50 protein-coding genes are annotated in these 57671 nt (G+C 68.2%); 18 read left to right on the forward strand and 32 right to left on the reverse strand.

What is annotated here, in order from left to right:
• Nucleotides 1–558 (forward strand): RecB family exonuclease (locus tag ACFWPX_RS22110; RefSeq protein ID WP_378928917.1); only part of this gene is annotated, 558 nt, incomplete at its 5' end.
• A 21-nt stretch (nt 559–579) separates the two neighbouring features.
• Here the strand turns inward: ACFWPX_RS22110 and ACFWPX_RS22115 are convergent.
• Nucleotides 580–1707, reverse strand: a complete 1128-nt coding sequence (locus ACFWPX_RS22115) for a YeiH family protein (RefSeq protein WP_378928918.1) — start codon at nt 1705–1707, stop codon at nt 580–582.
• The gene (locus ACFWPX_RS22120; RefSeq protein WP_378928919.1) at nt 1707–1841 is read right to left on the reverse strand and encodes a hypothetical protein; all 135 of its coding nucleotides are present in this window, start codon (nt 1839–1841) and stop codon (nt 1707–1709) included. The genes ACFWPX_RS22115 and ACFWPX_RS22120 overlap by 1 nt, the downstream gene beginning before the upstream one ends.
• Before the next feature lie 380 nt (nt 1842–2221).
• Here ACFWPX_RS22120 and ACFWPX_RS22125 point away from each other — a divergent pair, with 380 nt between their 5' ends.
• On the forward strand, nt 2222–2425 hold the full coding sequence (locus ACFWPX_RS22125) for a hypothetical protein (RefSeq protein ID WP_378919608.1): 204 nt from the start codon (nt 2222–2224) through the stop codon (nt 2423–2425).
• 69 nt (nt 2426–2494) lie between these two features.
• On the opposite strand, the gene hisG is transcribed toward ACFWPX_RS22125, so the two are convergent.
• From hisG to metH, 8 genes are all read right to left on the reverse strand, one after another.
• Nucleotides 2495–3346 (reverse strand): ATP phosphoribosyltransferase, encoded by an 852-nt coding sequence (hisG, locus tag ACFWPX_RS22130; protein ID WP_378919606.1) that lies wholly within the window; start codon nt 3344–3346, stop codon nt 2495–2497.
• Nucleotides 3347–3402: 56 nt separating this feature from the next.
• On the reverse strand, nt 3403–3684 hold the full coding sequence (locus ACFWPX_RS22135; protein ID WP_174562637.1) for a phosphoribosyl-ATP diphosphatase: 282 nt from the start codon (nt 3682–3684) through the stop codon (nt 3403–3405).
• A gap of 55 nt (nt 3685–3739) precedes the next feature.
• Nucleotides 3740–5560 (reverse strand): choline/carnitine O-acyltransferase, encoded by a 1821-nt coding sequence (locus tag ACFWPX_RS22140; protein WP_378928920.1) that lies wholly within the window; start codon nt 5558–5560, stop codon nt 3740–3742.
• 9 nt (nt 5561–5569) lie between these two features.
• Entirely contained in the window at nt 5570–6385 is an 816-nt protein-coding gene (locus tag ACFWPX_RS22145) for a class I SAM-dependent methyltransferase (protein WP_378928921.1), read from the reverse strand.
• A 12-nt stretch (nt 6386–6397) separates the two neighbouring features.
• Entirely contained in the window at nt 6398–7261 is an 864-nt protein-coding gene (locus tag ACFWPX_RS22150) for an arpA protein (protein ID WP_378928922.1), read from the reverse strand.
• Between the two features lie 180 nt (nt 7262–7441).
• On the reverse strand, nt 7442–8113 hold the full coding sequence (locus ACFWPX_RS22155) for an HAD family hydrolase (protein ID WP_378928923.1): 672 nt from the start codon (nt 8111–8113) through the stop codon (nt 7442–7444).
• Nucleotides 8114–8194: 81 nt separating this feature from the next.
• A complete protein-coding gene (locus ACFWPX_RS22160) occupies nt 8195–10066 on the reverse strand; it encodes a protein kinase (RefSeq protein WP_378928924.1) in 1872 nt (623 codons plus the stop codon).
• A gap of 231 nt (nt 10067–10297) precedes the next feature.
• Nucleotides 10298–13894 (reverse strand): methionine synthase, encoded by a 3597-nt coding sequence (metH, locus tag ACFWPX_RS22165; RefSeq protein ID WP_378928925.1) that lies wholly within the window; start codon nt 13892–13894, stop codon nt 10298–10300.
• Between the two features lie 192 nt (nt 13895–14086).
• Between metH and ACFWPX_RS22170 the strand changes: the two genes are divergently transcribed.
• Nucleotides 14087–14917, forward strand: a complete 831-nt coding sequence (locus tag ACFWPX_RS22170; RefSeq protein WP_378913138.1) for a PAC2 family protein — start codon at nt 14087–14089, stop codon at nt 14915–14917.
• A 72-nt stretch (nt 14918–14989) separates the two neighbouring features.
• A complete protein-coding gene (locus ACFWPX_RS22175; protein WP_378928926.1) occupies nt 14990–17563 on the forward strand; it encodes an AMP-binding protein in 2574 nt (857 codons plus the stop codon).
• Here the strand turns inward: ACFWPX_RS22175 and ACFWPX_RS22180 are convergent.
• Nucleotides 17465–17770 carry a hypothetical protein gene (locus ACFWPX_RS22180; RefSeq protein ID WP_056809962.1) on the reverse strand — a complete coding sequence of 102 codons (306 nt, stop codon included), beginning with the start codon at nt 17768–17770 and terminating at the stop codon, nt 17465–17467. The two genes, ACFWPX_RS22175 and ACFWPX_RS22180, sit on opposite strands and share 99 nt — an antisense overlap.
• 349 nt (nt 17771–18119) lie before the next feature.
• On the opposite strand from ACFWPX_RS22180, the gene ACFWPX_RS22185 reads away from it, so the two are divergent.
• The 4 genes from ACFWPX_RS22185 (at nt 18120) to ACFWPX_RS22200 (ending at nt 26625) form a co-directional block, all read left to right on the forward strand.
• Nucleotides 18120–19259 carry an XRE family transcriptional regulator gene (locus ACFWPX_RS22185; RefSeq protein ID WP_378912758.1) on the forward strand — a complete coding sequence of 380 codons (1140 nt, stop codon included), beginning with the start codon at nt 18120–18122 and terminating at the stop codon, nt 19257–19259.
• A 75-nt stretch (nt 19260–19334) separates the two neighbouring features.
• Nucleotides 19335–20897 carry a TIGR02677 family protein gene (locus tag ACFWPX_RS22190; RefSeq protein ID WP_378928927.1) on the forward strand — a complete coding sequence of 521 codons (1563 nt, stop codon included), beginning with the start codon at nt 19335–19337 and terminating at the stop codon, nt 20895–20897.
• Nucleotides 20894–22273, forward strand: a complete 1380-nt coding sequence (locus ACFWPX_RS22195) for a TIGR02678 family protein (protein ID WP_378928928.1) — start codon at nt 20894–20896, stop codon at nt 22271–22273. The genes ACFWPX_RS22190 and ACFWPX_RS22195 overlap by 4 nt, the downstream gene beginning before the upstream one ends.
• A gap of 2 nt (nt 22274–22275) precedes the next feature.
• A complete protein-coding gene (locus ACFWPX_RS22200) occupies nt 22276–26625 on the forward strand; it encodes a TIGR02680 family protein (protein ID WP_378928929.1) in 4350 nt (1449 codons plus the stop codon).
• Between the two features lie 21 nt (nt 26626–26646).
• Here ACFWPX_RS22200 and ACFWPX_RS22205 read toward each other — a convergent pair whose 3' ends face one another.
• The gene (locus tag ACFWPX_RS22205) at nt 26647–27627 is read right to left on the reverse strand and encodes a helix-turn-helix transcriptional regulator (RefSeq protein ID WP_378928930.1); all 981 of its coding nucleotides are present in this window, start codon (nt 27625–27627) and stop codon (nt 26647–26649) included.
• A gap of 63 nt (nt 27628–27690) precedes the next feature.
• Between ACFWPX_RS22205 and ACFWPX_RS22210 the strand changes: the two genes are divergently transcribed.
• Nucleotides 27691–28119 (forward strand): RidA family protein, encoded by a 429-nt coding sequence (locus ACFWPX_RS22210; protein WP_378928931.1) that lies wholly within the window; start codon nt 27691–27693, stop codon nt 28117–28119.
• A gap of 95 nt (nt 28120–28214) precedes the next feature.
• Here ACFWPX_RS22210 and ACFWPX_RS22215 read toward each other — a convergent pair whose 3' ends face one another.
• Together ACFWPX_RS22215 and ACFWPX_RS22220 are read right to left on the reverse strand one after the other, a co-directional pair.
• Nucleotides 28215–28925 (reverse strand): hypothetical protein, encoded by a 711-nt coding sequence (locus tag ACFWPX_RS22215; RefSeq protein ID WP_378928932.1) that lies wholly within the window; start codon nt 28923–28925, stop codon nt 28215–28217.
• Between the two features lie 275 nt (nt 28926–29200).
• Entirely contained in the window at nt 29201–30163 is a 963-nt protein-coding gene (locus ACFWPX_RS22220; protein WP_378928933.1) for a helix-turn-helix transcriptional regulator, read from the reverse strand.
• 85 nt (nt 30164–30248) lie between these two features.
• Between ACFWPX_RS22220 and ACFWPX_RS22225 the strand changes: the two genes are divergently transcribed.
• Nucleotides 30249–31385: an epoxide hydrolase family protein gene (locus ACFWPX_RS22225; protein ID WP_378928934.1), complete on the forward strand. Its 1137-nt coding sequence runs from the start codon at nt 30249–30251 to the stop codon at nt 31383–31385.
• Here ACFWPX_RS22225 and ACFWPX_RS22230 read toward each other — a convergent pair.
• The 3 genes from ACFWPX_RS22230 to ACFWPX_RS22240 all read right to left on the reverse strand — a co-directional run bounded on the left by ACFWPX_RS22230 (nt 31382) and on the right by ACFWPX_RS22240 (nt 35104).
• Nucleotides 31382–31891, reverse strand: a complete 510-nt coding sequence (locus tag ACFWPX_RS22230; RefSeq protein ID WP_378912769.1) for a M15 family metallopeptidase — start codon at nt 31889–31891, stop codon at nt 31382–31384. The two genes, ACFWPX_RS22225 and ACFWPX_RS22230, sit on opposite strands and share 4 nt — an antisense overlap.
• Before the next feature lie 9 nt (nt 31892–31900).
• Nucleotides 31901–33292: an ABC1 kinase family protein gene (locus ACFWPX_RS22235; protein WP_378928935.1), complete on the reverse strand. Its 1392-nt coding sequence runs from the start codon at nt 33290–33292 to the stop codon at nt 31901–31903.
• A gap of 135 nt (nt 33293–33427) precedes the next feature.
• The gene (locus tag ACFWPX_RS22240; RefSeq protein WP_378928936.1) at nt 33428–35104 is read right to left on the reverse strand and encodes a fumarate hydratase; all 1677 of its coding nucleotides are present in this window, start codon (nt 35102–35104) and stop codon (nt 33428–33430) included.
• A 256-nt stretch (nt 35105–35360) separates the two neighbouring features.
• Between ACFWPX_RS22240 and ACFWPX_RS22245 the strand changes: the two genes are divergently transcribed.
• Nucleotides 35361–35870: a MarR family winged helix-turn-helix transcriptional regulator gene (locus tag ACFWPX_RS22245; RefSeq protein ID WP_378912772.1), complete on the forward strand. Its 510-nt coding sequence runs from the start codon at nt 35361–35363 to the stop codon at nt 35868–35870.
• Here ACFWPX_RS22245 and ACFWPX_RS22250 read toward each other — a convergent pair.
• The gene (locus ACFWPX_RS22250; protein ID WP_378928937.1) at nt 35867–36136 is read right to left on the reverse strand and encodes a hypothetical protein; all 270 of its coding nucleotides are present in this window, start codon (nt 36134–36136) and stop codon (nt 35867–35869) included. The two genes, ACFWPX_RS22245 and ACFWPX_RS22250, sit on opposite strands and share 4 nt — an antisense overlap.
• On the opposite strand from ACFWPX_RS22250, the gene ACFWPX_RS22255 reads away from it, so the two are divergent.
• Nucleotides 36129–36320: a hypothetical protein gene (locus ACFWPX_RS22255; RefSeq protein ID WP_378928938.1), complete on the forward strand. Its 192-nt coding sequence runs from the start codon at nt 36129–36131 to the stop codon at nt 36318–36320. The two genes, ACFWPX_RS22250 and ACFWPX_RS22255, sit on opposite strands and share 8 nt — an antisense overlap.
• Nucleotides 36321–36419: 99 nt before the next feature.
• Here the strand turns inward: ACFWPX_RS22255 and mftD are convergent, their stop codons facing one another.
• Both mftD and mftE read right to left on the reverse strand, forming a co-directional pair.
• Complete coding sequence (mftD, locus tag ACFWPX_RS22260; RefSeq protein WP_378928939.1) at nt 36420–37664, reverse strand: pre-mycofactocin synthase MftD; 1245 nt, start codon at nt 37662–37664, stop codon at nt 36420–36422.
• Nucleotides 37661–38362: a mycofactocin biosynthesis peptidyl-dipeptidase MftE gene (gene mftE / locus ACFWPX_RS22265; protein ID WP_378928940.1), complete on the reverse strand. Its 702-nt coding sequence runs from the start codon at nt 38360–38362 to the stop codon at nt 37661–37663. The genes mftD and mftE overlap by 4 nt, the downstream gene beginning before the upstream one ends.
• An 81-nt stretch (nt 38363–38443) precedes the next feature.
• Between mftE and mftR the strand changes: the two genes are divergently transcribed.
• The 6 genes from mftR (at nt 38444) to ACFWPX_RS22295 (ending at nt 43906) form a co-directional block, all read left to right on the forward strand.
• Nucleotides 38444–39070 carry a mycofactocin system transcriptional regulator gene (gene mftR / locus ACFWPX_RS22270; protein ID WP_378928942.1) on the forward strand — a complete coding sequence of 209 codons (627 nt, stop codon included), beginning with the start codon at nt 38444–38446 and terminating at the stop codon, nt 39068–39070.
• A 110-nt stretch (nt 39071–39180) separates the two neighbouring features.
• Entirely contained in the window at nt 39181–40086 is a 906-nt protein-coding gene (locus tag ACFWPX_RS22275; protein WP_378912777.1) for an STAS domain-containing protein, read from the forward strand.
• 10 nt (nt 40087–40096) lie between these two features.
• On the forward strand, nt 40097–40477 hold the full coding sequence (locus tag ACFWPX_RS22280; RefSeq protein WP_056809990.1) for an STAS domain-containing protein: 381 nt from the start codon (nt 40097–40099) through the stop codon (nt 40475–40477).
• Nucleotides 40467–40880, forward strand: a complete 414-nt coding sequence (locus ACFWPX_RS22285) for an ATP-binding protein (protein WP_056809992.1) — start codon at nt 40467–40469, stop codon at nt 40878–40880. Before ACFWPX_RS22280 ends, ACFWPX_RS22285 begins: the two co-directional genes overlap by 11 nt.
• A gap of 19 nt (nt 40881–40899) precedes the next feature.
• Entirely contained in the window at nt 40900–41493 is a 594-nt protein-coding gene (locus tag ACFWPX_RS22290; RefSeq protein ID WP_378928943.1) for a SpoIIE family protein phosphatase, read from the forward strand.
• A gap of 52 nt (nt 41494–41545) precedes the next feature.
• Nucleotides 41546–43906, forward strand: coding sequence for a SpoIIE family protein phosphatase (locus tag ACFWPX_RS22295; RefSeq protein WP_378928944.1), 2361 nt, complete (start codon nt 41546–41548; stop codon nt 43904–43906).
• On the opposite strand, the gene ACFWPX_RS22300 is transcribed toward ACFWPX_RS22295, so the two are convergent.
• The 12 genes from ACFWPX_RS22300 to ACFWPX_RS22355 are packed head-to-tail and all read right to left on the reverse strand — an operon-like array spanning nt 43898 to nt 57549.
• Nucleotides 43898–45376 carry a flavin-containing monooxygenase gene (locus ACFWPX_RS22300; RefSeq protein ID WP_378928945.1) on the reverse strand — a complete coding sequence of 493 codons (1479 nt, stop codon included), beginning with the start codon at nt 45374–45376 and terminating at the stop codon, nt 43898–43900. The two genes, ACFWPX_RS22295 and ACFWPX_RS22300, sit on opposite strands and share 9 nt — an antisense overlap.
• Complete coding sequence (locus tag ACFWPX_RS22305; RefSeq protein ID WP_378928946.1) at nt 45373–46854, reverse strand: flavin-containing monooxygenase; 1482 nt, start codon at nt 46852–46854, stop codon at nt 45373–45375. Before ACFWPX_RS22305 ends, ACFWPX_RS22300 begins: the two co-directional genes overlap by 4 nt.
• Before the next feature lie 9 nt (nt 46855–46863).
• Nucleotides 46864–48036: a hydroxymethylglutaryl-CoA synthase gene (locus tag ACFWPX_RS22310; protein WP_378928947.1), complete on the reverse strand. Its 1173-nt coding sequence runs from the start codon at nt 48034–48036 to the stop codon at nt 46864–46866.
• Entirely contained in the window at nt 48033–49091 is a 1059-nt protein-coding gene (locus ACFWPX_RS22315) for a hydroxymethylglutaryl-CoA reductase (protein ID WP_378928948.1), read from the reverse strand. The genes ACFWPX_RS22310 and ACFWPX_RS22315 overlap by 4 nt, the downstream gene beginning before the upstream one ends.
• Nucleotides 49084–50181, reverse strand: coding sequence for a type 2 isopentenyl-diphosphate Delta-isomerase (fni, locus tag ACFWPX_RS22320; protein WP_378928949.1), 1098 nt, complete (start codon nt 50179–50181; stop codon nt 49084–49086). The genes ACFWPX_RS22315 and fni overlap by 8 nt, the downstream gene beginning before the upstream one ends.
• The gene (locus tag ACFWPX_RS22325) at nt 50178–51260 is read right to left on the reverse strand and encodes a phosphomevalonate kinase (protein WP_378928950.1); all 1083 of its coding nucleotides are present in this window, start codon (nt 51258–51260) and stop codon (nt 50178–50180) included. The genes fni and ACFWPX_RS22325 overlap by 4 nt, the downstream gene beginning before the upstream one ends.
• Nucleotides 51257–52327: a diphosphomevalonate decarboxylase gene (mvaD, locus tag ACFWPX_RS22330; protein ID WP_378912786.1), complete on the reverse strand. Its 1071-nt coding sequence runs from the start codon at nt 52325–52327 to the stop codon at nt 51257–51259. The genes ACFWPX_RS22325 and mvaD overlap by 4 nt, the downstream gene beginning before the upstream one ends.
• Nucleotides 52324–53370, reverse strand: coding sequence for a mevalonate kinase (gene mvk, locus ACFWPX_RS22335; RefSeq protein ID WP_378912787.1), 1047 nt, complete (start codon nt 53368–53370; stop codon nt 52324–52326). The genes mvaD and mvk overlap by 4 nt, the downstream gene beginning before the upstream one ends.
• 36 nt (nt 53371–53406) lie before the next feature.
• The gene (locus tag ACFWPX_RS22340) at nt 53407–54204 is read right to left on the reverse strand and encodes a methyltransferase family protein (protein WP_378928951.1); all 798 of its coding nucleotides are present in this window, start codon (nt 54202–54204) and stop codon (nt 53407–53409) included.
• On the reverse strand, nt 54195–55190 hold the full coding sequence (locus ACFWPX_RS22345) for a fatty acid desaturase (protein ID WP_378912789.1): 996 nt from the start codon (nt 55188–55190) through the stop codon (nt 54195–54197). Before ACFWPX_RS22345 ends, ACFWPX_RS22340 begins: the two co-directional genes overlap by 10 nt.
• 50 nt (nt 55191–55240) lie before the next feature.
• Entirely contained in the window at nt 55241–56503 is a 1263-nt protein-coding gene (locus ACFWPX_RS22350) for a hypothetical protein (protein WP_378928952.1), read from the reverse strand.
• Complete coding sequence (locus ACFWPX_RS22355; RefSeq protein WP_378912791.1) at nt 56500–57549, reverse strand: polyprenyl synthetase family protein; 1050 nt, start codon at nt 57547–57549, stop codon at nt 56500–56502. The genes ACFWPX_RS22350 and ACFWPX_RS22355 overlap by 4 nt, the downstream gene beginning before the upstream one ends.
• Between the last annotated feature and the right edge of the window lie 122 nt (nt 57550–57671).

Below are 57671 nucleotides of genomic sequence, written 5' to 3' on the forward strand. Positions count from 1 at the left end.
GGGGCCCCCAGCGGTGTCGCGCGCCTCGCCGCGGCCGCGCGCCCGCGCCTAGCCGCCCCCCCCGCGGGGGCGCCGCGGCGCCCGCCCCCCCCCCACGGCGATATTCCGCTGCGCGGTTTCGTCGACCGGATCGATGTGGCACCCAACGGCCTGCTGCGGGTCGTCGACTACAAAACCGGTCGCTCACCCGGACCGATGCACGAAGCGCGCGCCCTGTTCCAGCTCAAGTTCTACGCGCTGATGATCCTGCGCACCCGCGACATCGTCCCGGCCCAGCTGCGCCTGATCTATCTGGCCGACAAGAACATCCTCACCTACACCCCCGAGCGCGAGGAACTCGATCGCTTCCAGCGCATTCTCACCGCGCTCTGGCAGGCCATCATCGACGCGGGCAAGACCGGGGACTTCCCGGCGACGCGCAACTCGATGTGCAAGTTCTGCGATTTCAAACCCCTGTGCCCCGAGTACGGCGGCACGCCGCCGCCGTACCCGGGCTGGCCAGTTCAGGCCGCGGTTCCTGCCGATCTGGTGACAGAACGCCTCCCCGAAGACGTGTGACCGCGATCGACGCCGGGCATGTCACACGGCGAAGTCGCGGAACAGCAGCACCGAAAGACCAAGGCCGACAGCCAGATTCACGAGCACTGCCGATCCGAAGACCGCGATCGGCCGCCACCCCGCTTCGCGCAGCCCACGCAGCGAGAATTCCAGGCCGATGGAGACGAACGCCAGGATCAGGAACCAGGTGCGCAGGTCGTTGATGATGGCGATGTGCGCGGCACCGGTCTTCTTGTCGACCGACTGGAGATACAGCGTGCCGATGATCGAGGCGGCGATGAACCCGAGCACGAATTTCGGGAACCTGGACCAGAATTCACCGATGCTCGGACGCGCGGCACCCTCGGTGCGATCCACACGGAACGCGAACCAGGCGGTGAGAGCGATCGCCACGAGACCGATGAGCGCGTTCTGGGTGGTCTTGACGATCGTCGCGATCTGCAACGACTCCTCACCCGCCAGCGCACCCGCGGCGGCCACCGCGGCCGTGGTGTCGATGTTGCCGCCGATCCACGCGCCCGCCACCACATCGGAGAGCCCGAGAACATCAGCGAGCCAGGGCAGCAGGAAGATCGACGGCAGCGCGAAGATGATCACCAGCGACGCCGCGTAGGCGATCTGCTCGCGCCGGGCCTGCACCGCACCCGCCGCCGCGATGGCCGCGCTCACCCCGCAGATCGACACCGCCGACGACAGCAGCGCCCGCAGCTTGTCGTCGAGCCCGAGCACCCCACCGAACCACCAGGTGAACCCGAAAACGATGGTGATCAATGCCAGCGCCTGCACGATCGACGGAGCGGCGGCGGTTACCAGGATCTTCAGGTTGATCGACGCACCGAGCAGCACCACACCGGTCTTGATGAAGAACTCGGTCCGGAACCCGGCCGAAAGCCGTTCCCGCAGACCGATCTTGCCCAGTACAACATTGCCGATCAACCCGATCGCGATCGCGTACACCGGATACTCGACCGTCTTCGCGACCCGCTTGAAGGGGGTATCCGCCGCCCATTGCGGAACATGGGTGTCGAAGAACCTGGTCAACGCGCCCAGTACGAGCACCAGCAGAATCCCCGCCACGATATCGCGCGCCGTAGGCCGCGAGTTCGCCTGCAACGCCGCGGTTTCCGACGTCGTCCGCGTCTCCCCCATCACGGCACCAGCCAATCCGGGATGGCCCCGACCAGCACAAGGCCGATCAGGACGAGCCCGACGACGGTAGCCAACCAGTCTTCGTTCCAGGTGAATGCGCTGCCCGGCCGTGGCTCGGGCGGTGTCTGCGACACGGTGACTCCTCGCGTTCCTCTTCAGAGAAACGCAAGGTAGCAACGAGATCCGGGGAGTACACCGATTGAACTCACCCTGAATCGATCGTTGCGGTCGCGAGCAACTCCCGCGCGGAAACTACCGCAGGCGGCGTTCCTCTTCTTCTTCCAGGCGGCGCCGCTCTTCTTCGCGCTCGACCTGCTCCTTCTCGATCTTTTCTTCCTGCTCGTTCTTGTTCGACATTTTCGCCCCGATCACTGATTGTCCGGACAAATCCGCGATTCCAGCCTACCCGCGGCGGAATACCCGTCGGCGGTAACGACCGGGCGCACCGAAGACGACTACCTTCGGACTGCTCTGCCGTCCCCTGGGGTGGTTTCCACCGAGTTGAGGAGAAGAAATGAACCGCACTCTGTTCAGGGCCGTGGCTCTTGCCGCTATCACGCTGGCGATGGGAACCTATCCGACCGTCGCCTCGGCTAGCTCGGCAGCGGCGCCGGTCGTGGCCGAACCCATCATCGGCGGCGCACCGACTGCGCCGTTCGACCCGATTTGCCCGTTGTGTTTCGTGCGTGAGGCGCTCGAGAGTCTCTCGGCGAAGTAGGTTCAGGCGCCGAAAGACCGAGGCCCCTCACCTGGGTGAACACAGGTGAGGGGCCTCGGACGGAACGGCTCAGAAGGCTCGGCAGGAGCGGATGTCGGTGGCGAGGATGGCCTTGGCGCCGAGGTCGGCGAGGCGGTCCATGAGTTCGTTGCCCTGTTTGCGGGGAACGAGGGCGCGCACCGCGACCCAGTCGGGGTCGGTCAGCGGGGACACGGTGGGTGATTCGAGACCGGGGGTGATGGCGACTGCCTGGTCGAACAGGGACTTGGGGCAGTCGTAGTCGAGCATCAGGTACTGCTGGGCGAAGACGACGCCCTGGATGCGGTTGATGAGCTGGTTGCGGGCGCGGTCGTCGCGGTCCGAACCCGTGCGTTCGATGAGGACGCCTTCGGAGTCGCACAGGGATTCGCCGAACGCGATCAGGTTGTGCTGACGCAGGGTGCGACCGGACCCGACCACGTCGGCGATGGCGTCGGCGACACCGAGCTGGATCGAGATCTCGACCGCGCCGTCGAGGCGGATCACCTCGGCCTCGATCCCGAAGCGGGCGAGGTCGGCGCGGACCAGGTTCGGGTAGGAGGTGGCGATGCGCTTGCCCGCCAGATCCTCGACCTTCCAGTCCTCACCGGCGGGGGCCGCGTAGCGGAAGCTGGAGCGGCCGAAACCGAGCGACAGTCGCTCGCTGACCGGGGAGCCGGAGTCCAGGGCCAGGTCGCGGCCGGTGATGCCGAGGTCGAGCTCACCGGAGCCGACGTAGATGGCGATGTCCTTGGGACGCAGGAAGAAGAACTCGACCTGATTGGCGGGATCGAGCACGGTCAGATCGCGGGAGTCGGTCCGCTTGCGATATCCGGCCTCGCTCAGGATCGAGGTGGCGGATTCGGAGAGCGAGCCTTTGTTGGGGACGGCGACGCGCAACATGGGAGGGGGGTCCTTTCGGGGGAAGTGGAGGAGGTGTCATCCGGACGGATCAGCCGTCACAGATGTCGGTACACGTCCTCGAGCTTCAGCCCACGACCCAGCATCATCACCTGGACCCAGTACAGCAGCTGGGAGATCTCCTCGGCGAGCGCTTCATCGCTCTCGTGCTCAGCGGCCAGCCAGATCTCACCGGCTTCTTCCAGGACCTTCTTACCCTGGAAATGAACGCCTGCGTCCAGCGCGGCCACGGTGCCAGACCCCTCGGGACGGGTCTGGGCACGCTCGGTCAGCTCGGCGAACAGGGATTCGAAGTTCTTCACGAGTAGAGATTGTTTCATACCCGACCCAGCGGTTTTCCCGGCGCACCGCGAGCTGCGGCACGCCGGGAAACGATCACGCCGGTTCGGACAGCAGTTCGCGCAGGTCGGCTACGGACGTGCGGAGGTGGTCGGCGAAGGCGTACATCTGGTCGGACACCGACTTCGGCGTGGCCAGGTAGATGTTCCACCGATCCGGCAGCAGCACGTAGGCGATGCCGATGCAGCGGGGGCTGGTCGAGCCGAAACCGAAGTAGCGGATGTACTTCGACGGGGCCGAGCTGGTCGACAGGTAGTCGTCGCGCATGACCGTCCAGCCGGGGCTGTCGAACAGCGCGATCCGCTCGTCGGCGACGCCGAGCTGTTCGCCGCGGCGGCGCTGGATCCACTCCAGTTCCCACAGGTGCTGCTCGGGCGCCTGCCCGGCTTGGCATTCCTTCGCCCGCGCGACGTGGGCGGACGCGGCGGTGCGCGCCGCGGCCAGCTTGGTCTCGGTGTCGGTGTCCGGGGACACCATCGCGTCGACGAACGCCACCATCTCCGGGGTCACCACACGCATGGCCTCGGTGCGACCGTTGCGGAACTGCCGGGTGGCGATGGATTCGTAGGTCGCGCCGGTGAGCCCCTTGCTGCGCCGGTGGGCGAGCTGGTAGCTGAGCTGGGCGAAGGCATCGGGTGAGATGCCGAGCTTCTTGGCCTCGCCGGTCCCGAAGTCGTCGAAGGACACCAGCGAGGTGGCCGTATCGGCGGCGAAGCGGGCGAAGTCGGCCCCCGCCGCGGCGATGTCGGCGCGCGCGGCCGAGTCGAGCACGAACTCGATCGGCTCCACCGAGGGCAGTCCCTGCGATTGCGCCCCGCTGGTGGCCGCGTGGTCCTGGGAACTCCGTTCGAGCAGCGCGTCGACGAACGACAGCACGGTGGTGCCATCGAGCCCACAGTGCTCGATATTGATGCCGGCCTGACCGTCGGCGAAGACGATGAACGACACCGACTTGTCGAAGTAGCGGTTGCCGCTGTCACCGTGGAGCAGCTGGTCGCAGGCGTGCAGTTCGTCGCGGGGCGCGAAGTCCTCCAGGCACACCGAGAACAGCGCCGTCTCCACCGCGTCGAACGCCTCGACGTTGGCGGGCTCGGTGCGCAGCACTTCCCGGCTGCGCGCCCATGCCGCACGGGCCTTCGTGGTGAGATGCCCGACCGAGGTGTCGGTCGCGGCGGGCTTGGTGCCGCCCTTGATCACCGCGCGCAGCCCGTCGACCACGTCGTCGAACGCGTACGGCGCGCCGTCGCCCCCGATGACGTCCATCCGGAAGATGTTGCCGCGGTAGAAGACCGCGATGTGACGCGCATCCGAGGGCCCCGGCCATTCCGGGCTGTAGGGCTTGCGAACACTGTCCTGGATCTCGCCCGGAATCCGGGTCTCGGAGAACAGGTACTTGTTCTGCCACATCGACAGCGCCTGCCCGCGCTGGGTCACCGGCGCGATCGTCTCCGCGTCCAGCGCCAGCTTGTAGTCGACTGCCGCCCCGATGATCGCGGCGGCCCGCTCGGTCTGCCCGGCGACGGTCGACGCCGCGAGGGGGGTGTCGTCACGGAACAGGAAAACGAAGTTGGCGTTCAACGCGATCCGGTCTCGACGGCCCAGATACCGTGACGGCCAGAATTCGTCGAGCCAGCTGCCGACGCCGGGGGTGGCGTCGTATTCGGCCAGCGCGGCATGCAGGGCGCGCCCCGCCCCACCGGGGCGCAGCAGCTCGGCTACCGCGCCCTCGGTGGTGGCGTATTCCTCGGCGCCGAGCAGGGGCTGACACCACTGCAGGAACCGCGCGCAACTGTCGTCCAGTGTCGGCAGCGGTACCCGGGGCAGCGTGTCTTCGGCGGCGAACGTGGGTTGGTTCAATCCAAGTCCTCAGGTCTCGATGGGATGCGGGCGGGACAGGAACAGGTTGGCGTAGAGCCAGCCTTCGGCTTCGTGGTCGGTGGTGTCGATTCCCTTGGCCGCCAACGCATCCAGCACCTGTTCGCGTTCCTGTGCCGAGGCGAACCTCCGCTGCTGGAACATACCGGGACGCTGCTCGCTGCGATAGCCGAGCGCGGCCAGTTCCTCGGCGATGGGACCGAAATCGAACATCCGCAACACGAAATGCGCCATCCACGGTCGCTTGCGTGGATCGGCTTGGGCGACCCTGGACAGGGTTTTCTCGGTGATGTAGCCGACGCATCCGGTGGAGATCACCAGATCGGCGGAGGCGAGCACACGTCGCTGCGCCTCGGTGGGCTCGGTGGCCTCGAGGTCGGCGTGCACGTAGTCGTGCAGGAGTCCGGCGGCGTGGGCGTAAGTCAGCGCCGGGCGTGCGGCGTCCATCCCGATGAAGCGTACGTCGGGCATCAGATCGCCGCGCAACCGCTCCCGGTCCGCCGCGATCAGCCCGACCTTGTCGGTATCGGCGTGATCGCGGTAGTGCCCGGCCAATTCGTCGACGGTGGTGTCGCTGCGCAGCAGGGCCGCGTTCACCCCGTAGGAGCACCCGAGGTCGAGGACCGTCGGGATCCGGTCCGGCCGAGCGGCCCGCAGCTGGCGCAGCTGTTCGGCGAAGAGCGGCTTCGCCAGTTCCGGGATCCGGTAGTCCAGCTCGTTCATGCGCGCGAAATACGCGCGTGGATCGGGACTTTCGTAGATGTCGTCGAAGGATGCTTTGCCGGTGGTGTGCAACGGAACGGACATGGGCGGTTCCTCTCAGTCGAGCAGTCGGTCACCTCGGACGGCGTCGGCCGCGGCGGCCACATGGTCGGGCAGGACACGGCCGAACAACTGCCTGGTGCGTTCGACCGTGCCGATCACCCCTGGTCGGTCCGTGTAGGCGAAAATCGCCGAATGTCGTTGGCTCACACCGGCCACTTCGGTGACGCGATGCAGGGAGAAACGGCCCTTGAACAGCTGCAGATCGCCGGGGCGCAGTTCCAGCGCGCGGATGAGCCGGGCGCCGTCACCGGTGAGCACGTCGCGCACGTCGTCGAGGTGCTCGGCGTGCGGGTCGCGGATATTGGGGCAGTACTCGAACACGCCGCCGGCTTCGGGCTTGCGGGTGAGCATGCTCACGGTGAATTCGTTGGTGTCGAAATGCCACGGATGCGACATCCCCGGCTCGACCACGTTCAGGCACAAACCCGCGAGGGGGTCGGCGAATTCGTGCAGATCGTCGAGTTCGAAGCAATCGGCGACGAACCGCTGGAACACCGGATCGGTGTAGAGACGCTGGATCAGCGCTTCGGCGGGGATGCGATCGCGGGCCACGAAGGCATTGCCGCGGTCGAGCACGATCCGCGCCGGATGGTCGGCGGGCAGGTCGGCGTCGAGGGGAATGTTGTAGGCATTGACCCGCTCCACTTTGTAATGGGCGTGCGGTGCGATCGCCTCTCCCTCGGCGCGCAGCGTATCGAGCAGCTGCGGCCGGATGAACTCACGCAGGACCGTACAGCCGTCCTCGGCCAGCTCGGCGCGGGCGGCCTCGATGGCCGCCTGCCTGCCCGAACCACCGAGATCGGTGAGTGGATACCGTGCGATGTCGACGATTTCGTCAAGCCCCCGCGTGCCCGTCATGTACCCAGTTTGCGGGAATATTCGGGCGCGCGCTCGCGGTTTCGACAAATCGGGCGTATCCCGGGAAGATCACAACCGTGCGAAATCAACTGTGCGGCAACCGTTTTCGCGGATTCCACCCAGGTTTCGGTCTTATCACGGTAGGCTATTTCGCCCTATCTCGGTGAGCCCTCACAATTTTCAGACGCGGGCGTCGAGGGCGGCGCGCAGATCCGTAACCGACAAACCGACCAGCGACTCCCGGAATACCCGCCCCGGCGCCTCGGGAACCGCGATCTCGCACGGGATCACGATCAGACCGCAGCCCGCGCCCTGCGCGGCGAGCGATCCGGTCGGCGAATCCTCGATCGCGACACAGTCACGCGGGTCGACCTCGAGCAGTTCCGCGGCGCGGCGGTAGATGGCCGGATCGGGCTTGCCGTGCGCCACCTCGTCACCGCAGACGGATGTGTCGAAGAAATCGCGGCCGAGGGTATCGAGGCCGTATTCGGTGAGCGAGCGCTTGGTGTTGGTCACCAGCGCGCACTTCATACCCGCCTCGCGCACCATCGCCAGCGCGTCCTTGGCGCCGGGACGCCACGGGATCGGGCCGAGCATCAACTCGGTGACCCGGCGCTCGAGGAACTCCCCCGCCTCGGCGATCGTCGCCGGCGTCGGGTCAAGGCCGATGCCGTCGAAGAGCATGCGCAGCGCGTTCGGGCCGGAGGCGCCGATCAGGGCGTGGCGGACCTCGTCGGTCAGCTCGCGGCCGTGCTCACGGGCCAGTTCGCGAACCGCTATGTCCCACAGCTTCTCCGAATCGAGCAGCGTGCCGTCCATGTCCCACAACACCGCGGCCGGTCGCGCGCTCACCTGTTTCTCGCCTCGTTCTCGTCGCACATCACCTCTGGTGACCGGCAGTCGCCGGACCCCGTTCAGGGTAACGGGTCGGCCTCAGACGCCCGATCCGGCGATCTGGAGGTTGCCCGCGTCGCCGGAGACCTGGATCCAGCGGTTCTCCGAGGTCACGGTGCCATTGGTCAGGTGGTAGGTGAGGGTGACGACCGCGCGGTTCTGCCCGTTGGGAGTGATCGAGCCGACAGTCACCGACCGCACCGACGACCAGAACGACGAGTACTGGCCGAACCCACCGGTCTGCGACTGGTAGCCCGGAGCGAGCTGCGCCCACGCCCCGCCGATATTGCCGGGGAGCATGCCGTAGTACCCGGCGATGAACTGGTTGATCCGATCCGGGGTGGGCGGGCCGAAGGGGGTGGTGGTGATGGTCGTGCTGGTCGGATTCGGGGTGGTGGGGGTGGGCTTGGCCGAGGTGCTGGTCGGGGTCGCACCGCTCGGCACGGCCGCGGGTGGGGCGGACACGGTGATCGTCTCCTGCTCGGGCACGATGACGACGGTGCTCACCTTGCCGTCGACCATGGTCGTGACGGTGACCGGCGATGCCGGGATCTGCGCCTGCTGATCGGGCTCGCCGCCCCGGTCGCGGGTGACCACCAGCACGACGAGCATGACCGTGAAGGCAGCGACGGCCGCGGCCAGCAACAGGACGGCGCGGCTGTTGTTCGCGCGGTCGGTGCGCGACGGCGGAGCGGGGAACGCGGGATGGAGGCCAGTGGTCGAGGCCTGCGTCGGCCCAGCTGCGGCTCGGGCGCGTGTATCCGCCTCAGCGCCCGCACGTTCGACACCGCTCGAGTTCGGCGACGTGGCGTCGCGCGGCCGCACCGAGCCAGGATCGCCTGCGGCCGCGTGACCGACCGCGCCGGCCGCCGACCCGACCCCGCCCGATGCCGGTGTGCCCGTGGCCTCCGCCGTCGAGTTCCGTCCCGAGAAGGCCGAGCGGGCCGCCATCCTCATGGCCAGGCCGCTGCCGAACAGTGCGGCCGCACCGGATTTCGCCACCGCTCCCCCGTTCGCGGGCTGCGGGGTCGGCGTCGTCACCGCCTCGCTCACCGGCAGTATCTTCGTCGCGGAGGCGGGAAGTGCCGGAACCCGGCCCGCCGCAACGTCTTCCAGCGCTGTGCGGGCCTGCGCCATCGTCGGCCGGTCATCGGCGGACGCGGTCAGCAGCCACATCAGGACCGGCGCGAGGGGGCCCGCGTTCTTCGGCTCCGGCACCACACCGCGCGCGACGGCGTGCAGCACAGCCAGGGGGTTGTCGCCCTCACCGAACGGCGGCGCGCCTTCGGAGGCGGCGTACAGCGTCGAGCCGAGGGCGAACACGTCGGCGGCGGGCTTGGGGTTGTCGCCGCGCGCGATCTCGGGCGCCAGGTACGCGGGGGTGCCCGCCAGGAACCCGGTGGCGGTGACGGTGACGTCCCCGGTCGCGTGCGAGATGCCGAAGTCGGTGAGTTTGACCGTGCCGTCGTCGCCGACGAGCAGGTTTGCCGGTTTCACATCGCGGTGCATGATCCCGGCATCGTGCGCGGCCGACAGCGCCGCGGCGGCCTGGGCGCCGATCCCCGCCACCGCGATCGGCGGCAGGGTCACCCCGCCTGCCAGCTTCACCGCGAGGCTCGGCGCGTTCATGTATTCCATGACCAGCCACGGCTGGCCGTCCTCTTCGGCGACATCGAAGACGGTGATGGCGTTGGGGTGGTGCAGGCGGGCCGCGATCCGGCCCTCCCGCATCGCGCGCAGTTTCCCTTCCAGCGCTTGCGATCCGGTGAGACCGGGCGCGAGCAGCACCTGCTTCACCGCGACGGTGCGCCGCAGCCGGACGTCGGTGGCGCGCCACACGACTCCCATCGCGCCCGTGCCGATCGGGTCGGTGAGTCGATAGCGTCCCGCGATCAACCGATCCGATGTCATATTCTGTGCCCCTCCTGCTTACCGCTGAGTCGTCTCGCCCTCCGCGCCACAGCGGGATGAAACTTTGGAAAATCCTACGTGCTGAACTGCTTCGATCCTGTTGCGGGACAGCCCGGTCCATGGACCCAGCGCCGCATCGTGACCAGACTCACAAGCGCCGCAACGACAATCGGACCGGCCCGCGGGGCCGATCCGATCTGCCGACGCCTGTTCACCTGTTCCTGAAGTGTCTCAGGCGTTGAAGTATTTCGCCTCCGGATGCAGCAGCACGAACGCGTCCGTCGACTGCTCGGGGTGCAGCTGCAGTTCTTCCGACAGCGTCACCCCGACCCGGCCCGCGTCGAGCAGGTCGACGAGCTTGGCGCGATCTTCCAGGTCAGGGCAGGCGCCGTAACCGAAGGAGTACCGCGCGCCCCGGTAACCGAGCTTGAAGTAGTCCTGCACATCGGCGGGATCCTCGGCGGCGACGGACTTGCCGTCGACGGTCAGCTCTTCACGCACCCGGCGATGCCAGTACTCGGCCAGCGCCTCGGTGAGCTGCACACCGACACCGTGCACCTCGAGGTAGTCGCGGTAGTTGTCGGCGGCGAACAGCGCGTTGGCGAAGTCGGCGATCGGCTGACCCATCGTGACCAGCTGGAACGGCAACACATCGACCTGCCCGGTCTCCCGGGCCCGCTCACGCGAACGGATGAAGTCGGAGATGCACAGGAACCGATCACGCTGCTGACGCGGGAAGGTGAACCGATACCGCTCCGGCGCATCAGGATTCGGCTCGGTCAGCACGATGACCTCGTCGCCCTCCGACACGGCGGGGAAGTACCCGTACACCAGGGCGGCATGTTGCAGCACACCCTCGGTGGCGAGCCGGTCGAGCCAGGCGCGCAACCGCGGCCGGCCCTCGGTCTCCACCAGATCCTCGTAGGTCGGGCCTTCGCCTGCCCGCTGACCACGCAGACCCCACTGACCGAGGAACAGCGCCCGCTCGTCCAGCAGACCCGAGTACTCCGCCAGCGGCAGACCCTTGATCACCCGGGTGCCCCAGAACGGCGGCGTCGGCACGGGCAGATCCGTGGCCACATCGGAGCGTTCGGGCACCACGATCGGCGTCTCGGCGGCCTTGCGTTCGGCCGCGATCCGCTTGGACCGCTCGTGACGCGCCTTGCGCTCGGCGGCCTTCTCCTTGGCCGCGATCGCCGCCGGGCTGTCCGGGTCGAGCCCGCCGCCGCGCTTGACGGTCATGATCTCGTCCATCAACCGCAGACCCTCGAAGGCGTCACGGGCGTAGTACACGTCGCCGTCGTAGACCGCGGTCAGGTCGTTCTCCACGTAGGAACGGGTCAGCGCGGCGCCACCGAGCAGCACCGGGAACTGTTCGGCGACACCCTTGGAGTTGAGTTCACCGAGGTTCTCCTTCATCACCACGGTCGACTTCACCAGCAGCCCGGACATGCCGATCACGTCGGCCTTCTTGTCCTGCGCGGCGTCGAGGATGGTCGCGATGGGCTGCTTGATGCCGAGGTTGACCACCTCGTAGCCGTTGTTGGACAGGATGATGTCGACCAGGTTCTTGCCGATGTCGTGGACATCGCCCTTCACCGTGGCCAGCACGATCCGGCCCTTACCCGCGTCGTCGGTCGCTTCCATGTGCGGTTCCAGGTGCGCGACAGCGGTTTTCATCACCTCGGCCGACTGCAACACGAACGGCAGCTGCATCTGGCCCGAACCGAACAGCTCACCCACGGTCTTCATGCCCGAGAGCAGGGTCTCGTTGATGATCTGCAGCGGCGGCACGGTCTGCATCGCCTCGTCGAGATCGTCACCGAGACCGTTGCGTTCACCGTCGACGATGCGCCGCTCGAGACGCTCGAACAAGGGCAGCAGAGCCATTTCCTCGGCGCGCGAGGCCTTCGACGATGCCGTCGAGACGCCCTCGAACAGCGCCATCAGCTTCTGCAGCGGGTCGTAGTCCTCGGTGCGACGGTCATAGATCAGATCGAGGGCGACCTGCTGGTGCTCCTCGGGAATCCGGCTCATCGGCAGGATCTTCGACGCGTGCACGATCGCCGAATCCAGACCCGCTTGCACACATTCGTGCATGAACACCGAGTTCAGCACCTGCCGGGCGGCCGGATTCAGGCCGAAGGAGATGTTCGACAGACCCAGCGTGGTCTGCACCTGCGGGCGGCGGCGCTTGAGCTCGCGGATGGCCTTGATCGTCTCCTCACCATCCTTGCGCGACTCCTCCTGCCCGGTGCCCAGGGTGAAGGTCAGCGTGTCGACGATGATGTCGGACTCCGCCAGGCCCCAGTTGGCGGTGATGTCATCGATGAGACGCTCGGCGATCGCGACCTTGTGATCGGCGGTGCGGGCCTGGCCCTCTTCGTCGATGGTCAGCGCGACGACGGCGGCACCGTGCTCGGAGACCAGGCGCATGATCTGCTGGAACCGTGAATCCGGGCCTGCGCCGTCCTCGTAGTTCACCGAGTTCACCGCGCACCGACCACCCAGATGCTGCAGGCCTGCCTGCAATACCGGGACTTCGGTCGAGTCGAGCATGATCGGCAACGTCGAGGCGGTCGCCAGCCGCGAGGCCAGCTCGTTCATGTCGTCGGCACCGTCGCGGCCCACGTAGTCGACACACAGGTCGAGCATGTGCGCGCCGTCGCGGGTCTGGTCCTTGGCGATCTCGAGGCACCGCTGCCAGTCGGCGGCCAGCATCGCGTCACGGAAAGCCTTGGAGCCGTTGGCATTCGTGCGCTCACCGATCATCATGATCGACGCGTCCTGCTCGAACGGGACGGCGGTGTACATGCTCGACACGGCGGGCTCGTGCTCGGGCTGACGACGATCGGTGATCGGCGGCAACGTCTTCTCGACCTCGCGCACCGCCTCGGCGACCTGGCGGATGTGCTCCGGGGTGGTGCCACAGCAACCACCGACCAGCGAAAGACCGAACTCGGACACGAACCCGCTCATCGCGACGGCGAGCTCTTCGGGGGTGAGCGGGTACTCCGCGCCGTTGGCACCGAGTACCGGCAGACCCGCGTTCGGCATCACCGACACGGGGATGTTCGCGTGCCGCGACAGGTGCCGCAGGTGTTCGCTCATCTCCGCCGGTCCGGTGGCGCAGTTCAGACCGATCATGTCGATGCCGAGCGGTTCCAGCGCGGTCAGCGCCGCGCCGATCTCACTGCCGACCAGCATGGTGCCGGTGGTCTCCACGGTGACGTGGGTGATGATCGGGATCCGGCGGCCCGCCGCGATCATGGCCCGGCGGCTGCCGGTGATCGCGGCCTTCACCTGGAGCAGGTCCTGGCAGGTCTCGATGAGGATGGCGTCGGCGCCGCCGTCGAGCATGCCGAGCGCCGCTTCGGTGTAGGCATCGCGCAGCGACACGTACGGTGCGTGGCCCAGGGTCGGCAGCTTGGTGCCCGGCCCCATCGAGCCCAGCACGTAGCGCGGGGTGCCGTCGGCGGACGGGCCCATCTCGTCGGCGACATCGCGGGCGATCCGGGTGCCGCGCTCGGACAGATCACGGATCCGGTCCTGGATGTCATAATCGGCGAGGTTGGGCAGGTTGCAGCCGAAAGTGTTGGTCTCCACCGCATCCGCGCCCGCGGCGAAGTAGGCGCGGTGGATGTCGGCGAGCACATCGGGGCGGGTGTCGTTGAGGATCTCGTTGCAACCCTCGAGGCCACGGAAGTCGTCGAGCGACAGATCCGCGGCCTGCAACATCGTGCCCATCGCGCCGTCGCCGATGACGACACGCCGCCGCAGCGTGTCGAGGAGCGTGGTATCGAACCCGGTGGGCAAGGACGCAGACATGATTCAAGACTAGAGGGCGCCCCCGACGAACAAGACCACTGTGGGTGAATCGAGTGGCCTGCGCCACTGTCCGCGGCGGAAACACGCAACAGCGTCGGTCACCGCAAAACAATTCGCACAAGACACTAGGCTGACCGGGTGGATGCCAGTGAGACCCCCGAGACGGAACTGCCGACGTTGCGCAATCCCGTCATGGTTGCCGCCTTCGAGGGCTGGAACGACGCAGGCGATGCCGCCAGCGGAGCCATCGAACATCTGGAGTTGATCTGGGATGCCGAGCCGCTGGCCGAACTCGATTCCGAGGACTACTACGACTACCAGGTGAACCGGCCGACGGTCCGTCAGGTCGACGGCGTGACCAGGGAGATCCAGTGGCCGTCGACGATGCTGTCGGTGTGTTCCCCGCCCGGCAGCGACCGCGACGTGGTGCTGCTGCGTGGCATCGAACCGAACATGAAATGGCGCAGTTTCTGCGACGACCTGCTCGAGTTCATCGAGCAGCTCGGGGTGGAGACCGTCGTCATCCTCGGCGCGCTGCTGGCCGATACCCCGCATACCCGCCCGGTGCCGGTGACCGGTTCGGCCTACAGTCCCGAGGCCGCCGAGCGGTTCAGTCTGGAACAGACCAGGTACGAGGGCCCGACCGGGATCACCGGAGTACTGCAGGACCAGTGCGTGAAGGCGGGCGTACCCGCGGTGTCGTTCTGGGCCGCGGTCCCGCACTACGTGTCGCAACCGCCGAACCCGAAGGCGACGATCGCGCTGCTGCACCGGGTCGAAGACGTCCTCGATATCGAGGTTCCGCTCGGTGAGCTGCCGAAACAGGCCGAGGAGTGGGAAGTCGCGGTCAACGAGATGACCCTCGGCGACGAGGAGATCAGCGAGTACGTGCGCTCCCTCGAGGAGCGCGGCGACGCCGCGATCGACCTCAACGAGACCATGGCCAAGATCGACGGCGACGCCATCGCGGCGGAGTTCGAGAAGTACCTGCGCAGGCGCGGTCCGGGCAGCTTCGGCCTCTAGCCCTCGTTCATCGGGAGTTCGCCGGGCAGAAAGCGCCCGGCTGCCGTCGGCACGCCGCTTAGACTTTTTCGGATGCCGGCCCAGTCGATCGTCGCCCATCTGCGTGGTTTCGACGACCGCATCGCGGTGCTGCACCATCCCGGGCCCGGGTCCGCCGAGCCCGTCGCACCGGTGACCTATGCCCAGCTCGGCGACCGCGTCGCTGAGTTCTCCGCCGGGCTGGGTCCGGTCCGGCGGCTCGTCGCGCTCACGGTCGGCAACGATCTCGACTCCCTCGTCGCCTACCTCGGCGCTCTGGAGGCGGGGTGCGCGGTGTTGCTGACCGGCGAGCTCACCGGCGAACTGGCCGCGACCTACGACCCGGACGTGATCATCGATCGCGGCCGCGTCGTCGCGAACCGCGCGCAGTCGGCGCACCGGCTGCATCCGGAGCTGGCGCTGCTGCTCAGCACCTCCGGCTCGACCGGGTCGCCGAAGCTGGTGCGGCTGTCGGCGCACAACCTGACCGCCAACGCCGAGTCCATCGCCGAGTACCTCGGCATCGGCCCGCACGACCGCGCGGCGACCACCCTGCCGCTGTTCTACTGTTACGGGCTGTCGGTCGTCCACAGCCACCTGCGGCGCGGTGCGAGCCTGCTGCTCACCGAGCGTTCCGTGCTCGAGCCCGAATTCTGGGACGAGTTCCGCGCACACCGGGCCACCTCGTTCGCCGCGGTGCCCTACACGGTCGACCTCCTGGACCGGATCGGCTTCGCACAGATGTCGCTACCGGATCTGCGCTACGTGACCCAGGCGGGCGGCAGGCTCGAACCCGCCAGGGTGCGGACGTACGCGGAGCTCGGCGCGGCCGCGGGCTGGCGGTTCTTCGTGATGTACGGCCAGACCGAGGCCACCGCTCGAATGGCCTATCTACCACCGGAATCGGCGGCCGAGCACCCCGACTGCATCGGAATCCCCATTCCGGGCGGGCATTTCACCCTGACACCGGTCGACGACGGCGCCGCCGAGGAACTCGTCTACCACGGCCCGAACGTGATGCTCGGCTACGCGCACCGCCCCGCCGACTTGGCGCTGGGCCGCACCGTCGACGCGCTGCGCACCGGGGATCTGGCCCGGCGCACCGCCGACGGGCTGTTCCAGGTCGTCGGCAGGCGCAGCCGCTTCGCCAAACTGTTCGGCCTGCGCATCGACCTGGGCCGCATCGAATCAGAGCTGGCCACAGCCGGTTTCATCGCCGCATGCACCGACGACGGTGCCCGGCTGATCGCGGCGGCACTCCCCCGATCGGCATCGTCGGCGACATCGCATCGAGTCGACGAAGAGGCGGCAGCGCGGCTGATCGCCGAGATATCGGGACTGCCCACCACCGCGATCAGCGTGACCGTCATCGACGAACTCCCACGGCTGGCCACCGGCAAGATCGACTATCCCGCGGTACGCGCGCTCGCGACCACGTCGGCCGGCCACGGCGACGATGTCGGCGCGATCTACGCCGACGCCCTCGGCCTGCCGATCGAGTCGATCTCACCCGCACACAGTTTCGCGGACCTGGGTGGCAATTCACTGAGTTACGTCGCCGTCGCGGCACGCCTGGAACGCGTGCTCGGCACGCTGCCCGCCGACTGGCCACAGCGCTCGATCGCCGACCTGCGCCGATCACCACGCACCCGCACCCGCTTCGGCCGGGCCCTCGATTCCTCGACGGCGTTGCGCGCCATCGGCATCGTGCTCATCCTCGGCTCCCACATCCAGCTGTTCGAACTGTGGGGCGCGGCGCACGTCCTGCTGGCCGTGGCCGGCTACAACTTCGGGCGGTTCGCGGTGAGTTCGGCCCCACGCGCCCGGCGACTCCAGCTCACCGGGCGGGCCGTGGCGATGATCGCGGTGCCTGCCGCACTCTGGGTACTGCTCACGATGGCCTGGCAACCCGGCTACTACGGCTGGCAGAATGTGTTGCTGCTCAACAAGATTCTCGGACCGCGCAATGACACGGCGGGACATCTGTGGTTCCTGGAAGTACTCGTGTACTGCACGGTGGCCTGCGCGCTGCTGATCAGGATCCCCCGGATCGACCGGTGGGAGCGACGGGCGCCGTTCTGGTTCGCGCTCGGCCTGCTCGGCCTCACCCTGATCCTGCGCTGGCATTCGTTCGGGCTCTATCCCGAACGCGAAATCACATTCTCACCGCTGGCCTGTTGGTACTTCGTTCTCGGCTGGGCCGGAGCGAAGGCGACGGCAGTCTGGCAGCGGCTGATCGTCAGCGCCGTGCTGCTGGCTGGTGTGCCCGGATATTTCGGCGTCACCGAGCGGGAACGCCTTGTCATGGCAGGCATTGCGATCTTGATCTGGCTGCCCGCGCTGCGCGTGCCCACCGTCGTCGCCGTGGTGGCGGTGGCGGTGGCCGACAGCTCCCTGTTCGCGTATCTGCTGCACTGGCAGGTGTACCCGGTGTTCGGCGACCAGCGATTGCTGGCGCTGGCGGCCTGTCTGGCCGCCGGCGCGGCGGCTACCGAGATGGCGGATCGGTGCAGGCGTGCGATCCCATGGCTAACGCTCCAGGGTCAGCACCTGAGCGGCCGCCTCGTGCGCCAGCTTCGCGATCAGCAGGTCACGCGGAATCGTCTGGCCGGCAAGGTGATCGAGTGACGGCACCACCACGTGGTGGGCGTCGGCCCGCTTCAATTCCTGGGTGAGCTCGGCGAACGCCGCACCGTCACCCGCGGGTGCTTCGTGGAACGTCGCGGCGAAACACATGCCCGCGGTTCGGGCGAGGCTGCGTAGCGCATCCTCCAATTGGTCGCTCTGGCCATCGGCCAAATCGTCCCGCAAGTATCCATAGATCAACGCTTCCACCCGAACCTCCGTTGGATTGGGATCGCTGTTCTGTTGTCGGACCTGTCGTGTACTCGATCCCCCCGCGTCGCGCGGTGCGCCACGCGGGGGTACTGCGTTGCCCTGCAAGCTCTCCTGCAAAGCAGGTATCCGGTTGTCCAGCCGAGCACCTGCTTCCATCATGAACATTCGCGGCCCCCGGCAGCAGATGTCAATCCGATGACATCTACTTGCCCTATCCGGGACGCCGAACGTTAACTGGTGGAATACTACCGCCGTGACCGCAACTGATGATCGACCCGTCTGGGCTGTTCGGATGCGCTCGGAACGTGACGCGAGGGGGTGGTCGCAAGCCGATGCCGTTCGCGCGATGCGTGCCAAGTCCTCCCACAACCTGCCGACGGACAGTACCCTGCTGCGCAACTGGCGCCGCTGGGAATCCGGGGAATCGCGACCTGACGAGTTCTACGCGCCGATCATCGCGGCCGCGTTCGACACCGTCCCCGCCGCGTTCTTCCCGAAGTCCCGCCCCAACCGGGATGACGAGCTGTTATCGGCAACCGGTATGGACACTTTGGAGTTCATCGGACGACTCAGGATGTCCGACGTCAACAGCGCAACACTGGACGCGGTGCGGATCACCGCCGAACGGTTGTGCTGCGAATACGCTTACGCCGAACCCCACGCACTGCACGCCGAGGGGACCGCGTGGCTGCGCCGGATCACCTCGCTGCTCGACGGCAGACTGACCCTGAGCCAGCATCGGGAGATCCTCGTACTGGCAGGCTGGGTCGCGTTGCTGGTGGGTTGCGTCGATTACGACCTCGGCCGCCGAGGCGGTGCCGAAGCCACCCGCCGGGCCGCCGATTCCCTCGGCCGTGAAGCGGGCAATCCCGAGATCGTGGGGTGGGCCGCGGAGATGTCGGCGTGGTTCGCGTTGACACAGGGCAACTTCCGTGGCGCGATCGATGTCTCGGAGAAGGCGATGGCAGGCACCACGTCGTCGAGTGTCGGGGTGCAGCTGGCCGCGCAGCGTGCCAAGGGCTGGGCCCGGCTCGGTGACCGCCGCGCGATGCAGACCGCACTCGACGAGGGCAAGGCGATTCTGTCGCGGATGGGCCACCCGGCCGATCTGGACAACCACTTCGTCGTCGACGCCACCAAGTTCGACTTCTACGCGATGGACTGCTGCCGGGTGGCAGGCCAGGATCGACTGGCCGAACGCTACGCCCGGCAGGTGATCAGCGATTCGACCCGACCGGACGGTTCGGTCCGCAATCCCATGCGGGTCTCGGAGGCGCGGCTGACGCTGGCTGTCGTCGCCGTGCGCGACCGCGATCTCGAGCGCGCGGTCGAGGAGGGCGTCGCGGCGTTCTCCGCGGGTCGCAAGTCGCTGCCGTCGCTGGCGTGGATCGCGGGCGAGGCGGCCAGGGAGATCATCGAACGATACCCAGGAGATCAGCGCACCCAATCGTTCCTCGACCAGCTGCGATCGCTCAATGTCGGGTGAGTTCGCCCGGCGGTGCCACGCCGATCGGGGACGGGTCCGGCGGAGCCCCCGGAGGCCACCACTAACCTGTCTACGGTGACCGACTCCGCCGACGGCCTGCCCAGCGCCGTACCCGCCCTCTGGGACGAGCGTCTGCGGTTGTTCTCGTTCGCGACCGCCGAGAAGCGCGCCGACTACCTGCGGGTACTGCGCGCCTTCGACAGCGCTCGCGCCGCCTACGTGGTGTTGTTGCACGCCGACGACGTCGCCGAGTGGATTTCGAGAGCCGAGGCGGGCGGCCGGATCGAGGCGGCCGCGGGTGTCCCACTGCCCGCGGCCGGGATCGGTCCGCTGCTCGAGCAGTTGCATCGCTGGGGTGTGCTCGAACGCAGCTATGACGGCACCAGGGCGGCCACCCTGGCCGAGTACCGCAACCGGCACTACGTCTACCAGTTCGCGCAGGCCGGCTTCCAGGCCTACCGGGCGGTGGCCGGGGTGCTCGCGGCCCGGATGGAGGACGCGTCGCTGTCACGGCTCGTGCTGCCCGAACTGCTCGCCGACCTGCGCACGCTCGCCGCCGCCAATCGCGACGGCGATGCCGAGCGGGTCTACACCACCTTGCGCAGGCTCGACGCCGCGCTCACCGACATGGCCGCGCGGGCCGCGCATTTCTATCTGTCGCTGGGCGATCTGGTGCGCACGACCGAGATCACCCCGGAATCCTTTCTCGCGCACAAGGATGCGCTGCTGGCGCACATGCGGGAGTTCAGTCTGGATCTGGCCCGGTTCGCGCCGCGGCTGGCGGCGGCGATCGGCGAGGTCGAGGAGACCGGGGTCGAGCAGTTGATCGGTCGCGCGGCCGGGTGCGACGAGCGGGTGCTGTTGAGTTTCGATGAGCGCGAAGCGGATTGGCGTTCGCGCTGGGACGGGTTGCGCACCTGGTTCGTCGCCGCGGGCACCGAGTCGTCCGAAACGTGTGAGGCCGACCGGCTGCGGGAGGCGACGATGAGCGCGATCGCGGCGGTGCTGTCGCTGTTGCGCCGGGTCACCGAGACCCGCCGCGGTGGCGTCAGCCGGGAATCGGCGTTGCGGCACCTGGCCGAGTGGTTCGTCGCCACCCCCACCGCGAGCGGTGCGCACGCGCTCTACGACGCGGTATTCGGGCTGGGCAGGCCGCGTCATCTGTCGCTCGAACACCCCGATGCGGAGCTGATCCCCACCAGTCGCTCCTGGTGGGACGCACCGCCTTTGGAGATCTCCCGAACGCTCGCCGAGACCGGGCGCGCACCCACCGCGGGCGCACCCGCCCGGATCGCACGCAACGACGCGGGCATTCGGCGGTTGCGGGAGGCCCAGTTGGCCGCGCAGCGGGACCGGGCCGCCGCCGCCGCTTCGCTGTCGAAGGGCAATGTGCACGAGCGCGTGCTGGATCAGCGCGAGACGGAGGTGCTGTTGCGCCTGCTCGACGCGGCTTCCACCGCCTGGGTGCCGGTGAGCGGAAAGGTCGACGGCACAACAGGTTCCGACAACGGGGTGACGTTGACGGTGCGTCCGTGCGACGGGTCGACGGTGATCCGCACCGCGGTGGGCCTGCTCCACTTGAACAACCGGCGCCTCGAGGTGCGCGCTGGTTCAGCGCGGCGGGGGGTGGCCCGATGAAACGGCAACGGATCGACGCGCTGGCCCTGGACAGCTATCAGCGCGCGGCTCGGATGATGCTGGCCAACCACCTGGTCACCCGCGTCTACCCCGATCGGATCGCCTTGCCGTTGATCCGGCGCTGGGCGACGGAACTGCGCGAGGATCTGGCCGAATTGTTCGGCTACCGGCTGGAAGTCACCGAGACCACGGCCCGGCTCTACCCGGTGCACGACCGACTCGACGACGCCCGGCCCGCCCGCAGCGTCAACGACCGCGTCTTCGACCGCCGCCGCTACGCCTATCTCTCGCTGGCGCTCGCCGCGCTCGGCCGGGCGGGCGACCAGATCACCCTGTCCGAATTGGCCGAGCACGTCGCCGATTACGCGAGCCGGATCGAGGGCCTCGACCTGTCGACCGAGCGGGCCGCCGATCGCGACGCCTTCGTCGACGCCGTGGGCTGGCTCGGTGCGCGTGGTGCGCTGACCTTGGCCGACGGCGATGCGGGTGGCTGGGCCAGCGACCCGGAGGCGGGCGAGGCCCTCTACGACATCGACCGGCCGGTGGTGTTCGCCCTGTTCCGGCCCCCGCGCGCACTGCAACACCTGCACAGCGTGCGCGGTTTGCTGGCCGAAGACACCGAACAGGCATCGCCCGAGCAGGCCCGCCGGGTTCGCCGGGCACTGGTGGAGCGCCCGGTCGTCTATCTCGACGAGCTGCCGGAGGCCGAACGGGCGCTGCTGGGCCAGGACCGTCTGGTCGGCGAGGTCGAATACTGCACCGGTTTGCGGGCCGAACGCCGGGCGGAAGGGGTGGCGCTGATCGACACCTCGGGCCGGCTGTCCGATACCCGTTTCCCCGGCACCGGAACCCTGGCCCAGGTGGCGCTGCTGCTGATCGGCGAGATCGCCGACGCGGTTCTCGATATCGACAACCCGGTCCCCCATCGTCGGGGCGCGCTCGCTGCCGATGACGCGCTGCTCGACCAGCTCGACGCGTCCATCCCCACGGCGGGCGTGTTCGCTCCGCTCGCCGATGACATCGAAAACATCACCACCACAACCGATTTCGTCGACGACGAGATCGAGGACGACGAACCGGCCACCTATCCGTTCCTGGCCGAGACCTGGGTGCGCGCCACTGTCACCGCGCTCACCGACCGCTACGGCGCGACCTTCGCCGCGCAATGGCAGGCCGATACCGGCGGGCTCACCACCGAGGTGCTCGCGCTGCTCGCCAAGCTGCGGCTGATCCGGCCGGTCGATGACGGGCTGCTGGTCTTGCCCGCGCTGGCCAGATATCGCGGCGCGGTGGTCACCGTGCGGGTGCGCAAGGCCGAGGAATTGTTCGTCACCGCCGCCGATACCGACGGCAGCACCGGAGAGGGAGGGGTCTGAGCATGTCACTCATTCACGGCGGAGTGCGGTTCGTCCCGACCCGTGCGGGCATCGTCAACCTGTGGGATTACCGCGACCAGGAGTTCAGTTTCGCCGACGGTCGGCTGGTGCTGCGCGGACCCAACGGTTCCGGAAAGACCAAGGCGCTCGAGGTGCTGTTCCCGTTCGTGCTGGACGGGCGGATCGAACCGCGCAGGCTGAACCCGTTCGCCGGTGAAGAACGCACCATGAAGTCGAATCTGCTGTATCGCAAGCAGGAATCGGCCTACTCGTATGTGTGGATGGAGTTCGCGCGCGGCAGCTGGGACGACCCCGAGACCGTCACCGTCGGCATCGGCATGCGGGCCACCCGCTCCTCGGACAAGGTGACCCGCTGGTACTTCGTCGCCGACGGCCGCGCCGGGGTCGACTTCTCCCTCATCGGCCCCGACGACCGCCCGCTCACCCGCAAGCAATTGGCCGAGCAGATCGGCAGCGATGCCATCCTCGACCGTCCCGTCGAGTATCGCGCGGCGATCGACGCGCGTATGTTCGGGCTCGGCGTGCAGCGCTACGACCAGCTGATCAACCTGATCCTCACCCTGCGAAGGCCCCAGCTCGCCAAGAACCTCGACCCGCGCGGCCTCTCCCAGGCGCTCACCGACGGCCTGCGCCCTCTCGACGAGCAGTTGATCCTCGACGCCGCTCGCTCGTTCAGCGATATGGAGGAGGTCGGCCGGACCCTCGACGGTCTCGTCCAGGCCGACACCGCCACCCGCCGTTTCGTCGACGTGTACCGCAAATACCTCGCGGTACAGGCGAAAACCGACGTCGACCAGCTCCGCACCCGTCTCGACGCGGTCACCAACACCGCCACGGCCCTGTTCGCCGCGACAGCCCTGCGCACCCGTCGCGACACCGACCGCGCCGAAGCCGAGACCAGAGCCGAGAACGCCGATCACGCCTACGAACAGGCCATCGCCGACCGCGAGAACCTCCAACGCTCCAGTGCCTACGAGGGCAAACAGCAACTCGACGACCTGGCCGATGCCGTGCGCCGCCTCGAGACCTCCGCCGCGGCCCATCGCGACAAGGCCGCCGAGGCAGGTCACACGCTGCAACGTCGTGCCGAGGAAGCCTCGCGCGCGGCCGAGGCTGTCCGCACCGCGGCGGCCGCCCTCGTTCGCGGCGAAGACGCCGTCCGCGCGGCTGCCGAAGAAGCGGGCATCGAATGGACTCCGCCCAGCGCCGAGGGCCGCGGCGACCAGTTCACCGCAGCGGTCCGCGGCCACGCCGAAGAGCGCGACGCCGACGTCCGGGCGGTACGAAACGCACTGGGCAAGTGGGAAACCGCCGCCGCGGACCGTACCCGTTCCGAACGCCTCGCCGAACGCGCGATCGAACTGCGTGACTCCGCCGCCGCGGAAGTGGCCCACGCCGAAGCAGCGGTTGCCTTGGCCCGCAGCGAATCCGCGGCCGCTCTGCGCACCTGGTGGAGCACCAACACCGAGGTTTTCGCAGCGGTCGCCGGTAGCGTGACGGGCACCAGCGGGCCGGTCGACCCCGAAGCAGCTACGGCGGATGCGGGTCGGATCGACGCCGCGGCCGACCGAGGTCCTTCCGCGGGCTTGTTCGAGGCGCTCGACACCGCCATCGCGTGCGCGGGAGTGGCGGATATTCCCTCCGCCGCAGAGGTTTTGGCCGAGCGATGCGAGCCGCTACAGGAACAGATTCGCACCCGCCGCCAGGAAGCCCGGTCCCACGCGAGCGCTGCCGCCGCCCGCCGCGACGCGCTGACCGCCGAACGCAAGCAGATCGCCGCCCAACGCGACGACGCTCCCCCACCGCACCCCGCCAGAGCCGGTGTCCGAGAAGGCCTTCCAGGCGCTCCGCTCTGGCAGCTGGTCCGGTTCGCCGAGTCGGTGTCCCCGCGAGATGCGGCCGGTATCGAAGCAGCGCTCCAATCCGGCGGCCTGCTCGACAGCTGGATTTGCGGCCCGACTCTGCCCGCCGACGTCGACTCCGACCACTTCCTGCTCCCCTTGCCGGTCGACCAGCGTCCCCCCGGGCGCACGCTCGCCGATGTCCTTGTCGTCGAAGAGGACTCCACCGCGCTCACGGTTCCCACCGAGACCGTCGCCGCGGTGCTGGCCTCCATCGCGCTCACCTCGATGATCGAACACTCGGCTTCGTGCACCGGCGCCACACTCACCGCGCTGACCACTGCCGACACACCGCACGTCGTGGTCAGCCTCGCCGGGTCCTTCCGACAGGGCGTTCTCGTCGGCCACCATCACAAGTCCGAGGCCGAGTTCATCGGTACGACAGCGCGAGCCCGCAGGCGTGAGTCCCGGCTCGCCGAGATCGAGGCAGCGATCGAGGCAGCCGCTGCCGAGCACGACGCCGCGCGAGCCGAAGACGCTTCGGCCACTGCGGAATTGGCCGCGCTGTCCGCAGCCGCCAAGGCTCTGCCGCGCCCGTCGGCGGTGACCTCCGCTTTGCGTGCCGTAGCCGAGACCGCCGGTCTGATGCGTTCGCGGGTGGAGGCGGCGACGCAGGCCGAGCGCGAACTCGACCAGGCCGTCGCCGAAGTCGCGGCCTTGGACAAGAAGGTTCGCGCCGCCGCCGCGGCACACCGAACCCCGCGTGCGGCACGCGAACTCGACGCACTGGCCGCCGCCATCCGCCATTTCGAGAACACCGGCACGGGCCTGCTCCGCCTGCGCGCCGAACACGAACGCGAACGTGAACGCGAACGCGAGGGCGAGGACCGTCACGACGAAGCGCGGGCACTGGCCGAGGCGTTCGCCGAAGAGGCCGAGGCCGCCCGGCTCGGCTATACCGAGCAGCATCGCAAGCTCGAAACGCTGCGCGAAGCGTTGGGCGCCAGTGCCGCCGACATCGACCGTGACCTCGACCTGGCCCGTGGCGCCATCGAGGCGGCCAAGGCCGAACAGCGGGCCGCGCGCAAGGCCGCCAACGCCGCCATCGAAGCGGTCGGCGACGCCGAGGCCGCCTATCGCACCGCCAACGAAGCCCTCGCCACCGCGCTCACCGAGGTGCTCGCCGAGGTCCGTTCACTGGCCCCCTACGCACGCCCCGACCTGTTGAGCTTGCTCGGCGCATCGGTCGAACATCGCTGGCCCAGTAGCGATGCCGCGTGGTCCACCCCGGAGCAGCTGCAATACCGCATCGTCGCCGCGGGCCCGGAAACCGATCCGCTGGTGCTGCCCGATGAGGTGGCCGCCCTGTTCGCCGACCTCGACACCGCCACCAGCCAGGTCCGCGCCACCGAGGCCGGTCGCAAGTCCACCCGGTCCGCCGTCACCAGCGCACTCCAGGAGTTCGACGCCGCGCTCACCGCATCGGGTCGCGACTACCGCCTGAACTGGGACGCTGCCGACGGACTCACCGTCGTCGCCGTCCACGACGAAAACGGCCAGGCCGCCCTCGCCGACTTCGCCGCCCGCATCGACGCCGCCCGCCGCGACCAGGAACTGCTGCTCACCGATGCCGAACGCCGCATCCTCGAGGACGCGCTGCTGACCGGTCTGGCCCAGCAGATCCACGAACGCACCAGCGACGCTCGCGAACTCATCTCCCGCATGGGCGCGGAGATGAAGCAGCGGCGGATGTCGTCGGGCAACACCATCGGTGTGCACTGGATCCTCGCCGACGGCCTGTCGGAGTCCGCGCGCTCGGTGTGCAAACTCCTCGACCGCGACACCACCGCCCTGAGCTCGGATGACCTCGGCGCGGTGCGCGCCCACTTCGCCGCCGAGATCCGCGCCGCCCGCACCGCGCACCCGGAGCGTTCCTACCCCGAAATCCTCGCTGCCACCCTCGATTACCGCACCTGGCGAGTCTTCTCCTTCACCCTCATCTCCGGCGACGGCACCGAGGACAAGCTCACCGTCGCCCGCCACAGCGCCCTCTCCGGCGGCGAACAATCCGTTTCCCTGCACCTGCCGCTGTTCGCCGCCGCCCACGTGATGCTCGACTCCGCCGACCCCCAGGCCCCTCGCCTGCTGGCCCTCGACGAAGCCTTCGCCGGCGTCGACGACAACGGCCGCAGCGAATTGCTCAGCCTCAGTGTGCAATTCGACCTCGACCTGTTCATGACCGGCTACGACCTGTGGATCACCTATGCCCACGTCCCCGGCTGCGCGCACTACGACCTGGCCCACTCCACCGCTGAGAACACCGTCAGCGCAACCCTGCTCGTCTGGGACAGCGGCGAACTCCTCGCCGAACACGACGGCGGCGACCTCACCACCGCCCTCGGCTCTCCCAACCGCCGCCGGGTGCCGAACACCATCGAGGGTGGGTTGACGCTGGCGGGCATGCCCGGTGAACCGGCGTCGGTGGGCTGAACTGCCGGTCCCCGCGACTCATCAACTGGCTGATGACACTTCGTAGCAGGTGGCGAGCGCGGCGGCACGGTGGTGCAGGGCGGTGCGCAGCCATGGTGGGGCCAGCACTTCCGCGTTCGTGGCGAGCTGCCACATCGCCCATTCGGCGTGCCTGCGATCCTGGAAGGTGACCTCCATCCGCACCCGGCCGTCCGCATCCGCTTCCTCGCTCCGAACAGCCAGCGCGGTGCCGACCAGTTCCTCCCGTCGCGCCGGGTTCACCCGAACCACCACGGCGATCAGCTCGCCACCCTCGCGAAACCGCGTGCTGCGGTCCTGCCACGCCTGATCCAGATCGACCCGATCCGGCCGCTGGGCCGGTTCGTCCAGTTCCTCGGCCCCCCGCACACGCGACAGCCGGTAGGTGCGGTCCGCGCCGGATCTCGTGGCGAGCAAGTAGCCCTGTCCTCGGACGGTGACCAGGCCGATCGGGTCCACCGTGCGCCATCGGGGGTCCTGGTCCACGGCCGCGTAGTGGATGCGCAGCTTGTGTCCCGCGAGCACCGCGCGCCGGACCTCGGTCATGATCGTGTCGGACAATTCCTCGGCGACCAACCGGCGTGACAGGAGGTCGATCTCCGGGTCGACGAGCAAACGCTGGGCCGCGTCGCTCGCGGTGTCCCGGTAGCTCTCGGGGAGCGCGTCGACCACCTTGAGCATGGCCGATGCGAGGGCGGATCCGAGACCGAATGCCTGTGCGCCACGCCGTGATCCGGCGATCAGCAAGGCGAGGGCCTCCTCGTGGTTCAGCCCGGTGAGCTCGGTCCGGAACCCGGGCAGCAACGCGAAACCGCCGTGCCTGCCGCGCTCGGCGTAGACCGGAACGCCTGCCGTGGACAGTGCCTCGATGTCGCGCAGCACGGTGCGGGTGGAGACCTCCAGTTCGCGCGCGAGGGCGTCGGCCGACAGCCGGCCGTGCCGACGTAACAGCAACACCAGGGAGACCAGCCGGTCAGCTCGCATAGGAAAAACTATGCCAGGAATACACGACACAAGATGTCGTGTATTCCTGGCAGATTCATCGGCATGACCAACACCGAGCACGCACCCCGCACGGCCCACACCATCGTCAACCCGGACGGCCTGCACGACCCGACCCCCTTCGGCTACAGCCACACCGCCACTGTCCCCGCGGGAACGGAACTGGTGCTCGTCTCCGGACAGTACGGATCACGACCGGACGGCTCGGTCATCTCGCCCGATTTCGCCGAGCAGGTGAACCAGACATTCCGCAATATCGGCACCGCCCTCGCCGCCCACGGCCTCACCCTCGGCGACGTCGTCCAGCTCAGGACCTATGTGGTGAACCACGACGTCAGCAAGCTCGGCCCTATTGCTGGTGCTGTACAGGCGAATTGGGGGACGACGCCGCCCACCCAAACCCTCATCGGCGTAGCGAGCCTGGCGACGCCCGACGTGCTGTTCGAGGTCGAAGCCGTCGCCACCCGCCGCTGACCCGCCTCGTGCGCAGGTGCTGTAGCGCGATGAACCCGCGCAACTGGGCGCACAGGTCGCTCTAGCCGGGGCCGCCCCGTAGGTGCACGGCTCACCTACGGGGCGCGGGCAACGGATAGACCCCGCTCGAGGACGTCGTACGCCTCGGCAAGCAGCTCGAGCAGGTCGAGATCCTCTGTCCGGTCGAATGCTGCGACCACCGCGTCTGTGGCGGGTCCGTTACTCAGCCAGTCGACCAGTTCACCGAACGGCATCCACCCGTGGTCCCAATAGGAGTTCGTCGGAATCAGTCGGCCATCCTCGATACGGCAACCGTGTATCACGAGCTCATGCAGATTCCGCACCGCCGGCGCTGAATCCAGCAACGCCCATTCCACGAGCCGGGCAGCGATCGTGGACTCGGCCGCACCAACCACGCACACCACGACAGCGATGCCAGGACCCGGATTCGCAGCGGCAAATGTGCTGCGCCACAATGCATCCACTACCTCGGCGACCGCGTCGGCCTGCGGCCACGAATCCCAGCCCGCCTGCCGAAGCTTGCTGTACACGACCTCCATGTCGGGCATCTGCGGATCGTGGGTATGGAGCAGTTGCAGGATGCGACCGGTCAGGTAACGCAGGTCCGCGACCGATCCGACTGTGTTCAACGCCCGGAAGGCAAAGCTGCCCAGCTCGGTTCCAGTGAGTTGGTGTCGCGGCGTGCTCAGCAGGACCGCATAGTCGGCCGGATTCCGGCAGCACGGACAGGCTTCGATCGCAGCGGGCGGACCTACTGGGGCGAAGGCGTCATCGAGCGCGACCAATGCTCCGGCGAGCGCCTGGTCGACTCCGATGTAGGTCAACTCCGATCGAGGCACCCACCCGTACTCGTGCCGTATCGACATTCCGGGCCATCCGCCGACATCGTCACGGTCGCCGACATAGTGAATGAACGCACGATCTGGATCGTCGATCCAGATCTGGAACGGTTCCCTCCGCCACCTGCACGGCACTCGTAGATCAACGACCACCAGCCTCACAATACCGACGGTTCGGGCTGTCCACGATTCCTTTTCCGCAGGCGGTGAGGGGCGGACGCTCAATCGGCAAATGCGTCTGTGAGGCGATCCGCGAGGGCGCGTAGCCGCGCGGTGAGTTCTGGCGAATCGTGTACGCGGAAAGGTACTCCCAGGGAGATCAGCTGGATGGCGAGCCAGGTGGGGTCGTCATCTCGGGTGGCGGTGTGGCGGCACGTGGTGTCGCTGTCGGCGTGCAGGGTGTCCGGTTCTTCGCCGAGGCGGCCCGCGATCCGGGCGTGTGGCGCTTCGATGGTGACGTCGACGTGGTATTCGGGGGTGGCCCAGTCGGTTCGGCGGCCTGCGACGTAGTCGGCCGCGTCGGCGGCGGGGAGGTCGCGTGGGGTGGTGCGGGCGCCGGTGGGCTGGGGGTTTTCGATGCGGTCGGCTCGGTAGCTGCGCCAGGCGTCGCGGTCCAGGTCGTAGGCGACGAGGTACCAGCGGCGGCCCGCGGCGGCGACGCCGGTGGGTTCGGCGTGGCGGTGGGATCGGGTGCCGGTGGCGTCGCGGTAGGTGAAGCGGAGTCGTTCCCGGTTGGTGACGGAGGCGGCCAAGGTGGTGAGGACCTCCGGGTCGACGGTGGGGCCATCGCCGGCGCGGACCGCGACCGCCGAACCGACCACGCGCACCCGCCTGCGCAGTTTCGCGGGCAGGACCTGCTCGAGCTTGGTCAAGGCCCGCACCGACGCGTCTTCGATGCCCGCAACCGCCTGTCCCGCAGCGACTCTCAAGCCGACGGCGACCGCGACGGCCTCGTCCGCGTCGAGGATCAGCGGTGGCAGCGCGGAGCCCGCGGTGAGCCGGTACCCGCCGGCCGCACCCATCGCGGCGACCACCGGATAGCCCAGCTCGCGCAGACGGTCGACGTCGCGTCGCACGGTCCGATCGGTGACGCCGAGCCGGTCGGCCAGTTCGCTGCCCGGCCACTCCCGTGGCATTTGCAGCAGGGAGAGCAAACGGAGCAGTCGGGCCGCGGTGTCGGTCATGTTCTCGATTCTGCCGCACATCTAGGACCGGAACAGTCCTAGATGGCCGATAGCGTCGCCATCACACCGACAACGAGGAGTCCCGATGAGTACCATTCGCCCGTTCCGCATCGACATCCCCCAGGCCGACATCGATGACCTGCACGACCGGCTGACCCGAGCGCGCTGGGCAGCTCAGCTGCCCGGCGAGGGCTGGGACCGCGGCGTGCCCACCGAGTACCTGTGCGAGCTCGCCCGGTACTGGGCGAACGAATTCGATTGGCGCGCACAAGAAGCCGCGCTGAACACCTTCCCCCAGTTCATCACCGAGATCGACGGCCTCGACGTCCATTTCGTGCACGTACGCTCCCCCGAGCCGGACGCGGTGCCGCTGCTGCTCACCCATGGCTGGCCCAACTCGTTCGTCGAATTCACGCGCACCATCGGCCCGCTCACCGACCCGCGCGCGCACGGACTCGATCCCGCGCTCGCCTTCGACGTGGTGATCCCGTCGATCCCCGGATTCGTCTTCTCGGCGCCGCCTCGCGACACCGGAATGACCACGGCACGGGTCGCCGGGATGTGGGCAACCCTCATGGACCGGCTCGGCTACGACCGCTACGGCGCCCAGGGCGGCGACCTCGGCGCCTACGTCGCGCCGGACCTGGCGCTGGCCGCCCCGGAACACGTGATCGGCGTGCACCTCGACGGCGGGATCGGCATGCCGACGGAGGCCGACGTGCCCGCGATGTCGGCCGAGGACCGCGCGCAGTGGGCCGACATGCAGCAGTGGATGACCGGCGGCGTCGACCACCACGCCCTGTTGCGGGCGGCGCCGCACACGTTCGCGCTGGGCTGGAACGATTCACCGGTCGCGCTGCTCGCGTGGATGATGCAGAAGTTCCAGGAGTTCACGCCCATGGCCGAGCTCGCCGAAGACGTGATCGACCGCGACCACCTGCTCACCAACATCGCCCTGTACTGGTTCACCCAGACCACCGGCACCTCGTCGTGGCCGATGTACGACGGACTGCGCGACGGCGGTTTCGGCTGGCCCACCGATCAGAACCTGGTGCCGACCGGTGTCTACGGTGGCGGTTCACCGCTCATGCGCAAACTCGCCGACCACGGCAACAAGATCACCCACTGGCCGTCGGGAAATCCGGGCAACCATTTCGTCGCGATGGAGGAACCCGCCGCGCACGTCGCCGACATCCGGACCTTCTTCGCCGCGCTGATCTAGCGCTGACTCGCGTCCGGCACCCGGGGCGGACACGGGGTGCCGGGCGCGGTGACCAGCTCGAAATGCCACCACTCGTTATCGAAAGTCCGGCAAAGCCCCCAGCGGTTGCCGTTGTCCTCCAGCCACTGCGCCCCCACCTGCGGGCCGACGTCGACGGCGTGCCCGGAGACGTGCGTGGACTCCTCGGGCGGCAGCACCCAGCGGCGCGCCTCGTCGGGGCTGCCGTAGGTGGCGAGGCCGTCCTGCCAGAGCCATTCCTGCTGCTCGTAGGTGCGATGGCCGGAGGTGATCGACAGCGGCACACCCTCGGCGTGGGCCTGCTGCTCGGCGAGGGTGTAGGCGACGGCGAGGGGCGGGTCGAGGCCTTCGGTGCCTGCGGCCGATTGGAACTGTTCGCGCGGCTCGGGTTGGGCGGCGGTGGTGCCGATGCCCATAGCGGTCACGGCCGCGGCGGCCGTCATCGTCACCAGGATCCGGTCGGCCACGCGGCCGAGCACAGTTTTCATAGGCGGATTCTATCGACCGGACCGGTCGCCGAGGCCACGGCGCCACTGCTCGATCGCCCGGCCGATCTCGGTCTGCGGGGGTTCGTCGTAGAGCCATTCGCGGGCCAGCTGATGCCAGTTGGCGGTGACGCGCAGCTGACCGAGGGTGGCGAAGGTGAACAGGTCGGCGCGGCGGGAGAACACGTGCTCGGGCGGCAGCAGCTGTTTGTGCATGCCCTGGAAGTCGGACGCGCGCGGATCGACGGCGAGAAGCAGTGCGCCGGTGGCCAGTTCGGGGGTGATGGTGACTTCCTCGTCGAGCAGGTGCCAGCCGGTGGCTGCCCAGACGTAGGCCAGACTCTCCTCCACGGTGACCTCGGAATCGGGGTCGATGATCCCGCGGCCCAGCCACGCGGCGAACAGATCGTCGCCCCGGCCCTCCGCGGCGGCCCGTAGGACCGAACGCTCGAACTCGACGTGCGCCGGGTCCATCTCCTTGTAGAGGCCGAAGTCGACGAAGGCGAGTTTGCCGTCGGCGGCCAGCAGCACATTGCCCGGATGCGGGTCGCCACAGAACTCGTTGTCGGCGAACAGGCCGGCGATGTAGAAGCGGTAGATCAGCTCGCCGAGCCGGTCACGTTCGGCGGCAGGCAGCGTCTGGATGTGCGAAAAGGGTTGCCCTTCAACGAATTCCGTTACCAGCACATTGTGCGTGCAGAATTCCCCGATGCTGTCGGGCACGGTGATGAAGGGATGGCCACGATAACGCTGCGCGACCCGATGCTGGGTCTGAGCCTCGCGCTCGTAGTCGAGTTCACTGCGCAGATTGCTGGCGACCTCCTCCAGCACACCCGTATCGGCCATGCTCGGCAGCACCGTTCTGGCCATCTTGCCGAGGAACTCGAGATTGCTGATATCGGCGTGGACAGCACGGTCCACCCCGGGGTACTTCACCTTGACCGCGACGACCCGCCCGTCGTGCAGTCGCGCTCGGTGCACCTGGCCGATCGACGCCGCCGCGATCGACGTTTCGTCGAACTCGGCGAAGGTCTGTTCCAGTGGGCCGAGATCGTCCTCGATCACCTGCCGCATCGTCGGGAACGGCATCGCGGGTGCCCGGTCCTGCAGTGCCGCGAGCTGTGCACGGAACTGCTCGCGATGCGCTACGGGAACGAAGTCGAGATCGAGCACCGAGCCCATCTGCCCGAGCTTCATCGCCGAGCCCTTCATGCTCCCCAGCACCGCGACGATCTGCTGTGCCTTCATCATCGCCGACCGCTCGGCCAGCACCTCACGCGCCTCATCGGTGCGCCCGATCATCGACAGCCGCCGCCCGACCTCCCGCACCGCCTGCCCGGCCGCGAACTGCCCCAGCTTCGCACTGCGCGTCGCCCGCCCCCTGGGAACTCCACCGCTCGCCAATCCACACCCCTGTCAGGCCCCGTCACCGTATGTCGTGCGTCACAGTACACCGGGGTGACAGCCGACGCCGGGCCCCCGGAACAGACGAAACCCCGGCGCCCGCCGAAGCGGACACCGGGGCATCGGAGCGGGTGACTACACGCGTTCCTTGGAACGAGTACGCACGCGCAGGGCGATGGGCTTGGAGGTTTCGGCGAAGAAGTCGTTGCCCTTGTCGTCGACGACAATGAAGGCGGGGAAGTCCTCCACGTCGATCTTCCAGACCGCTTCCATGCCGAGTTCGGCGTATTCGAGGACTTCGACGTTCTTGATGCAGTCCAGCGCCAAGCGGGCAGCGGGGCCGCCGATGGAGCCCAGGTAGAAGCCGCCGTGTTCGTCGCAGGCCTTGGTGACCTGAGCCGAACGGTTGCCCTTGGCCAGCATGACCATGGAGCCACCCGCGGCCTGGAACTGGTCGACGTAGGAGTCCATCCGGCCCGCGGTGGTGGGGCCGAAGGAGCCCGACGCGTAACCCTCGGGAGTTTTGGCGGGGCCCGCGTAGTAGACGGCCATGTCGCGCAGATACTGCGGCATCGGCTCGCCCGCGTCGAGGCGTTCCTTGATCTTGGCGTGGGCGATGTCGCGGGCCACGACCAAGGGACCGGTCAGCGAAAGACGGGTCTTCACCGGGTATTTCGACAGTTCGGCACGGATCTCGTCCATCGGGCGGTTGAGATCGATCTTCACCACATCGCCACCGAGGATGTCGGCGGTCTGCTCCGGAAGGTACTGGGCCGGTTCGGTTTCCAGCTGCTCCAGGAAGATGCCGTCCTTGGTGATCTTGGCCAGCGCCTGGCGATCGGCCGAGCAGGAGACGGCGATCGCGACGGGGCAGGACGCGCCGTGCCGGGGCAGGCGGACCACGCGCACGTCGTGGCAGAAGTACTTGCCGCCGAACTGCGCGCCGATGCCGAACTCACGGGTGAGCTGGAAGACCTCTTCCTCGAGCTCGACGTCACGGAACGCGTGACCGGTGATCGAGCCCTCGGTGGGCAGGTTGTCGAGGTAGTGCGCGGACGCGTACTTCGCTGTCTTCAAGGCGAATTCGGCGCTGGTGCCACCGATGACCACGGCGAGGTGGTACGGCGGGCAGGCCGCGGTGCCGAGCGAGCGGATCTTCTCGTCGAGGAACTCGAGCATGCGCTCGGGGTTCAGGACGGCCTTGGTCTCCTGGTACAGGAACGACTTGTTGGCCGAACCGCCGCCCTTGGCCATGAACAGGAACTTGTACACCGGGTTGTCGGCGTCGCCCTCGGTCGAATACAGCTCGATCTGGGCGGGCAGATTGGTACCGGTGTTCTTCTCGTCCCACATGGTGATCGGGGCGAGCTGGGAGTAGCGCAGGTTCAGCTTGGTGTAGGCGTCGAAGATGCCGCGGCTGAGCCATTCGGCGTCGTCGACACCGGTGAGCACACCCTCGCTCTTCTTGCCCATCACGATCGCGGTGCCGGTGTCCTGGCACATCGGCAGCACGCCACCGGCGGAGATGTTGAGGTTCTTGAGCAGGTCGAGCGCGACGAAGCGGTCATTGCCCGAGGACTCCGGGTCGTCGATGATCTTGCGCAGCTGCCGCAGGTGCGCGGGGCGCAGGTAGTGGCTGATGTCGTGGATCGCCGTCTCGGTCAGCAGCCGCAGCGCCTCGGGCTCGACCTGCAAGAAGGTGCGCCCGTTGTGCTCGACGGTGCTGACCCCCTCGGTGGTGAGCAGGCGGTAGGGCGTCTCGTCGGCGCCGATGGGCAGCAGATCGGAATAGCGGAACTCCGGCGCGGTCACGGATCGCACTCCTTCGGGCAGGGCGGGCACCGCAACACTGCGGAGCACCAGGCAGGGCTGGTCACAAAGCAATCCGCAGCCTATCCACCACCCATACCCGCACGGTGGTTAGGCAACCCTATGTGAGGTTCCCGACCGACCCTAACCAATGTCGAGGTTGCACGTTCAACCCAAACGGTGCTACCCATTCTCCGGGCGGTGGCGGGCGTGCGCCGTTCAATCCGAAGCCTGCACCTTCAGAATCTGGAGCTCGATCGTGACCGATCCACAGTGGCTCGATGATGTCGAAATGCGTGCCTGGCTGGGCTATGTCCGGACCCGCGACCTGATCGCCGCGGCGATCGGACGTGACGCAGGCCGGGCAGCGAACCTGAGCTATGTCGAATATTCCGTGATGGTCTACCTAGCCGACGCACCAGGCCAGCGGCTCACCTTCGCCGATCTGGCCTGCGCGCTCGAATGGTCGCAGAGCAGGCTCTCGCACCAGATCACCCGCATGCAGAAGCGCGGCCTGGTCTCACGCGAGACGATGCCGCACGACCAGCGCCGCACGGTGGCGAAACTGACCCCGACCGGCGGGCAACTGCTCACCACGGCCGCGCCCGCCCATGTGCGCAGCGTGCGCAAACACATGATCGACGTGCTGGATCGCGACCAGCTCGCCACCCTCGCGGAGATCTACGACGTGCTCGTCGACCATCACCGCGGCGCGAACGCGGCCGAACCGGTCGGCCGGCTGCAGCCCGCCGCGCCCGGCGAGGACTAGGACCCGCCGCTGCCGCTGCCGCCGGAGGAGTCGGGGCGGGCCTTGCCCAAACCACCGCGCGCGACGCTGCCGCCTTTGGCAGGCGCACCGCGGTCGAAGACCTCGCCGCTGGTCGGGCGCAGGAAACTGCCCGCGGCGAGAGCGACGGCGACGCCGATCGCCGGGTACACGAAGGTGTCGGTGTGCTGGTACCAGAACCGCTTGTAGTTGGTGTCGGCGCTGTCGCACTGTTCGTCGGCCACGCGGACGTTGGTCGTCTTGTCCACGCAGACACCGACAGCCGCCGGTTTGGCGGCGGCCGAGGTGGTCGTGGGCGCCCGGGATGTGGTCGTCGGGGGTTTCGAGGTGGTCGTGAGTGTGGTCGACGCCGCGCGCGGTGCCGGTTTCGGTGTGGCGGTGCCACATCCGGCCGAGACCAGTGCCACCGCCACCACGGCGGGCAGCGTGTAGGACACGCTGCGCGACATCATGATTCGACTACGCGAACCCTCGATATCCGAAACCACACTCACGAATTCCCCCTCTGACGGTGATGCCCAACCGCCGATACTATCCAGCCGGGGCGCCGCTGACGACTGTTCCGTTGGACGCGAAATCCCGGTTGCCGGAATCCTTTTGCCCCGTATCGACCCCCAGCGCGCGTTCGAAGCCGGCGGGAACGATGATGTCGTCGCGGGTCAGGTCGGAGATCGAGGTCTTGCGCAGACCCAGCAACGCGGAATCGATTCCGCCACGCAGGATGTCGAGAACGTTCTCGACGCCGGCCTGCCCGTTGGCCGCCAGACCCCACAGGGAGGCGCGCCCGATCAGCACCGCACGCGCACCGAGCGCCACCGCCTTCACGACATCGCTGCCGCGCCGGATGCCGCCGTCGAGGAGGACCTCGATCTGGTCGCCGACCGCATCGGCGAGCACCGGCAGTGCCCGGATGGCGGCGGGGGTGCCGTCGAGATTGTTGCCGCCGTGGTTGGACACCGAGATGCCTGCCACGCCCGCGTCGACGGCGCGCAGGGCGTCGTCGACGCGCATCACGCCCTTGAGCAGTACCGGCCCGTCCCACTGCTCGCAGATCCAGGCGACATCGTCCCAGTCGGGTGCCGGTGTCTGCATCCATTCGCCGTAGGCGCCGAAGAATCCGGGCGCCGCGCCGCCGCCGACCGCCATATTGGGCGCGGTGAGGTCGGGGATGCTGCCCGAGCGCAGGTATGTCGCGAGCCAGCGCGGGCGCGCGAGGGTCTGCGGCGCGAACTTCATCATCGTGCGCAGGTTCAGCGACTCCGGGATCACCGGGCTGCCCCAGTCGCGGCCGTGCGAGAACGACCAGTCCAGGGTGAGGATCAGGCCGACCGCGCCGGCTTTCTTGGCCCTGGCCATCCGCTCGAGGATCTGGTCCTTGTTGCCGCACCAGTACAGCTGGAACAGGGTCGCCGGGTTGGCGGCGAGCACATCCTCGACGGGCTTGCTCGCGAAAGAGCTGAGCCCCATGGCGATTCCGCGTGCCGCCGCGGCGCGCGCGACGGCGACCTCACCGTCGGGGTGCACCGCCTGCACGCCGGTCGGCGAGATCAGCACCGGCATGGACACCTGCTGACCGAGCACCGTGGTCGATTGGTCACGGTCGCCGATCGGACCCGCGCAGTGCGGGGCGAAACCGAGTTCGGTGAACGCGGTCTGGTTGTCTTCGATGGTCTGTCCGCGTTCCGAACCGGCGATCAGCGCGCCGTACACCGACTTCGGCAGACGCTTGCGGGCGCGCCGCTGCGCCTCGGCAACGGTCTCGAACCAGGGATTCATCGGGGTCCTTCCTCATGATCCTGCGGCCACCATCGGCGCAGGTCTTCCAGCAATGCGGTAGTGGCGGCCCGCAGCAGGCCGGTGCCTTCGCGGGCACTCGATCCGGTGGGGTCGCCGAGGATTCCATTGGGGCTCACTGCCCGCACTCCGCCCTCGCGCAGCAGCGGCAGCAGTTCGGTCAGCGGGCGACAGTCCCCCGCTTCGGCCAGTTCGGTGCGCACCAGGTCGGGGCTCAGCGCGAGCTGGATCGAGGTCTCGGTGCGCCCGGCGTGCGGGTCGCCGCCATAGCCGGGCGAGAACACACGCACGTCGCGCGACTCCGACCGCAACAAGGCGACGGCTCGGCGCAGGGCTTCCACATTGCCGCCGTGCCCGTTGACCAGCACGATCCGAGCGAACGTGTCCGTGGCGGAGCGGCACAGTTCGACGACGAGCAGTTCCAGCGCCGCCTGTCCGATCGACAAGGTGCCCGCGAACCCCGCGTGCTCGCCGCTGGCCCCGTAGGCCAGGGCAGGCGCGATGAGCACATCAGAGCGCTCGGCCGCGACCCGGCGACACACCGCCGACGCGATGTCGCTGTCGGTCGAGAGCGGCAGATGCGGGCCGTGCTGCTCGGTCGCACCGAGCGGAATGACCAGAATCACTCCCGCGGCGGCGCGCACACCTGCCTCGGGCGATGTGAGGTGCGCCACGAACATGGCGCCAACATTAACGTCAGTGACTGACATAATCAATAGCTCGTGCAGGTCGAAAGCTCGCCGAGTCCCTATCCTGTATCCATGTCCGCCCCGCCGCCGCGCGCCCCGATGTCGATTCCGAAGCAATCGGGGCACCGCGGGCGCCCGCGGCGCACCACCCGTCGCGAGCTCGAGGTGATCGCGATGAAACTGTTCGCCGAGCACGGATTCGACGACGTCACCGTCGAACGCATCGCCGCCGAGGCAGGGGTGAGCGAGCGCACCTTCTTCCGCTACTTCCCCACCAAGGCCGAGGTGCTGTGGCACCAGTTCGACAACGAGGTCGACGACCTTCGCGCCGCGTTCGCCGCCGTACCCGGCGAGGAGCCGATGATGGCGGCGGTGCGTCGAATCGTGGTGGCGGCCAACAGATATCGCGCTGAGGACATCCCCGAGTTGCGCACCAGGATGCGGCTGGTCTCCGGGGTACCCGCACTTTCGGCGGGCGCGGGGGCGCACTACGACGCGTGGGAACACGCCGTCGGCGAGTTCGCCGCGAGCCGCCTCGGCGCTAGCGCGGGCGACCTGATTCCCCTCGCCATCGGGCGCACCACCCTGGCCGCCGCGCGTGCCGCGTTCGATGCCTGGCTCGAGCGCGGCGATACCGATCTCACCGTGTATCTGGACCGGGCACTGCGCGCACTGGAACGCGGGTTCGCCCCGGAATAGCCGAGCGCGCCACGTTTGGGCAGCACCACCGAGGGGGTATGAGTAGGCTCAGGCTCAACGCGCACTGTGCGCACCGAGAACGTCCGTCGTCGAAAGGGGCAGGGGTTTCCATGTCCGAGGTGTCCACGAGTCTTTCGGCGGATTCGCTGCCGGTGCAGCCGCTCGACAATCTGCTCCCGCAGCTGGTCGAGCACCTGCGGCAGAACCGCACCGGGCTGCGGGAAGAGTGGGCACGGCGCATCACCGAGGCCGAACTGCTGACCGCGATGACCCCGGAGGAGATCTTCTCCGAGGCGACGTCGATGTACGACAACTACGTCGAGGTGCTCGTCACCGGTAGCGTCGAGGCACTGCAGGCCTACGCCCGCGACCTGTCCGAGCGCATCATTCCGCGAGGCGTCGAGACCGACGAGGTCATCGGCATCGTCCTGCTGCTGCGCGATGTGCTGGCACGCAGCCTCTTCGAGAAGTACCAGTCCAACTTCGAGCTGCTCAATCGCGTGCTCGACGCCTACGAACCGGCCGCCAACCGCATCGCCAACACCGTGGCCGTGTCGTTCGTGCAGGAGCGCGAGCGCGTCATCAGCCGCCAGCAAGAGGCCATCCGCGAGCTGTCCACCCCGGTGTTGCAGGTCCGCGAGCAGCTGCTCATCCTGCCGATCATCGGTGTGCTCGACTCCCAGCGCGCCCGCCAGCTCACCGAGCAGCTGCTGCGCGCCATCCGCGCCAATCGCGCCAAGGTGGTCGTCATCGACATCACCGGTGTGCCCGCGATCGACTCCGTGGTGGCCAACCACCTCGTGCAGACCGTCGACGCGTCCGGCCTGATGGGCGCCAGCGTGATCATCACCGGCCTGTCCTCGGAGATCGCGCTGACCCTGGTGACCATCGGCCTCGATCTGTCCAAGATGAACGCGGTCGGCGACCTGCAGGGCGGTATCGAAGAGGCCGAACGTCTGCTCGGGTACGAGGTCTCGCGAGTCACCGAACGCTTGAGCGAGCGGGACGGGCGCTGACCAAGCCACCATGCCGGTACCTATTCTCAAGCAGGGCACGTACCTGATCGCGTCGGTGCAGTCGGCGTTGACCGATGCCGACACCGAACGGTTGCAGGACGACCTGATGAAGCAGGTCAGTCGCTACCGCGCGACCGGCATCATCGTCGACGTCACAGCCATCGACGTGATGGACTCCTTCGCCGCGCGCTCGTTGCGCACCATCGCGCACATGACCCAGTTGCGCGGCGCGGAAACCGTCATCGTCGGGCTGCAACCCGAAGTCGCCTTCGCCATGGTCCAGCTGGGCCTTACATTCGAAGACATGCACACCGCGCTGGATCTCGAGGAAGGCCTCTCCTGGCTGAATCGGCACCCGCGGCGACGAGACGGTCGCGACAGTGGCCGCTGAGCAGGTGGCGATCGCGGTCAAGGTGTCCGAGGACATCGTCACCGCCCGGCAGGCCGGGAGCGAGTTGGCCGGTGACCTCGGTTTCACCCTCACCGACCGCACCATGATCTCCACCGCCATCTCCGAAATCGCCCGCAACATCACCAGTTACGCGGGCAGCGGCGAGATCAGGCTGCTCATCGATTTGCGCGAAGGTCGCCGCGCACTCGTCATCCAGGCCGAGGACCAGGGCCCCGGCATCCGTGACATTCCCCGCGCGCTGGAAGACGGCTATTCCACCGGCCGCGGACTCGGACTCGGACTGCCCGGCGCGCGCAGGCTGATGGACCGCCTCACCATCGATTCCGCCCCGGGCCGCGGGACGTTGATCGAGATGTGGAAGTGGGTACCCGACGTTGCATGAGGACGGGATCATCGGGCGCATGGAGTGGTCGACGGCCGGCCGGGCACTGCCCGGTCAGGACGTCTCCGGTGACCGCGCGCTCGTCCTCGACACCGGCGCGGGCGTGCTGTTCGCGGTGCTCGACGGGCTCGGTCACGGTGCGCCCGCGGCCGAGGCTGCCGATCGCGCGACGCTCATCCTCACCGAGAACTGCGGCGAACCGCTGGACGTGCTGATGGTGCTCTGTCATCGCGCGATGGTCGAAACCCGTGGTGCCGCGGTGTCGTTGGCGCTGATCGAACCGGGCGAGACGCTGCAATGGCTCGGCGTCGGCAATGTCGATTCGCGACTGCTCACCCTCGGTCCGGCCGGTCCGGAGCTGCGGGCGACGATGCTGCTCACCGGCGGCATCGTCGGGTACCGGTTGCCGTCGCACCTGCAGCCGCAGACACTGCCGATCCGCCCCGGCGATCTGCTGCTGATGGCCACCGACGGGATCGTCGCGGTCGGCCCGGAATCACTGGACCTGGCCAAACCCGCCACCGCCATCGCGGGCGATCTCCTCGCGCGCGACGCGAAGGACACCGACGACGCACTGGTGCTCGCGGCGCGTTTCCGTGGGCCCTGCCCGTGAGGCCGCGACACCGCGGCCTGTTCCCACAGACCTGGCCGATAAGAGGTTGCCGATGAGCGCTGTCCTGGTCGCATTTCTCGACGACTACTCGGTGGCCATGCGCCGTCACGTCGCCGCGCCAGGCCAGGCCGGCCTCTCGGAGGGATACGACCTCGGGCGGCGGGCCCTCGTCGAGGGCATCAGCCTGCTCGATCTCACCGAGCACCATTTCCGGACCGTTGCCGAGGACGCCGAAACGCAGGCCGATCCGCGCCGCGCCGAGGTAGCACTGGAATTCCTGCTGCAGACCATGGCGGCCCTCGACATCGCCACCCGCGGCTATCTCGACGGCACCCGCCGCTACGAGCAACAGCGTTCCCGCGCGGAGGATCTCGAAGGCCGCGACGCGTTTCGCACCGCGCTGGTCGAATCGTTGCAGGACGGGTTCTTCGTCGCCGACGACCACGGCACCATCGTCGAGGTGAACTCCGCGTTCGGGGTGCTCACCGGATACGGCGCAGGCGAGGTGCCGTTCGGGCTACCGCATCCGTGGGCACTGACCGATCGCGCCGGCTATCCCCAGATCGGCACGGAGGCATCGCGATTCGTGATGCCGATTCGTCATCGCGACGGCCGGGAACGCTGGCTGGCGGTGAGCGCGAGCTCGCTGGTGAAGCAGGAGAACGACGAACAGATCTTCGTCGGCACCGTGCGGGATGTGACCGCCGAACACGACGCACAGGCCCGCGACCAGGCGGCCTCCCGCCTGGCCACCGCCGTCGGCGCGGCGACGAGCATGGTGGAGGTCCTCGCGGTCGGACTCGACGAACTGCGCCGGACCATGGGCGCCGAGACCGCCCTGGTGGCGATCTGGCCGAGCCGGACCGGGCGCCCCGATGTCTTCTCCTGCGGTGTGACACCGACGAGCAGCCAAGAAGCGGATCCCGAACCCGAAACCACCGGCATCGCACCGCAATTCACCGTCACGCCGATGCGGCAGAGCGGCCCGCGCGCGGACGGCCCCGTCGTGCTCGACGACGACACCCAGGCCCTGCTCGACCGCTCGCGCAGGCAATCCGCCCGTGGGCTCTCGGCCATCACCGGTGACGAGGGCGGGGTCGACGCGGTCGTCGCTCCGCTCGGCGAGACCGGTGACGCGGCGCTGTGGGTGCGCTTCGGTGCCCCACGCGCGGTGAGCGCCGCCGACTGGGCGCTGTACTCACTGCTCGTCGGTCATCTCAGCGTCGCACTGCAGCGCGCCCGCAACTTCGATCAGGCCCGCGCCACCTCGCTCACCCTGCAGCGGGCGATGCTCGGACCGATCGAACTGCCGCCCCGGTTCTCGGTGCACTACGAACCCGCCCTGCCACCGTTGGAGATCGGCGGCGACTGGTACGACGTGGTGCCGTTGCGCGACGGCACCATCGGTGTGGTCGTCGGCGACTGTGTCGGCCGTGGTCTGTCCGCGGCCGTGGTGATGGGCCAATTGCGCACCGCGGCAAGGGCTCTGCTGCTGCGGGGCGCCGGACCGGCGCAGTTGCTCGCCGAACTGGACGCCGTGGCCTCCCGGATCCCGGGCGCCATGTGTACGACGGTGTGCGCGGCCGTGCTCGATCCCGAGCGCGGGATGGTGCGGTACTCGAACGCGGGCCACATGCCGCCGGTGCTCGCACCGCCCGGCGGACCGGGCCGGATCCTCGAAGGCGGACGCGCGGTCCCCCTGGCCACCTTCGACACCCCACGCAGGCCCGAAGCCACCACGGCGCTCCCCCCTGGCGCGACCTTGGTGCTGTTCACCGACGGCCTCGTCGAGCAACGCGGGTACGACATCGCCGAGGGCTTCGTCAAGATCGCCGAGGTGCTCAGTGAGACCGGTGCCGCGCTCCCCCGCGATGTCGCCGACGCGGTGCTGTCGCGGCTGTGCCCGCCCGCGGGCTACGACGACGACGTCGCCATGGTCGTCTACCGGCAGCCCCCGGAGCCGCTGCGGCTCGACTTCCCCGCTGCCGCAGCCGAATTGGCCGGTGTGCGCCGGGGTCTCTACCGCTGGTTCGCCACCGCCGCGGTCCCGCACGACTTGGCCGCCGACCTCGTCGCCGCGGCCAACGAGGCCTGCAGCAACAGCGTCGAACACGCCTACCGCGACACCGAACCCGGCCGCGTCAGCCTCACAGCCCGCTGCGACGGCGACCGGGTGGTGCTCGAGATCGCCGACAACGGCAACTGGATCCCCACGCCCACCGACCCCGGCTATCGCGGTCGCGGGGTGGAGATGATGCGGGTACTCACCGAGGATCTCACCTTCGACCACGACGAGAACGGCACCCGGGTTCGCATGTGGGTGACCCTGCCGTCGATCACCTTCCCCACCGCGAACCCGCTGCGCGCCTCCTCACGGCCGCCGACCGTCAGCTCCCGGCAGAATTCATTCTGACCGGGTCGTCTCGTAGGCCTCGACGTCGAAGCTCTGCAACATCCGCCGGAACCGGAAGCTGAAGTCCGGCCACAGGGTGGCGTTGTGGCCGTTCTCGTCGACGAACCAGCTGGTGCAGTCGCCCGCGTTCCAGACGGTGCCGTCGAACTTCTCCTGCAGGTCCCGGTTGTAGGCGGTCTGCGCGTCCTCGCGCACCTCGACTGTTCGCAGGCCACTGGCATCCATCGTCGTGATCGCGTCGATGATGTAGTTGATCTGCGCTTCGATGGTGAAGATCGCCGAGGTGTAGCTCAGTGCCGAGTTCGGGCCGATCATCAGGAACATATTCGGGAAGTTCGCGATGGTCGTGCCCTTGTACACGCTCAGTCCCCCGGCGCCGAAAACCTCCGACAGGGTGCGCCCGTCCCGCCCGCTGATCAGGTCGTAGGTCGGCGAGTCGGCGATCCGGAACCCCGTCGCCAGTACGACGGCGTCGACTTCGCGCTCGGTGCCGTCGTTGGCGACGATCGACTGTTCGCGGAACTCGGCGATGCCGTCGGCGACGACCTCGACATTGTCGCGAGCCAGTGCCGGGTAGTACACGTTCGAGATCAGCATTCGCTTGCATCCGAGGCGATAGCCGGGGGTAAGTGTGCGACGCAGCTTCCGGTCCCGGATCACCCACCACATCTTCAAACGCGCACCACGCGCGAAGAAGTCGGCGAACGGCGGGTACTTGGACTGCCAGAGCACGAAAGACTCACGCACCCAGTACACGCCGATCCGCGCCAGCCGCTGAGCACCAGGAACCCGCCGGTAGTACAGGCGTTCCAGCCGGCTGTACTTGCGTCCCATCCGCGGCAGCACCCAGGGCGCGCTGCGCTGGTACAGGTCCAGCCGGGCGACCTCACCCGCGATGGACGGCACGATCTGGATCGCGGACGCGCCGGTACCGACGACCGCCACCCGCTTGCCCGCGAGCTCGAACTCGTGGTCCCAGCGCGCGGAATGGAAGATCGGGCCACGAAAGGTGTTGATGCCCTTGATATCGGGCAGATTCGGAGCGCTCAGCGGACCGGCGGCCGACACCGTGATGTCGGCGGTGTAGGCGCCGCGGCTGGTCCGGATCTCCCACCGCGCGGTGTCGTTGTTCCACCGCGCGTCGGTGACCTCGCAATCGAGGACGATCGAATCGCGGACGCCTTCCCGGTCCACCACATCCTGGACGTACTGCTGAATCTGCGGCTGCGTCGAGAACGAATGCGTCCAGTCCGGATTGGGGGCGAACGAATACGAATACAGCTGCGACGGTACATCGCACCCGGCACCGGGATAGGTGTTGTCGCGCCAGGTTCCGCCGACATCACCGGCACGCTCGAAGACGACGAAGTCGGTGATCCCCAACTGGCGCAGTCGAACAGCCACACCAAGCCCGGCGAAACCGGCGCCGATGATCGCGACGCGGGTGTGGCGCGCCGACGTTGCGGTCACAGTGTCTTCGTCGTGGTGTCGTAGGCGTCGATGTCGAACTTCCGCACCATGCGTCGATACTTGAAGCTGAAGTCGGGCCACAGCGCGGAGTTGTTGCCGTGCTTGTCGAGGAACCAGCTGGTGCAGCCGCCGTTGACCCACACGGTGCGGGCCATCTTCGGCGCCAGCTGCTGGTTGTATTCGACCTGCGCGTCCAGGCGGACCTCGAACGACTGCAGGTTGCGCTGCTCCATGGTGGTGATGGCGTCGACGATGTAGTTGATCTGGGATTCGATGATGTAGATCAGCGAGGTGTAGTTCAACCCGGAGTTGGCGCCGAGCATGAAGAAGATGTTCGGGAAGTTCGCGACGGTCGTGCCCTTGTACATCTGGTAGCCCTCGGCATCGGCTGCCTCGGACACGGTCCGGCCGTCGCGACCGGTGTAGAGGTTGAACGTCGGCGAATCGGCGACATGGAAGCCGGTGGCCAGCACGATGGCGTCCACCTCCCGCTCCGTGCCGTCCTCGGACACGATCGAACCGCTGCGGACCTCGGCGATGCCGTCGGTGACGACGTCGACGTTGTCGCGATCGAGCGCACCGTAGAACTTGTTCGACACGAGCATGCGCTTGCACCCGATGCGATGCTCGGGCAACACTTTTCGCCGCAGCTCAGGGTCACGGATCTCGAAGCGCATCTTGAACCGCCCGACCGTTTCCAGCACGATGCCGGTCCACGGATACTTCACCTGGGTGATCACGAACAGCTCGCGCGTGGTGTAGATCAGCGCACGCATCAACCGTTGCAGACCCGGAATGTGCTTGAAGGCGAAGCGTTCCGGTGCCAGGTAGGGCCGCGAGATCTGCGGCATCACCCAGGTGGCGGTGCGCTGGTAGACGTCGAGGTGCTCCACCTCGGGCGCGATCGACGGGACGATCTGCACCGCCGAGGATCCGGTGCCGATGACGGCGACCTTCTTGCCGGCCAGCGTGGCGTCGTGGTTCCAGCGCGCGGAGTGGAAGATCTCGCCCTCGAAGCTCGAGATGCCCTTGATATCGGGAAGATTCGGCTCGGCGAGCACACCCGCGGCCGACACGATGAAGTCGGCGGTGAAGGTGCCCTTGCTGGTCTCGATATCCCATCGGCCGTCGGCATCGTTCCAGCGGGCCGCGGTCATCGCACAGTCGAAGATGTGCTTGTCGCGAACGCCGTAGCGTTCGGACACGGTGCGCAGGTACTGCTCGATCTCCGGCTGCGGCGAGAACGACCGGGACCAGTCGGGATTGAGTGCGAACGAGTACGAGTACAGATGCGAGGGAACATCGCAGCCAGCACCCGGGTAGGTGTTGTCGCGCCAGGTGCCGCCGACATCGGGGCCACGTTCGATGACCACGAAGTCGGACAGGCCACGCTGGCTCAGCCGGATGGCGGTGCCGAGGCCGGAGAGCCCGCTGCCCACGATCATGACCTGGACGTGGCGGGTGTCGTTACTGCTCATGGGGCGACCTCAGCGGGATTCGTAGATGCGTTTGTGACCGGAGACGGCGGCCAGCCGGTACGGGCGCCGCGTTTCCTCGACCATGGCGTGGTACGCGCCGTCGCTGGGCGAGGTGGCCTCGTGCAGTTCCCGGTAGCGCTCGTAGCCGAGCAGCTCCCGCGAGCCGATGGCCGCCTGGTTCGCCGCGGTCCGCAGGTGTTCGCGGTAGCCGGGCACCACTGTGCCGCTGAAGAATTCGGCGACACTGCCCGACCCGTAGCTGATCATGGCCAGCGCCTTGCCGGTGAGGTCGTCGGCGTGATCGAGCAGCGAGGCGAGGCCGAGGTAGAGCGAGGCGGTGTAGCTGTTGCCGACCGTGCGGTTGTAGGTGGTCGTACTGCCGATCGCGGCCTCGATCGCGTCGGCGTCGGCGGTGTGGCCCTGGCTTTCGAGCAGGTGGCGGTGTGCCTTGTAGGCCATCTTGGTGAAGGGCTGGTGGTAGCAGAACGCGGCGAACTCACCGAGTTCGCGGCCACCCTGGCGGCGGTAGTCGGTCCACGCCTCCTGGGCGGCCTTCTGGTAGGCGTTGACCGAGGTCTTGCCGTCCACGATGGCCTCGGTGCGGTAGTTCGGGCGCCAGAAGTCCATGATGTCGGCGCTGTAGAGGCCCGACACCGGGTCCAGCGCCAGGATCGCCGGGTCCGCGGTGACGAGCATCGCGACGGCGGCGGCGCCCTGGGTCGGCTCCCCCGGGGTGTCGAGTTCGTACTTGGCGATGTCGGCGGCGATCACCAGCACGCGCTGCGACGGGTCGCGGGCGATCAGGCCCGCCGCGAACTGCAGCCCGGCGGTGCCGCCGTAGCAGGCCTGCTTGAGCTCGACGACCCGGGCGGCATTGGGCAGCCCGATCAGCGAATGCAGGTACAGCGCAGCGGCTTTGGACTGGTCGACACCGGTTTCGGTGGCCAGCAGCACGGTGCGGATGTTGTCGGTGCCGTGCCGTTCCAGGATCGGCTTGGCGGCGGCCGCGGCGATGGTGACGATGTCCTCGTCGGCCGCGGCGACGCTCATCTTCTCCTGGCCGATGCCGAGGTAGAACTTGTCGCGGTCGACCCCGAGTCGCTCGGCGAGGACAGCGTGATCGAGAGCGTAGTGGGTGGTGGCGAACGAAAGGTCGTGGATACCGACCGGCGTAATTGTCATCGTGGGATTCCGTTGCTCGTGGTGGACCGCTCGAACTGGGTATGTGCGCGCATCAATTCACCGCGATTGGTCTGTGCCGCCATCAACGACAGCTCCCCACACAACACGGTGGCCGCCCCGATCACCGCGAGGCGTCGGGCGTTCTCGCCGGGCTGCCGGTCTTCGCGGCACCCCAGCCGTTCCAGATTCTCGTCGACGAAACTCGCGTGCTTGCCGTTGCCGACCGTGCCCACGATCAGGTTGGGCAGGGTGCACGAGAAGTAGAGGTCACCGTCGCGATCCTCGGCATGGGTGATGCCCTGGGATCCTTCGACGATATTGGCGGCGTCCTGACCGGTCGCCAGGTAGTACGCGAGCAGCATGTTGGCGTAATGCGCGTTGGCGGAACGGATTCCACCCGCCAGCAGGGTGCCGATCAGGTTCTTGCGGATATTGAGCTGCACCACCTGCGCCGCGGTGGTGTGCAGCCGCTGCCCGACCACCTCGCGGGGAACGAGCAGTTCGGTGATCACGTTCTTGCCGCGACCGAGAATGCCGTTGACCGCCGTGGCCTTCTTGTCGGTGCAGTAATTGCCCGAGATCGAGCCGTAGCGCACCCCGGGCATGGTCGACAGGATGTGATCCATCAAGTGATCGCTCGCCAGGGTTGCCATGTTGTGGCCCGAGGCGTCACCGGTGGTGAATTCGAATCGCAGGAACAGCAGGTTGCCCGCGATCTGGTGGTGCAGGTCGATGAGCCGGGCGAAACGACTACTGCCCGAGACCACCTCCTGGAGCTCGGCCATGCGGGCTTCTAACTGCTGAACAGTGGTGTAGGCGGTGTAGGCGTCGTCGGCTTCCAGCAGGATCGAGCGGGTCATCCGCTCGTCGATCAGCGTCGCGACGATGCCCTTCTCGGCCAGGGTGCTGATCCGCGCGCCGCGCCCGACCGAGGGCCACAGCGGGGTTTCGTAGGTGGCGAGGGGAACGTCGACGGCATCGTCGACGACGTTTCCGGTAATACGCACAGGTCCCACCCATTGCAGCGGCACCGCCGCGTACGACATGTCATTCATGGGTGACTCCTTCTCGATTTTCGGATTCACGCCACCAGGGGCTCCGGTGGGCAAGTGCTGCGGCGTCGATACCGCGAAGCAGGCAGAAGCTCGCGACATCGCCGGTGATGAGCAGGTCGGCGCCGACCAGATCCGCTGGGGTGCGGGCGCCGAGGACGGTGAGGATGGTGCGCAGTTGGTCGAGCCAGGTCCCGATCTTGTCCACCAGGGCGGCGGTGTCCTGGCTCACCAGGGTTTCCAGGAACGCGCCTGCGACGCCGGTCGCGTTGGCGCCCAGCGCGAGTGCGCGCGCGATGTCCAGTGGCGAGCGGATGCCGCCGGAGGCGGCGATATCGATGCCGGGGATGTCGGCGCAGTCGAGCAGGCAGTTCGGGGTGGACTGGCCCCAGCTCTCGATGAACCCGAAGTCGCCGCCGACGCGCCGATCGTTCTCGATACGAGCGAAATTGGTGCCGCCGCGGCCGCCGACGTCGGCCACCGACACGCCCGCGTCCCGCAACCAGGTGACGGTCTGCCTGCTCAGTCCGAACCCGACTTCCTTGACGAAGACCGGCACTGCGGTGTCGGCGACGATGCGCTCGATCTGGCGCGGCCACGACCCGAACGAGCGGTCGCCCTCTGGCATGACCACTTCTTGCACGGCGTTGAGGTGGATCTGCAGTGCGTCGGCCTCGAGGAGGTCGATGGCGCTGCGCACTTGGTCGACGGTCGCGTTCGCATTCACATTGGCCATCACGAAGCCGTGCGGATTCTCCTGCCGCAGCACGCGATAGGTGCCCGCGACCGCCGGGTCACGGAAGTAGGCGCTCATCGATCCGGAGGCGATGGGGATTCCGGTCTCGCGGGCGGCGATGGCGAGTTGGCGGTTGATCTCGCCGGTCTTGGTGCTGCCACCGGTCATCGCGTTGACGAACAGTGGCGTGTCCCACTGCTTTCCGGCGACATCCACCGCGAGGGAGACGTCTTCGGCGTCGATGCCCGCGAGGGCGTGATGAACGAAGGTGACGGAGTCGAAGTCACTGACCCCGGTGGCCTGGCGTTGGTGGTTCACCGCGTGGCGGACGTGGTCGTCCTTGCGATCGGCGATCATCGGTGGTCCCCTTCGACTGGGTGGGTCCGCAGGGGCAGCGGGCGGATTCCGGCGCTGATCCAGCGGCCGGTGAGTTCGGCGATCGCGGCGGGCCGGGTGCGCTCGATGAGCGCGATCCCGCAGTCACCACCACCGGCGCCCGAGGGCTTCGCCGCCGCGCCGACCGCAGCACCCGCCTCACACAGCGCGTGCAGACGTGGCGTCATGATGCCGAGGCCCGAATTGGCGTCGAGGTCGACGAGTAGTGTTCGCGCGCTGTCGATTTCGACTCGCATGGCCCGGGGGTCGTCGGCCTCGATGGCGGCGACGAGTCGTTCGACGCAGTCGTTGCTGTGCGCCCGGAAGGTGCTGCGGTCACCGTCGAGTCCGGCGACCAGTGCCGGTGTGGAGGCCGGGTTTCCGGTCCAGCCGACCTGCACGGTGAGCTCGGTCGGGGTGGGCAGCGGGCGGACCGACAGGCCAGGCCACGGTGAGCGCAGGGCTGCCTCGACGCCGTCGCGGGCGAGCGAGGCAGCCACCTGCGCGCGGTCCGGGGACCGGTAGGCGAGCCAGCCACCCCAGGTGCTCACGGCGATATCGCCACCCGAGGCACGCGGGTTGACCGCGATCGTGGCGAGCATGGCCAGTCGGTACCGGTCCATGGGATCGAGGCCGAGGGCGAAGTACTGCCCGAGGGCGGCGACGGTCGCCACCGTGACGGCCGCGCTGGAACCCAAGCCGAACTTGCGACCGTCGGCGTCACCGAGGTCTGCGGTGACGCTCAGACGGAACGAAGAGACGGGGATCGCACGTTCCACGAGCAGCCGGTGCACGACCGACACCGCCGCGAAAACGTAGGAAAATGCCGCTGGCACAACAGTATCGGAAGTGGGCACCAATTCGTCACCGTGACGCCCGCACGACAGCGTGATGCCGCCGTCCAGATCCGAATGCAGGGTGATGGCCTCGCCCGGATCCGCCGCTGTCACCGTGGCGGTCGCGTAGCGGTCGACCGCCGTGAGCACCGCGAGGTGTCCCGGCTCGACCACGGCGTACTCACCGGCGATGAAGAGCTTGCCCGGTGCGCGACAACTGATCATCGATCGCCTCCCGCCGCAGGAGCCGCCGACGTCGTCAGGGACACGCCGGGCCCGATGTGCGCGGTCCGCGTGGTGACGAAGTCGCCGAGGCCGTCCAGGACGGCGTTGACCTGTGGTGCGTCGGCACGGGTGCACAGCACCTTGACATTCGGGCCCGCATCGATCGTGGCATACGCCATGATCCCCTCGGCACGCAGCGCGAGTACCGCGTCGAGGATGGCGATCGAATGCGGTGACAGGTACCGGATTCCGGGGCGCGCGGTGAGCATCGTGGCGTGCATGCCGAGGGCATTGCGCTCGGCGATCTCCCCGATCGCGGGAAGGTCCTGCCGTGCCACGGCTTTGCGCATCTCCGCCAGATCGAGCACCGACGATTTCGCCCACGGGCGATAGAACGGGGACGTGGCGGTGGTCTGCCGCATGGCGACACGGCTCGAGACCTCCTTCGCGCCCTGGTTCACCACCGCGACCACCAGGGCCGGGTCCAGTTCGTCGCCGCCGATCGGCTCCGCGTACGAACTCAGGTCCCCCGCTTCGCCTTCCCCCTCGCCGGCATGCCAGACGACGAATCCACCGAAGATGGAGCGCGAGGCCGAGCCCGAGCCGCGCCGGGCCAATCGGGACAAGGCGCGCGGGTCGACGTCGAGTGTGTAGGCGGCAGCGGCGGCAGCAGCCAGAGCCGCGAAGCCGCTCGCCGAGGAGGCCAGACCGGCGCCGGTCGGCCCGGCATTGGACGTCACCACCATCGCCCGGTCGTCGCGACCTGCCTTGGCGCGCACCAGATCCAGGAACGTCTCGATGCGGGCGCGGGCGGCACCGGTCGCCGCGACACCGTTGAACTCGACGACATCGGCCGGTCCCTCGATCAGCCGCACCGACGTGGTGGTCGGGAAGATATCGAGGGTCATCGACAGGCTGCCCGTGACGGGCAGGAACAGTTCTTCGTCCCGCTTACCCCAGTACTTCACCAGGGCGATATTCGGATACGCGACCGCGACAGCCTCGGCGGACGGCCCGGCCACGGCGCCACGTTCGGTGGCCGCGGGTGATGCGGGAGTGAAAGTCATTGGTTGGCACCGTGTTCCGATGTCGAGACGGATAGGGACTGCGCGCCCGAACGCAGGCTGCGGGTGGGGACCGTCCAGGTCTGTACCGCACCGGCGCGGCGCAATGCGGCGCTGACCGTGCGCGCGTCGCCGGTTTCGGTGAGCGCGAGGACACAGCCGCCGAGGCCGGCGCCGGTGAGCTTGGCGCCGTAGGCGCCCGCGTCCAGCGCCGCGGCGACCAGGGTGTCGATGTGGGGGGTGCTCACACCGAGTTCGGCGAGGAGGTCCTGGAATTCGAGCATCGCCCGGCCCAGCGAGGCGGCGTGCCCGGTCGAGAGGTCCGCCGCGGCACCGCTGATCAGCTCACCGGCCCTGGCCAGTAGCCCTCGCGCGGCCCGCGGATCACGCTCGAGCGTGCGGCGCACCCCGGCGACCGCGTGCTGAGTGGACCCGGGCACCCCGGTGTCGGCGATCACCAGCGCGGCGTCGAGACCGATATCCAGTGCGGTGGCGGTTCCTTCGTGGAACAGGATCGGGCCGTCGGCGAGCACCGCGCTCGCATCGATACCGCTTGCCCTGCCGTGCGCGACCTGTTCACCGCACTGCACGAGTTCGTAGAGCGTGGCGGGATCGACGGTCCGGCCGTGCAGATCGGCGACCGCGCGCACCGCCGCACCCGCGCAGGCCGCACTCGATCCGAGCCCGCGGGCGAGCGGAATATCGCACTCCATCACCACATCGGCGATGTGACCGGTCAGGCCCCAGCGCCGCAACGCCTCCTCGACCGCGACGCGCGGCCCGGACAACGTGTTCTCCACGGCATTCGGGTTGCCCGCGACGAACCCGAAATGTCCTTCGGGAACCTCGATCACCGCGCCCGGCGTGCCGGGACGCGCGATCGCCCGCACCGACAGGGTCGGCAGCGGGAACGCGATGGCGGGCGTCCCGTGCACCACGGTGTGCTCGCCCAGCAGGATCGCCTTGGCGTGGGCCCGGCCCACGCCACGGACCGGGCCGGTCGCTGTGGAGCTGTGTTCAGTGCGTTCTCGAACGGGACTGTTCACGACGATTCCTCTCCAGACTCGGCCCGGCCGTGCCGGTTACCGAGACGATCGGCCGAAAATAGCGCGCACGGACGGGAAGAACGCGGGTACCTGCGCGGCATATGCACGATACGACGCACCGAAACGAGCGATGAGATCGCGCTCCTCCAGGTAGGTTCCGAGCAGGATGTACCCGGTCAGTCCGAGCGCCCACACCAGGTGCCCGACGGTGAACTCACTGGCGAACCAGAACGAGACGAGCAGACCGGTCATCAGCGGATGACGAACCAGTTTGTAGACGCCGTTCACCTGCAGGCGGTCGACCGTCGCGTCCGGCACCTGGATCACGTACTGGCGGTAGGCCTGACTGATGCCGAGCAGGTGGAAGTGGTTCAGCAGCAGGGTAGCCGCGTAGACCAGCACGAAACCGATCCAGAACCCGGTGTCGAGTGTCACCCCGAGCGCACCGTCGGCCGACCACAGCACCTGCGGCACCGGCTGCCACGCCAGCATGATCACCCACATCACCAGGCACACGCCGATGATGTAGACGGTCCGCTCCAGCGCCTCGGGCACCCAGCGGGTGATGAACGCCTTGAACGAGGGCCGGGCCATCCCCGAGTGCTGCAGCGCGAACAGCGCGAGCAGCACGAGGTCGATCGCGATCGCGGGGACCGCGGACAGGTGCGGTCCCTTGTCGACCGTCTTGGGCAACCACCAGCCGCCCGCGAACAGCAGCATCAGCGGCACCGTGATGCCCGCGAAACCGTAGACGGCGAAGGAGAACAGGAACGGGACGAGCCGTGAGGGGGTTTTCACCACGCCCCGAACCTGCTGGGGTGTCATCAGATCCATGCGAACCACGGCAGGAAACGCGAACGGACGGTGCCCGCTTCCAAACGCGTCTCCAGGCGCGCCTTCCACTTGTTGCCGTAACCCTCGTTGAGGAAGCCGCCGGGCACGACCAGCCGCCAACCCGACTGCGCCACCATCCAATACGGCACGATGACGCCGGGGTTCACGTCGCGCATGTAGTCGAGCTTGTCGGGGATCTGGCTCCAGTGGATGCCGGGGTAGCGGTGGTGCACGCTGTGGTAGCCCTGGTTGAAGATCAGGAAGTTGAGGATGTTGCCCGCGTTGTTCAGCGAGGTGCTCGGCTCATCGGTGAAGCCGCGCGCGGGGGCGTGACTCAGCCAGGCGAAGTAGCCGGCGTTGACCTGGGTGATCAGGAACGGCACCCAGTAGAAGAGCACGAACTTCTCGAAGCCCGCGACGTACCAGACGGAGCCGATCACGACCGCGTACACGGCCAGATCGAAGATGAACTGGTGGCGCGTCTTGCGGCGGCGCGGCGCCGGGTTCGCGGCGAAAACCGTGCGCACCGTGTGGATCTTGACGACCATGCCGTAGCGGACCCAGTACCAGATGGCGCCGATGCCCTTGTCCATGCCGGTGGTCGCGGTGACATCGCCCGGGCCGTCGTTGAAGCGGTGATGGTTGAGGACGTGCACCTCGCGCATCTCGGCCGCGGTCAGGTTGCCGGGCAGGCAGCACAGGATGTCGACGACACGGTTGGGCAGCTTGGACACGAACAGCGGGCGATGGGTGTGCATGTGCATCACGCCGATGGTCAGCGAGAGGTTGAGCAGCGAGAGCACGATGATCAGCGGCACCGCGAGGTACCAGGTCGAGGTACCTGGCACGAACAGCGCGGCCGAGGTCATGCCGATCCACAACACGATGTGGAGCAGCGGGCCGACATTGGATGCGTGCTCGAGTTTGAACACGCGCCGGCTGAACGGCGGTTTCTCTGTGGGCGCGACGGGCGTTCCGGTGCTCATGGGAGAGCTCCTTCGCTAGTAGTGACGATCATCGAGGACGTGTTCCCCGACTACTGGTGGCTGCTGTTGTCGAGAGCGGCGAGCTGCAGCCGTGTGGCCAGCGCCCGGATCGCGTCGGGTTCGTGGCTCGGCACCCGTTCCATGGCACCGAAGGCCAGGTGATCGGCGATCATCATGGTGCGGATGGCCGAATCGGAGAGTTCGCCGGTCAAGCGGCCTTCGGGCAGCGTGTGCACCAGCGCGAAGGTGGTGTCGACGATCAGCGGCATCAGCGAGGTTTCGGTCGAGGTGAGGTCGCCCGCACCGAGCACCTGTGACGCCGAGGCCGAGCCGGTGGTGAAATCCGGTGAGGCGTCGAGCATTTGATGGATCGCGGCGTCGCCACTGCGGCGCACCCGCTCGAGCATCTTGGTCCAGTACGCAGGCGAGGCGGCGGCCAGCGTGGCCGCGGCGACCGGGCGCCGGAAGGGCGCGGGCGCGTCGACGGCACCGCACAGGAACGCCGAGGTCGTGATCGTCATGTACGCCATCGCCGCCCGCGCGCCCAGGCTCGGGGTGCCGGGACCGAGCTTGGCCAGCAGCGCGAAACCGCCGAGGGCGGGGGTGAGCTGGCGCAGCATCACCATGCGCGTGAGTTCCTCACGGTCGGCGGCGCCGTAGATCGCGAGTTCGTTGTCGCGCAGGTCGTTGGCCGACTGGGCGATCACGGCGACACAGCCGGTCAGTTCGCGCAGATCCGCTTCGGGCAGAACATCTTCGGCGACCAGGGCGCACGCGTAGTGGGTGATCCGGCCGAGCACGCCCTCGCTGTAGGCGACGCGGGTCAGTGGTGCGTCGATATTGCGGGCCATGACCCGGCCGACATCGGTGAGCACGTGGCCCACCCGCTCGCGACCCTGCGCGGGCAACGCCGTGAGCAGTGCCCTGATGTCGGCGATGCGTTCGGCGAGCACCCGGTCGACCGCTTCGCTGTCGCGGATCTTGCCCTCGAACGCGGGCAGCGACGGCGGGAGGGTGTCGCTGGTGCCGTTGAGGTAGTCCACTGCCGCGAGCACGGCACTGCTCGCTACCGCGCGGTCGCTGAGGTCTTCGAAGGCGTCGAGCACGCGACAGGCGAGCAGCGCGGCCGTGGCTTCGGCGCGCAAGGTCGCGGGCAGCAGGCCGACGGCGATACCCAGGTTGCGGCCCGCGGGGATCAGCGCGAGCGCGGCCAGTTCCTGCGGTGAGCGCGCGGCCCGCAGCGCGGCCAGATCCGGTGCGCGGCGCAGATTCCGCAGCCCGCGGATCAGGAGAGGAAGTCGTGCTGAGCTCATCGGGATATCACCTGCTGGAGGAGTTCGCGCAGGTCGTCGCGCGCGAGGGAAGGTGGGAAGACATCAAGGGCGCGGGTGGCCTTCTCGATGGCGTCCATCGCGACCAGGCGGGCAGCTTTGGTCGCGCCGCTGTCGACCAGGTCTTCTTGCAGCGTCGCGCTGGAAATCTCCGCGTCGAGCCACATTTCCCGGGCGCCGGGGCGCGAACCGAGCCATTCGATCACCGGCCAGGTCGGCACGCGGCGCTCGAGGTCGCCGCCCGCGTCCTTGCCGAGACCGGGGCCGCCTTCGATGTCGCGGACGTCGTCCATGATCTGGAAGGCGAGGGCGAGCTGGTCGGCGTACTCCATCAGGGCGTAGAGCCGATCGAGATCGACTCCGCCCGCGGTGCCGCCGTAGGCACACGACAAACGGAACAGGGTGCCGGTCTTCGCCCCGGCCACGAGTTCGTAGTGGCGGCGCAGCGCCACCTCGTCGATCGAGGGTGGCAGCGTCTCGATGAGCTGGCCGTACGACAGGTCGGAGAGCCGATCCGCGTAGGTGATGCCGGGTGCCTCACCGACCCGCGCGAAGATCTCGGGATTGTCGGTCAGGACCCGGGCGACGACCTGCATCGAGGCGCCTGCCAGGTGAAACCCGGCGCGGGCGCTGGTGCGTACGCCGAACGCGGCGGGCACCGACGGTGCGTCGCGGCGCAGTAGTGAGCCGTCGCAGATGTCGTCGTGGACCAGCGAGGATTCGTGCAGCATCTCCATCGCGCAGGCCAGATCGACGGCGTCGCCCAGCGGTGTCGCGGTGTCGGCGGCATCGGGGAGCAGGCCGGCGCAGGCCAGCACGAGCCGTGCCCGCACGCGTTTGCCGGGAGCGGCCAGGATGTGGGTGTAGATCGCGTCGAAGTCTTCGCCGGTGATGAGCAGTTCCCGCAGCCGTTCGGTGACCAGTGCCAGTTGCTCGACCGGTCCGGCCGGTCTGGGCATGACCACCACTTGGTCGCCCGAGTGCTGCTCACCCGAGTGTTGTGCTGCGGGTAGCGCGGGATTATCCATAGCGCTGAGCTCCTTTGGTGTGGTCACGATGCGGAGAGGTTCACCGGCGACGGCCGGACACGGGTTTACGGAGATTCCGGCGGGGCAGTCGTAGGGAGTCACCTCTCGCAGCCGACGGGGTC

Source organism: Nocardia sp. NPDC058518, from assembly GCF_042719655.1.
GTDB lineage: Bacteria > Actinomycetota > Actinomycetes > Mycobacteriales > Mycobacteriaceae > Nocardia.

Excerpts from the sequence above, each read along its gene's own strand:
- ACFWPX_RS22200 (WP_378928929.1), top strand. The coding sequence starts at position 22,276 with ATGTCACTCATTCACGGCGGAGTGCGGTTCGTCCCGACCCGTGCGGGC.
- metH (WP_378928925.1), bottom strand. The coding sequence starts at position 13,894 with ATGTCTGCGTCCTTGCCCACCGGGTTCGATACCACGCTCCTCGACACG.
- ACFWPX_RS22220 (WP_378928933.1), bottom strand. The coding sequence starts at position 30,163 with ATGACCGACACCGCGGCCCGACTGCTCCGTTTGCTCTCCCTGCTGCAA.
- ACFWPX_RS22345 (WP_378912789.1), bottom strand. The coding sequence starts at position 55,190 with ATGAGCACCGGAACGCCCGTCGCGCCCACAGAGAAACCGCCGTTCAGC.
- hisG (WP_378919606.1), bottom strand. The coding sequence starts at position 3,346 with ATGTTGCGCGTCGCCGTCCCCAACAAAGGCTCGCTCTCCGAATCCGCC.
- ACFWPX_RS22125 (WP_378919608.1), top strand. The coding sequence starts at position 2,222 with ATGAACCGCACTCTGTTCAGGGCCGTGGCTCTTGCCGCTATCACGCTG.
- ACFWPX_RS22340 (WP_378928951.1), bottom strand. The coding sequence starts at position 54,204 with ATGGATCTGATGACACCCCAGCAGGTTCGGGGCGTGGTGAAAACCCCC.
- ACFWPX_RS22295 (WP_378928944.1), top strand. The coding sequence starts at position 41,546 with ATGAGCGCTGTCCTGGTCGCATTTCTCGACGACTACTCGGTGGCCATG.
- fni (WP_378928949.1), bottom strand. The coding sequence starts at position 50,181 with ATGATCGCCGATCGCAAGGACGACCACGTCCGCCACGCGGTGAACCAC.
- ACFWPX_RS22160 (WP_378928924.1), bottom strand. The coding sequence starts at position 10,066 with ATGACATCGGATCGGTTGATCGCGGGACGCTATCGACTCACCGACCCG.
- ACFWPX_RS22355 (WP_378912791.1), bottom strand. The coding sequence starts at position 57,549 with ATGGATAATCCCGCGCTACCCGCAGCACAACACTCGGGTGAGCAGCAC.
- ACFWPX_RS22230 (WP_378912769.1), bottom strand. The coding sequence starts at position 31,891 with ATGAAAACTGTGCTCGGCCGCGTGGCCGACCGGATCCTGGTGACGATG.
- mftR (WP_378928942.1), top strand. The coding sequence starts at position 38,444 with ATGTCCGCCCCGCCGCCGCGCGCCCCGATGTCGATTCCGAAGCAATCG.
- ACFWPX_RS22310 (WP_378928947.1), bottom strand. The coding sequence starts at position 48,036 with ATGACAATTACGCCGGTCGGTATCCACGACCTTTCGTTCGCCACCACC.
- mvaD (WP_378912786.1), bottom strand. The coding sequence starts at position 52,327 with ATGACTTTCACTCCCGCATCACCCGCGGCCACCGAACGTGGCGCCGTG.
- ACFWPX_RS22325 (WP_378928950.1), bottom strand. The coding sequence starts at position 51,260 with ATGATCAGTTGTCGCGCACCGGGCAAGCTCTTCATCGCCGGTGAGTAC.
- ACFWPX_RS22185 (WP_378912758.1), top strand. The coding sequence starts at position 18,120 with ATGCGTGCCAAGTCCTCCCACAACCTGCCGACGGACAGTACCCTGCTG.
- ACFWPX_RS22290 (WP_378928943.1), top strand. The coding sequence starts at position 40,900 with ATGGAGTGGTCGACGGCCGGCCGGGCACTGCCCGGTCAGGACGTCTCC.
- ACFWPX_RS22305 (WP_378928946.1), bottom strand. The coding sequence starts at position 46,854 with ATGAGCAGTAACGACACCCGCCACGTCCAGGTCATGATCGTGGGCAGC.
- ACFWPX_RS22115 (WP_378928918.1), bottom strand. The coding sequence starts at position 1,707 with ATGGGGGAGACGCGGACGACGTCGGAAACCGCGGCGTTGCAGGCGAAC.
- ACFWPX_RS22205 (WP_378928930.1), bottom strand. The coding sequence starts at position 27,627 with ATGCGAGCTGACCGGCTGGTCTCCCTGGTGTTGCTGTTACGTCGGCAC.
- ACFWPX_RS22275 (WP_378912777.1), top strand. The coding sequence starts at position 39,181 with ATGTCCGAGGTGTCCACGAGTCTTTCGGCGGATTCGCTGCCGGTGCAG.
- ACFWPX_RS22150 (WP_378928922.1), bottom strand. The coding sequence starts at position 7,261 with ATGACGGGCACGCGGGGGCTTGACGAAATCGTCGACATCGCACGGTAT.
- ACFWPX_RS22135 (WP_174562637.1), bottom strand. The coding sequence starts at position 3,684 with ATGAAACAATCTCTACTCGTGAAGAACTTCGAATCCCTGTTCGCCGAG.
- ACFWPX_RS22145 (WP_378928921.1), bottom strand. The coding sequence starts at position 6,385 with ATGTCCGTTCCGTTGCACACCACCGGCAAAGCATCCTTCGACGACATC.
- ACFWPX_RS22225 (WP_378928934.1), top strand. The coding sequence starts at position 30,249 with ATGAGTACCATTCGCCCGTTCCGCATCGACATCCCCCAGGCCGACATC.
- mftE (WP_378928940.1), bottom strand. The coding sequence starts at position 38,362 with ATGTTCGTGGCGCACCTCACATCGCCCGAGGCAGGTGTGCGCGCCGCC.
- ACFWPX_RS22170 (WP_378913138.1), top strand. The coding sequence starts at position 14,087 with ATGGTTGCCGCCTTCGAGGGCTGGAACGACGCAGGCGATGCCGCCAGC.
- ACFWPX_RS22195 (WP_378928928.1), top strand. The coding sequence starts at position 20,894 with ATGAAACGGCAACGGATCGACGCGCTGGCCCTGGACAGCTATCAGCGC.
- ACFWPX_RS22210 (WP_378928931.1), top strand. The coding sequence starts at position 27,691 with ATGACCAACACCGAGCACGCACCCCGCACGGCCCACACCATCGTCAAC.
- ACFWPX_RS22350 (WP_378928952.1), bottom strand. The coding sequence starts at position 56,503 with ATGAGCTCAGCACGACTTCCTCTCCTGATCCGCGGGCTGCGGAATCTG.
- ACFWPX_RS22175 (WP_378928926.1), top strand. The coding sequence starts at position 14,990 with ATGCCGGCCCAGTCGATCGTCGCCCATCTGCGTGGTTTCGACGACCGC.
- ACFWPX_RS22315 (WP_378928948.1), bottom strand. The coding sequence starts at position 49,091 with ATGAATGACATGTCGTACGCGGCGGTGCCGCTGCAATGGGTGGGACCT.
- mftD (WP_378928939.1), bottom strand. The coding sequence starts at position 37,664 with ATGAATCCCTGGTTCGAGACCGTTGCCGAGGCGCAGCGGCGCGCCCGC.
- ACFWPX_RS22280 (WP_056809990.1), top strand. The coding sequence starts at position 40,097 with ATGCCGGTACCTATTCTCAAGCAGGGCACGTACCTGATCGCGTCGGTG.